General features: G+C 42.3%; 57 protein-coding genes (2 of these 57 running past the window's edge). 13 read left to right on the forward strand and 44 right to left on the reverse strand.

The window, feature by feature from the left end:
* The 4 genes from D2V05_RS09405 to trhO all read right to left on the reverse strand — a co-directional run.
* Nucleotides 1-662, reverse strand: the 5' end (the start) of a protein-coding gene (locus D2V05_RS09405) for a penicillin-binding protein 1A (RefSeq protein ID WP_119647337.1). It extends 1669 nt beyond the left edge of the window; only the first 662 of its 2331 coding nucleotides appear in the window; its start codon is at nt 660-662; its stop codon lies beyond the left edge, outside the window.
* On the reverse strand, nt 662-1153 hold the full coding sequence (locus tag D2V05_RS09410) for a gliding motility lipoprotein GldH (RefSeq protein ID WP_119647338.1): 492 nt from the start codon (nt 1151-1153) through the stop codon (nt 662-664). Before D2V05_RS09410 ends, D2V05_RS09405 begins: the two co-directional genes overlap by 1 nt.
* Entirely contained in the window at nt 1143-2306 is a 1164-nt protein-coding gene (locus tag D2V05_RS09415; RefSeq protein WP_119647463.1) for a PSP1 domain-containing protein, read from the reverse strand. The genes D2V05_RS09410 and D2V05_RS09415 overlap by 11 nt, the downstream gene beginning before the upstream one ends.
* Nucleotides 2307-2537: 231 nt before the next feature.
* Nucleotides 2538-3569, reverse strand: a complete 1032-nt coding sequence (gene trhO, locus D2V05_RS09420; RefSeq protein WP_119647339.1) for an oxygen-dependent tRNA uridine(34) hydroxylase TrhO — start codon at nt 3567-3569, stop codon at nt 2538-2540.
* A gap of 277 nt (nt 3570-3846) precedes the next feature.
* On the opposite strand from trhO, the gene recA reads away from it, so the two are divergent.
* The 5 genes from recA to D2V05_RS09445 all read left to right on the forward strand — a co-directional run bounded on the left by recA (nt 3847) and on the right by D2V05_RS09445 (nt 8758).
* Nucleotides 3847-4854, forward strand: a complete 1008-nt coding sequence (gene recA, locus D2V05_RS09425) for a recombinase RecA (RefSeq protein WP_119647340.1) — start codon at nt 3847-3849, stop codon at nt 4852-4854.
* A gap of 97 nt (nt 4855-4951) precedes the next feature.
* Nucleotides 4952-5392, forward strand: a complete 441-nt coding sequence (locus D2V05_RS09430) for a hypothetical protein (protein WP_119647341.1) — start codon at nt 4952-4954, stop codon at nt 5390-5392.
* Nucleotides 5393-5420: 28 nt separating this feature from the next.
* A complete protein-coding gene (locus tag D2V05_RS09435; protein WP_119639048.1) occupies nt 5421-5951 on the forward strand; it encodes an RNA polymerase sigma factor in 531 nt (176 codons plus the stop codon).
* 11 nt (nt 5952-5962) lie between these two features.
* Entirely contained in the window at nt 5963-7462 is a 1500-nt protein-coding gene (locus tag D2V05_RS09440; RefSeq protein WP_119647342.1) for an outer membrane beta-barrel protein, read from the forward strand.
* Between the two features lie 135 nt (nt 7463-7597).
* Nucleotides 7598-8758: a histidine kinase gene (locus D2V05_RS09445; RefSeq protein ID WP_235855426.1), complete on the forward strand. Its 1161-nt coding sequence runs from the start codon at nt 7598-7600 to the stop codon at nt 8756-8758.
* Between the two features lie 2 nt (nt 8759-8760).
* Here the strand turns inward: D2V05_RS09445 and D2V05_RS09450 are convergent, their stop codons facing one another.
* The gene (locus tag D2V05_RS09450) at nt 8761-9495 is read right to left on the reverse strand and encodes a lysophospholipid acyltransferase family protein (protein ID WP_417935672.1); all 735 of its coding nucleotides are present in this window, start codon (nt 9493-9495) and stop codon (nt 8761-8763) included.
* 146 nt (nt 9496-9641) lie between these two features.
* On the opposite strand from D2V05_RS09450, the gene trpS reads away from it, so the two are divergent.
* Nucleotides 9642-10610 carry a tryptophan--tRNA ligase gene (gene trpS / locus D2V05_RS09455; RefSeq protein ID WP_119647345.1) on the forward strand — a complete coding sequence of 323 codons (969 nt, stop codon included), beginning with the start codon at nt 9642-9644 and terminating at the stop codon, nt 10608-10610.
* On the opposite strand, the gene dprA is transcribed toward trpS, so the two are convergent.
* Nucleotides 10607-11713, reverse strand: a complete 1107-nt coding sequence (gene dprA / locus D2V05_RS09460; protein ID WP_119647346.1) for a DNA-processing protein DprA — start codon at nt 11711-11713, stop codon at nt 10607-10609. The genes trpS and dprA overlap by 4 nt on opposite strands.
* 105 nt (nt 11714-11818) lie before the next feature.
* Between dprA and D2V05_RS09465 the strand changes: the two genes are divergently transcribed.
* Nucleotides 11819-12763 carry an HU domain-containing protein gene (locus tag D2V05_RS09465; RefSeq protein WP_119647347.1) on the forward strand — a complete coding sequence of 315 codons (945 nt, stop codon included), beginning with the start codon at nt 11819-11821 and terminating at the stop codon, nt 12761-12763.
* A 57-nt stretch (nt 12764-12820) separates the two neighbouring features.
* Entirely contained in the window at nt 12821-13333 is a 513-nt protein-coding gene (locus tag D2V05_RS09470) for an acyl-CoA thioesterase (RefSeq protein ID WP_119647348.1), read from the forward strand.
* A 2-nt stretch (nt 13334-13335) separates the two neighbouring features.
* Here D2V05_RS09470 and D2V05_RS09475 read toward each other — a convergent pair whose 3' ends face one another.
* The 18 genes from D2V05_RS09475 to D2V05_RS09565 form a co-directional block, all read right to left on the reverse strand.
* Nucleotides 13336-14172, reverse strand: a complete 837-nt coding sequence (locus D2V05_RS09475; RefSeq protein ID WP_119647349.1) for an aldo/keto reductase — start codon at nt 14170-14172, stop codon at nt 13336-13338.
* 3 nt (nt 14173-14175) lie between these two features.
* On the reverse strand, nt 14176-15402 hold the full coding sequence (locus D2V05_RS09480) for a murein hydrolase activator EnvC family protein (protein WP_119647350.1): 1227 nt from the start codon (nt 15400-15402) through the stop codon (nt 14176-14178).
* 1 nt (nt 15403) lies between these two features.
* Nucleotides 15404-16153, reverse strand: a complete 750-nt coding sequence (lolB1, locus tag D2V05_RS09485) for a lipoprotein insertase outer membrane protein LolB1 (RefSeq protein WP_235855427.1) — start codon at nt 16151-16153, stop codon at nt 15404-15406.
* 32 nt (nt 16154-16185) lie between these two features.
* Nucleotides 16186-17106 carry a tetratricopeptide repeat protein gene (locus tag D2V05_RS09490; RefSeq protein WP_119647351.1) on the reverse strand — a complete coding sequence of 307 codons (921 nt, stop codon included), beginning with the start codon at nt 17104-17106 and terminating at the stop codon, nt 16186-16188.
* A 39-nt stretch (nt 17107-17145) separates the two neighbouring features.
* Entirely contained in the window at nt 17146-18162 is a 1017-nt protein-coding gene (locus D2V05_RS09495; protein ID WP_119647352.1) for a sugar phosphate nucleotidyltransferase, read from the reverse strand.
* Nucleotides 18163-18252: 90 nt separating this feature from the next.
* The gene (gene dut / locus D2V05_RS09500) at nt 18253-18687 is read right to left on the reverse strand and encodes a dUTP diphosphatase (RefSeq protein WP_119647353.1); all 435 of its coding nucleotides are present in this window, start codon (nt 18685-18687) and stop codon (nt 18253-18255) included.
* Nucleotides 18677-20146, reverse strand: a complete 1470-nt coding sequence (locus tag D2V05_RS09505) for a lipopolysaccharide biosynthesis protein (protein ID WP_119647354.1) — start codon at nt 20144-20146, stop codon at nt 18677-18679. Before D2V05_RS09505 ends, dut begins: the two co-directional genes overlap by 11 nt.
* Nucleotides 20147-20322: 176 nt before the next feature.
* A complete protein-coding gene (atpG, locus tag D2V05_RS09510; RefSeq protein WP_119647355.1) occupies nt 20323-21183 on the reverse strand; it encodes an ATP synthase F1 subunit gamma in 861 nt (286 codons plus the stop codon).
* A 75-nt stretch (nt 21184-21258) separates the two neighbouring features.
* The gene (gene atpA / locus D2V05_RS09515; protein WP_119647356.1) at nt 21259-22839 is read right to left on the reverse strand and encodes a F0F1 ATP synthase subunit alpha; all 1581 of its coding nucleotides are present in this window, start codon (nt 22837-22839) and stop codon (nt 21259-21261) included.
* A 2-nt stretch (nt 22840-22841) separates the two neighbouring features.
* Nucleotides 22842-23381: an ATP synthase F1 subunit delta gene (atpH, locus tag D2V05_RS09520; protein ID WP_119647357.1), complete on the reverse strand. Its 540-nt coding sequence runs from the start codon at nt 23379-23381 to the stop codon at nt 22842-22844.
* 6 nt (nt 23382-23387) lie between these two features.
* Nucleotides 23388-23888, reverse strand: coding sequence for a F0F1 ATP synthase subunit B (locus D2V05_RS09525; RefSeq protein ID WP_119647358.1), 501 nt, complete (start codon nt 23886-23888; stop codon nt 23388-23390).
* A 94-nt stretch (nt 23889-23982) separates the two neighbouring features.
* Nucleotides 23983-24174 carry an ATP synthase F0 subunit C gene (gene atpE, locus D2V05_RS09530; protein ID WP_053970734.1) on the reverse strand — a complete coding sequence of 64 codons (192 nt, stop codon included), beginning with the start codon at nt 24172-24174 and terminating at the stop codon, nt 23983-23985.
* A gap of 32 nt (nt 24175-24206) precedes the next feature.
* Nucleotides 24207-25301 carry a F0F1 ATP synthase subunit A gene (gene atpB, locus D2V05_RS09535; RefSeq protein ID WP_235855428.1) on the reverse strand — a complete coding sequence of 365 codons (1095 nt, stop codon included), beginning with the start codon at nt 25299-25301 and terminating at the stop codon, nt 24207-24209.
* Between the two features lie 550 nt (nt 25302-25851).
* A complete protein-coding gene (locus D2V05_RS09545; RefSeq protein WP_119639151.1) occupies nt 25852-26085 on the reverse strand; it encodes an AtpZ/AtpI family protein in 234 nt (77 codons plus the stop codon).
* Nucleotides 26063-26491, reverse strand: coding sequence for a bactofilin family protein (locus tag D2V05_RS09550; RefSeq protein WP_119639152.1), 429 nt, complete (start codon nt 26489-26491; stop codon nt 26063-26065). The genes D2V05_RS09545 and D2V05_RS09550 overlap by 23 nt, the downstream gene beginning before the upstream one ends.
* A gap of 6 nt (nt 26492-26497) precedes the next feature.
* Complete coding sequence (gene porW, locus D2V05_RS09555) at nt 26498-29020, reverse strand: type IX secretion system periplasmic lipoprotein PorW/SprE (RefSeq protein WP_119647361.1); 2523 nt, start codon at nt 29018-29020, stop codon at nt 26498-26500.
* 132 nt (nt 29021-29152) lie between these two features.
* Entirely contained in the window at nt 29153-29848 is a 696-nt protein-coding gene (locus D2V05_RS09560) for an ABC transporter ATP-binding protein (protein WP_119647362.1), read from the reverse strand.
* Nucleotides 29849-29875: 27 nt separating this feature from the next.
* Nucleotides 29876-31345, reverse strand: a complete 1470-nt coding sequence (locus D2V05_RS09565) for a DUF5687 family protein (protein ID WP_119647363.1) — start codon at nt 31343-31345, stop codon at nt 29876-29878.
* Nucleotides 31346-31642: 297 nt separating this feature from the next.
* On the opposite strand from D2V05_RS09565, the gene D2V05_RS09570 reads away from it, so the two are divergent.
* Nucleotides 31643-32689, forward strand: coding sequence for a ferredoxin--NADP reductase (locus D2V05_RS09570; RefSeq protein WP_119647364.1), 1047 nt, complete (start codon nt 31643-31645; stop codon nt 32687-32689).
* Here the strand turns inward: D2V05_RS09570 and D2V05_RS09575 are convergent.
* Nucleotides 32686-33468: a patatin-like phospholipase family protein gene (locus D2V05_RS09575; RefSeq protein ID WP_119647365.1), complete on the reverse strand. Its 783-nt coding sequence runs from the start codon at nt 33466-33468 to the stop codon at nt 32686-32688. The genes D2V05_RS09570 and D2V05_RS09575 overlap by 4 nt on opposite strands.
* A gap of 417 nt (nt 33469-33885) precedes the next feature.
* Between D2V05_RS09575 and D2V05_RS09580 the strand changes: the two genes are divergently transcribed.
* Both D2V05_RS09580 and arsS read left to right on the forward strand, forming a co-directional pair.
* The gene (locus D2V05_RS09580; protein ID WP_119639159.1) at nt 33886-34221 is read left to right on the forward strand and encodes an arsenosugar biosynthesis-associated peroxidase-like protein; all 336 of its coding nucleotides are present in this window, start codon (nt 33886-33888) and stop codon (nt 34219-34221) included.
* Nucleotides 34222-34323: 102 nt separating this feature from the next.
* The gene (gene arsS, locus D2V05_RS09585) at nt 34324-35412 is read left to right on the forward strand and encodes an arsenosugar biosynthesis radical SAM (seleno)protein ArsS (protein ID WP_119647366.1); all 1089 of its coding nucleotides are present in this window, start codon (nt 34324-34326) and stop codon (nt 35410-35412) included.
* 154 nt (nt 35413-35566) lie between these two features.
* On the opposite strand, the gene D2V05_RS09590 is transcribed toward arsS, so the two are convergent.
* Nucleotides 35567-36508: a TolB family protein gene (locus D2V05_RS09590; RefSeq protein WP_119647367.1), complete on the reverse strand. Its 942-nt coding sequence runs from the start codon at nt 36506-36508 to the stop codon at nt 35567-35569.
* Between the two features lie 334 nt (nt 36509-36842).
* Here D2V05_RS09590 and D2V05_RS09595 point away from each other — a divergent pair, with 334 nt between their 5' ends.
* Nucleotides 36843-37460 (forward strand): TetR/AcrR family transcriptional regulator, encoded by a 618-nt coding sequence (locus D2V05_RS09595; RefSeq protein ID WP_119647465.1) that lies wholly within the window; start codon nt 36843-36845, stop codon nt 37458-37460.
* Here the strand turns inward: D2V05_RS09595 and D2V05_RS09600 are convergent.
* Genes D2V05_RS09600 through D2V05_RS09610 form a run of 3 tightly spaced genes read right to left on the reverse strand, consistent with a single transcriptional unit; the run spans nt 37457 to nt 40064 of the window.
* Nucleotides 37457-38506 (reverse strand): glycosyltransferase family 9 protein, encoded by a 1050-nt coding sequence (locus D2V05_RS09600; protein ID WP_235855429.1) that lies wholly within the window; start codon nt 38504-38506, stop codon nt 37457-37459. The genes D2V05_RS09595 and D2V05_RS09600 overlap by 4 nt on opposite strands.
* Nucleotides 38490-39095, reverse strand: coding sequence for a DUF4254 domain-containing protein (locus tag D2V05_RS09605; RefSeq protein WP_119647369.1), 606 nt, complete (start codon nt 39093-39095; stop codon nt 38490-38492). The genes D2V05_RS09600 and D2V05_RS09605 overlap by 17 nt, the downstream gene beginning before the upstream one ends.
* A 36-nt stretch (nt 39096-39131) precedes the next feature.
* Nucleotides 39132-40064: a DUF6427 family protein gene (locus tag D2V05_RS09610; protein WP_119647370.1), complete on the reverse strand. Its 933-nt coding sequence runs from the start codon at nt 40062-40064 to the stop codon at nt 39132-39134.
* Nucleotides 40065-40103: 39 nt separating this feature from the next.
* On the opposite strand from D2V05_RS09610, the gene D2V05_RS09615 reads away from it, so the two are divergent.
* Nucleotides 40104-40325 (forward strand): DUF6341 family protein, encoded by a 222-nt coding sequence (locus D2V05_RS09615; protein WP_119647371.1) that lies wholly within the window; start codon nt 40104-40106, stop codon nt 40323-40325.
* Here the strand turns inward: D2V05_RS09615 and purD are convergent.
* The 15 genes from purD to rfbB form a co-directional block, all read right to left on the reverse strand.
* Complete coding sequence (gene purD, locus D2V05_RS09620; RefSeq protein WP_119647372.1) at nt 40320-41591, reverse strand: phosphoribosylamine--glycine ligase; 1272 nt, start codon at nt 41589-41591, stop codon at nt 40320-40322. The genes D2V05_RS09615 and purD overlap by 6 nt on opposite strands.
* Before the next feature lie 146 nt (nt 41592-41737).
* Nucleotides 41738-42709 (reverse strand): UDP-glucuronic acid decarboxylase family protein, encoded by a 972-nt coding sequence (locus D2V05_RS09625; RefSeq protein WP_119647373.1) that lies wholly within the window; start codon nt 42707-42709, stop codon nt 41738-41740.
* A 6-nt stretch (nt 42710-42715) separates the two neighbouring features.
* A complete protein-coding gene (locus D2V05_RS09630; RefSeq protein ID WP_119647374.1) occupies nt 42716-44068 on the reverse strand; it encodes an undecaprenyl-phosphate glucose phosphotransferase in 1353 nt (450 codons plus the stop codon).
* 8 nt (nt 44069-44076) lie between these two features.
* Nucleotides 44077-45183, reverse strand: coding sequence for a DUF1972 domain-containing protein (locus tag D2V05_RS09635; protein WP_119647375.1), 1107 nt, complete (start codon nt 45181-45183; stop codon nt 44077-44079).
* The gene (locus tag D2V05_RS09640; protein ID WP_119647376.1) at nt 45128-46429 is read right to left on the reverse strand and encodes an O-antigen ligase family protein; all 1302 of its coding nucleotides are present in this window, start codon (nt 46427-46429) and stop codon (nt 45128-45130) included. The genes D2V05_RS09635 and D2V05_RS09640 overlap by 56 nt, the downstream gene beginning before the upstream one ends.
* Nucleotides 46426-47202 carry a glycosyltransferase family 4 protein gene (locus tag D2V05_RS09645; protein WP_183114814.1) on the reverse strand — a complete coding sequence of 259 codons (777 nt, stop codon included), beginning with the start codon at nt 47200-47202 and terminating at the stop codon, nt 46426-46428. Before D2V05_RS09645 ends, D2V05_RS09640 begins: the two co-directional genes overlap by 4 nt.
* 1507 nt (nt 47203-48709) lie before the next feature.
* Complete coding sequence (locus D2V05_RS09665) at nt 48710-49999, reverse strand: hypothetical protein (protein ID WP_147378263.1); 1290 nt, start codon at nt 49997-49999, stop codon at nt 48710-48712.
* 77 nt (nt 50000-50076) lie between these two features.
* Nucleotides 50077-51516: a lipopolysaccharide biosynthesis protein gene (locus D2V05_RS09670; RefSeq protein WP_119647382.1), complete on the reverse strand. Its 1440-nt coding sequence runs from the start codon at nt 51514-51516 to the stop codon at nt 50077-50079.
* A gap of 22 nt (nt 51517-51538) precedes the next feature.
* Nucleotides 51539-52714, reverse strand: coding sequence for a polysaccharide pyruvyl transferase family protein (locus D2V05_RS09675; protein ID WP_183114815.1), 1176 nt, complete (start codon nt 52712-52714; stop codon nt 51539-51541).
* A gap of 47 nt (nt 52715-52761) precedes the next feature.
* Nucleotides 52762-53919, reverse strand: coding sequence for an acylneuraminate cytidylyltransferase (locus D2V05_RS09680; protein WP_119647384.1), 1158 nt, complete (start codon nt 53917-53919; stop codon nt 52762-52764).
* 5 nt (nt 53920-53924) lie between these two features.
* On the reverse strand, nt 53925-54797 hold the full coding sequence (locus tag D2V05_RS09685; RefSeq protein WP_119647385.1) for an N-acetylneuraminate synthase family protein: 873 nt from the start codon (nt 54795-54797) through the stop codon (nt 53925-53927).
* Between the two features lie 10 nt (nt 54798-54807).
* Complete coding sequence (locus tag D2V05_RS09690; RefSeq protein ID WP_147378264.1) at nt 54808-55371, reverse strand: hypothetical protein; 564 nt, start codon at nt 55369-55371, stop codon at nt 54808-54810.
* Nucleotides 55372-55413: 42 nt separating this feature from the next.
* On the reverse strand, nt 55414-55953 hold the full coding sequence (rfbC, locus tag D2V05_RS09695; RefSeq protein ID WP_119647387.1) for a dTDP-4-dehydrorhamnose 3,5-epimerase: 540 nt from the start codon (nt 55951-55953) through the stop codon (nt 55414-55416).
* Complete coding sequence (gene rfbA / locus D2V05_RS09700) at nt 55953-56822, reverse strand: glucose-1-phosphate thymidylyltransferase RfbA (RefSeq protein ID WP_119647388.1); 870 nt, start codon at nt 56820-56822, stop codon at nt 55953-55955. Before rfbA ends, rfbC begins: the two co-directional genes overlap by 1 nt.
* Before the next feature lie 11 nt (nt 56823-56833).
* Nucleotides 56834-57671, reverse strand: partial view of a dTDP-glucose 4,6-dehydratase gene (rfbB, locus tag D2V05_RS09705; RefSeq protein WP_119647389.1) — the 3' portion only. The gene runs 221 nt beyond the window's last position; 838 of the gene's 1059 nt are visible here — the last part of the coding sequence; the start codon falls outside the window, past its right edge; the stop codon is at nt 56834-56836.

The following is a 57671-nucleotide window of genomic DNA, read 5'->3' on the forward strand; positions in this document are numbered from 1 at the left end:
GAGTTTTTGAGCATCCCGACCAGCACGGCCGATTCTTCTGTACGAAGCTCGGAAGGCTCCTTCCCAAAATAAATCCTGGCCGCGGAACGTATCCCATCTGCATTATAGTTGAAATCATAGATGTTGAGGTACATGGCTATGATCTCCTCTTTGGTGTAATTGCGTTCCAAACGAGTGGCGATTACCCATTCTTGTATTTTTTGAAGGATGGCATTCGTAGTACTTTCCTTATCCCTTACCCCAATAAAAAGTTGTCTTGCCAACTGTTGTGATATGGTACTGGCCCCACCCTTTGTCCCCAAATAGGCCAGTGCCCTTATAAATCCACGGGCGTCAATACCGGAGTGGTCGTAGTATCTGGCATCTTCAGTGGCCACCAAGGCATTCACTAGGTTTTTTGGCAAGTTTTCATAGGCAATAGGGGTACGGTTGTCATCCAAATAAAGCTTACCTAAAGTTTCCCCATCGGATGAGATGAATTCAGTTGCCAAATTGGTCTCGGGATTTTCCAAGCGTTCAAAAGTGGGCATCTCTCCGAAGACCCCCCATGAGGCCAGTAGAAAAACAAGTACTACAGAAAGTACTCCCACCCCGAAAAGAATCCAAAACCATTTGATGAACTTACCGAAGCTTTGCTGCTGTTTTTGACCAGTCTTTGCCATTATTTATTGGGTGCTTTTTCTATTTCCAAACCAACATCCGTTACGCCTTCCAAAATGTGAAGACCTTCCACAACGCCATTTTTTCTCATGGCATGTGATACGGTAACCTTATATACGCCTGTTTCTGGAAAAACGATGTTTTCCTTGAACCAAAGTTTATTTTCCTTGACACTTCCCATTCCTTTTCCCAACCATTCGCCAGAAGGTTCTGCCATTTTATATTCCAGGGTATCCTTTGTGGCGTTGCCACTTGGATATTCTAACTCCGCAATCAGGAATAAATTGCTGAAAGAATAAGAATCATCATTTCTGATGTCCAAAAACATGTTGTAGGTAGCCGTGGAATCAAGTTTGGAAAATTCGAATTGCACAGGTTCGTCCATCTGCCATTTGCCATCTTTAATGGGTTTGTATTCGGAATGAACCAAAAGGTCATTGCATGAAAACAGTGTAATGATAACCAGCAGTAAAACCAGTACCTTATTTTGCATTGGAAGATGCTTTTGATTTGGATTTTCTACGATTCTTGTTGTTCCTGCGCTTTTTCTTCTTCGGTCTATCAAAACGTGTTAAGCTGTCTTGGCCAACTACATTCTCGAATGTGGCCTTCTCTTCATCGACATTATCATTGGCATAATCCTCCAAGCTGTCGATTTTCTCGTTGTTCTTGTTGAGTTCCAAAATTTCCAACACCTGCTCTTTGGAAAGTGCATGCCAAGTTGCCGGGTCATCTTTGTAGGAGAACCAGAGGGTTTCCTTGAAAATGTCCGCTTTTTGACAGAAGGCGAGTCCTTTTTTGGTCATAATCTTGCTATCCTGCGGCGGAAAATCCTGCAACGCCTCCAAATACATGTCCAGTTCGTAATTGAGGCAACATTTGAGCTTGCCACATTGTCCGGCCAATTTTTGTGGATTTAGGGCCAATTGCTGATACCTTGCAGATGCCGTGCTCACCGATCTAAAATCCGAAAGCCAAGTGGAACAGCACAATTCACGACCACAGGAACCGATTCCCCCCAAACGCTGGGCCTCTTGTCGGTACCCAATTTGGCGCATCTCGATTCGAATTCCAAAGGCTTTGGCCATGTCCTTGATCAGTTGTCTAAAATCGACCCGATCCTCTGCGGTGTAGTAAAAGGTTGCCTTGGACCCATCTCCCTGGAACTCCACATCACTGAGTTTCATCTCCAGCTTAAGGGCAATGGCAATTTCGCGCGACCGTTTTTTGATTTCTTCTTCCCGATCTCGGCACTTTTGCCAAATATCGATATCACGTTGGCTGGCTTTTCTGTAGATTTTTGGAAGGGTCTTATCGTCCGGGGAAACTTTTTTTCGTTTCATCTGAACCCTAACCAGTTCACCGGTAAGGGTCACGACACCCACATCGTGCCCTGACTTGGCCTGCGTGGCCACCACATCGCCAATACACAATGGGATGTTTTCCGGGTTCCTATAAAATTCCTTTCTACTGTTCTTGAAACGCACCTCAACACAGTCAAAAGGAGTTTGACCGTTGGGCAACGACATATTGGAAAGCCAGTCAAAGACCGTCAGCTTGTTACAACCATCAGTGCCGCAAGTACCATTGTTCTTGCAACCACGCGGTTGTCCATCCTTCCCGGTTGAACAACTGCTACACGCCATATTTTGTATCTTGATTGGGGTCTCCAAAATTAACTGTAAGAAACAAAACATTTCGTAACAGTCTACTATTCAAAAGTTTAGTTTTGATGTCGATTGCTCATTCGACCATGTCTCGGGTCTCAACCCACCATGACATTCAAACACTTTACCCTTTGTTTTTGGCCTACCCCAATAGGGTTCATAAATAATTCTTATGGTAAATATAGTACAATTTATAGCAGCGGTGAAATGCTACCTCTTGTATTTCAAAACGGGGGAACGGCCCTTTTTGAATATTTTATTGCTCGCTCCCTTGCCCTTGCGCAATCGTTTTTGTTCCTCAATGGGCAGGGCATGTATTTCTTGGCATTCCACGGAACAACATTGGTCCATGGCCTCCGCACATTCCTCGCATTGTATGAACAGTAGATGACAGGCTTCGTTGGCACAGTTTACATGGGTGTCGCAGGGTTTCCCACATTGGTGGCAATGGGATATCACATCCTCGGAGATGCGCTCTCCCCTTCGGTGGTCAAAAACAAAGTTCTTGCCCAAGAACTTGTTTTCTAGATTCTGATCTCTTACTTGGCGGGTGTACTCAATGATTCCACCTTCCAACTGATAAACATTTTTGAAGCCTTTATGCTTGTAATAGGCACTTGCCTTTTCACATCTAATGCCCCCCGTACAGTACATGACCAGTTTTTTATCTTCTTTGTGTTCCGCTAGGTCCTTTTCAATAATATCCAAAGAGTCCCTAAAGGTGTCCACATCGGGGGTAATGGCATTTTTAAAATGGCCAATTTCACTTTCGTAGTGATTTCGCATGTCCACCAAAACGGTATCGGGGTCTTCTATCAACCTGTTGAATTCTTCGGCACCCACATGGATTCCCTTGTTAGTCACATCAAAAGTGGCATCGTTAAGGCCATCGGCCACAATTTTCTTGCGCACCTTGACCTTCAATTTTAAAAAGGATTTATTGTCCTGTTCAATGGCAATGTTCAGCCTTACATTTTCCAAAAAACTGATACTATCCAAATGGTTTTTGAAACCCTCAAAATTTTCGGCAGGTACCGAAAGTTGGGCATTGATTCCCTCATGTGCCACATAAATGCGTCCAAGAACCTCCATTTCGTTCCAAGTGATGAAAAGGTGGTTCCTTAAAATATGAGGGTTGCCAATGTGTGCATATTTATAGAAAGAGATGGTGAGCCGATCCTTGCCGGCTTCCTCAATGAGCTTTTCCCTTTCTTTTGCACTTAAGGTATTGTACAGTTGCATGCTATATCAATAATTTAAGTTAAAGAATGGATGATTTCCGGCACAAAGATAAGCATTCGGGATCGGGAGAAAATAAGCGGGCCCCAATTTGGGGTCCGCCTACGTTGTTGAGGTCTTTTTCAAAGCTAAATTTCTTCCCACCCTGTATTTGCGAGCTTGGCACAGCTCTATAAATATTGAGTTAGTACCCGTTAGATACGATGTTATTAAAAAGGTTGCGTGCCTTTTGCCGTATGTAGAAAGAAATGGTATTTTAGCCTTCCTAATCATTTGAACCATGAGCAACGAGAAAGAAGCGAAATTAAAGGCCCTGAAACTAACCCTGGACAAGTTGGACAAGACTTATGGCAAAGGGGCGGTAATGAAAATGGGCGATAGTGTAGTTGAGGATGTCGAGGTCATCTCTTCGGGCTCGTTGGGATTGGATATTGCTTTGGGCGTGGGAGGTTATCCGAGAGGAAGAATCATTGAAATCTATGGTCCGGAGTCTTCTGGTAAGACCACCCTTACCCTACATGCCATTGCCGAAGCGCAAAAAGCTGGTGGCTTTGCCGCCTTTATTGATGCGGAACATGCCTTTGATCGATTTTATGCCCAAAAATTAGGGGTCGATATCGACAACCTGATCATATCACAACCCGATCATGGGGAGCAAGCCTTGGAAATTGCCGATAATTTAATCCGCTCGGGAGCCATTGATATTGTCATCATCGATTCCGTTGCTGCATTGACACCAAAGAGTGAGATCGAGGGGGAGATGGGAGATTCCAAAATGGGCCTTCACGCCAGGTTGATGTCACAGGCGTTGCGAAAATTGACCTCCACCATCAGCAAGACCAAGTGTACCGTTATCTTTATCAACCAATTGCGTGAAAAAATTGGTGTAATGTTCGGAAACCCAGAAACGACCACTGGTGGTAATGCCCTTAAATTCTACGCCTCTGTAAGATTGGATATTAGAAGGTCTACCCAGATCAAGGACACGGACGGGGAGGTACAAGGAAATAAAACCCGAGTAAAGGTGGTCAAGAACAAAGTGGCCCCGCCGTTCAAAACTGCCGAATTCGACATTATGTATGGCGAAGGCATTTCAAAAATCGGGGAAATTCTGGATTTGGGGGTGGCTTACGAAATCGTAAAAAAAAGCGGTTCTTGGTTCAGTTACGGTGACACCAAATTGGGCCAGGGCAGGGATGCCGTAAAAGCCCTTTTATTGGACAACCCCGAACTGTCCGATGAGTTGGAGAGCAAAATCAAAGAGGCCATTACTGCCGTCAAGGCGTAAAGCTGATTCCATTTTTGGGCGAATAGACATTTGGTTCTGAAAATCCTACGCAACCCTTGCCACTACTGCACATCTAGGGAATAAAAAGGATTAGATTATGAAAAAAGTGTTAATGCCCATATTATTGTTTGTGGCATGCTCATGGTTCAGCTCATGTAATCTGGATGATGATTCCCCCAATTTTTACTTCACCGCCCTTAACGTTGTGGAAGCCGATGTTCCTGAATCTTTTGAGTTCGGTAAAACCTATGACATCGATGTTACCTATCTAAGACCCAATGGATGTACTTTCTTTGAGGGTTTTGACGTGACCAAAACCGCTGAGACCGATAGGGACATTGTAGCAATCGGTTCTGTTCTCACCGATGAGGACAGGGCATGTACCGAAGCTATTGAGGAAGTTGTGGCCACATTAAAGTTCAGTGTGATTTATACCAACGAGTATCATTTTAGATTTTATACCGGCGACGATGAAAATGGGAACGCCACCTTTGTGGAATATACCATTCCCGTAACAGAGGCAGAGCCGACAAACTAGAAAACAACAATCCAAAATTGACCAACATTTGGATCTGGAAGAACTGATAGATAACTGCAAAAAGGGCAAACGACAGGCACAGGCCGAGCTATACCGGAGATATTCCGGTATTCTTTTCGGGATGTGCCTCAAGTATTCCAAGAATAAAACAGAGGCGGAGGATAATCTGCACGATAGTTTTATGACCATTTTTGAGAAAATTGACCAGTTCGGCTTCCAAGGTTCCTTTGAGGGTTGGATGAAACGCATTACCGTGAACACGGTCCTTCAGAAATACCGAAAGGAACAGCACCTCAACGTGATTTCTGAAAACATTGAAGATGATGTGGAGGTCGATACGGAGCAGACCGATATCAGCCTGTCCACATTGTTGGGACATATACAGGATTTGCCGCACAAGTACAGGTTGACCTTCAGCCTATACGTTCTGGACGGCTATAGCCATAAAGAGATCAGTGAGATGTTGGGGACATCCACTGGAACCTCAAAATCGAATTTGGCAAGGGCCAAAACGATTCTGAGGGAAAAAATAGAAAAAACCAAAATCAACATTGCTTAAATAGATTTACGATGGGGAAAAAGAATTTAGAGCAATTGTTCAAGGACGCCTTCCAAAATTTTCAGGAAGTACCGGATGAAAAAGTCTGGAAATCCATTGAGTCGTCTTTGGACAAAAAGAAACAAAAGAAGCGGGTCATCCCAATTTGGTGGCGTCTTGGTGGCGTTGCCGCTGCCTTGGCCATCCTATTCTTCTTGATCAATCCGCCCGACAAGGAGCAAGTGGACAATCAGATTATTACGGACACGGAAAACACTGTTGAACCTACTCAACAGGATTCAACAGGAAGTGATGTCAAGGATTTCCAAAATGCTTCAGGTATTCCGGAAACAGAACGTGTGGCGGCGGGTACTTCGGAACAAGTGGATCCGGCCAAAGCATCCTCTGAGATTGAAAAAGTTCCGCATTCCAAAGAACAGGTTGCAGGGACCAACAAGAATCGTAGTTCATATGATGCTTTGACCAATCCCAAAACGCAGGTGCAAAAAGAAAAAGACGCTATTGCCCTGAATGACAATAGGAATGAAGAGTCCAAGTACCCAGACGAACAAGTTCAAAATAATGACGAACTTTCTCGGAACCTGGCCAAGAACAACGAAGCTATCGCCGACAATGGCATCAAAAAAGAAGAACGTGTCTCGGAAACTCTAAATCAGGATAAAGAAGAAGAGATTGTTGCCTTGAACGAGAAGGAAGAGGAACATCCGGAAAAGAAATCCATTTTTGATGCCATCAAGGAACAGGATGAGGAAGAGGAAATCGTAGCCCAGAATACATCTGGCAAATGGTCCGTTGGCCCTTCCGTGGCTCCGGTGTACTTTAGCGCATCTGGAAATGGCTCGCCCATAGATTCCGATTTTGCCTCCAACTCCAAATCGGGTAACCTAAACTTAAGTTATGGTCTTACCGTTGGCTATGAAATCGGCAAGAAACTGAAAATACGTTCCGGTATTCATAAAGTGAACTATGGATATGACACCAATGATGTAGTTTTCTCGTCTACCCTGCGATCGGCCTCGAGTGAAAAATTCGACAATATCAATTACAGCGAAACCTCTGAGAACATTGTGGTCCAGAGCAAAAAAAGTCCGGCCAACGCACTATCGGATGCCTCTTCCAAGGAAATTGCCTTGAGCGAGGCCCCTGCTTTGGATGGTAAAATGGTACAGCAACTGGGATATATTGAAGTTCCGTTGGAGTTGAACTATGCCCTTGTGGACAAAAAGTTCGGGGTGGACCTTATTGGAGGAGTAAGCTCCCTGTTTTTGGTGGACAATTCCGTTTTGTTGGAATCCGATGAGCTCATTACCGAAGTAGGCGAGGCCAATAATGTGAATTCCACTAACTTCAGTGCCAATGTGGGCATGGGGCTCAATTACAATTTTGCGCCAAAGCTCCAGTTGAGCATTGAACCCGTATTTAAATATCAATTGAACACCTTTTCCAAAACTGCCGGGGACTTCCGTCCTTTTACCATTGGCGTGTACAGTGGTATCAGCTTCAAGTTTTAGGAAATAAAATGTTGGTTAGGAAGATTGTCCTTTAGACAATCACTTGAGTGCCCCGCCAGAACGGGGCACTTTTTTTATAAGACATTCATAATTAAATTTTTATTACTTTAATTTTGAATACTAACCTCATCCATTTTGATAAGTGAACCGTTTGAAGATATTCTCATCTATTTTTCCGAATCTCTTTTAGGGAAGGAAAACGAAGATGATATTCTTTGGGATCTGGCCAAAAACTGCATCTCCAGACTCGGGTTTGTAGACTGTGTCATCTATCTGTTAGAACCCGAAAATGATATCCTTGTCCAAAAGGCTGCCTATGGTCCCAAAAACCCAAAGGACAAAACGCTCTTCAACCATCTGGAAATAGCCTTGGGCCACGGCATTACAGGGGCGGTTGCCAAAACTGGCAAGGCAGAGATCATCAACAATACTTCAGACGACCCAAGGTACATAGAGGACGATGATAACCGACTTTCTGAAATCTGTGTGCCCATAGCCCATGAAAACATTGTCTATGGGGTAATCGACTGTGAACATCCGGAAGTTGGCTTCTTCACCCCGCACCACCTCAAAATGCTTTCGGCAGTGGCCTCTATTTGCGCTATTAAAATCAAAAGTGTCAGGGCCAATCGCGAGCTGGCAGAGAAACAGAAAAAACTGTTAAAAATTCGTGAGGAGATGTTGGAATTCAAACTTCGCGCCCTCAACTCCCAACTTAACCCACACTTTGTGTTCAATTCGTTGAACGCCATTCAATATTTTGTGACTTCGGAAAAAAAGATTCCCGCTTTGGAATACTTGTCCACCTTTAGTAGGCTCATGAGGTTCTATCTGAAGCAATTGGACAAGGATACCGTATCCCTCTACAACGAGATTGACATGTTACATTGGTATCTAAAACTCCAAAAATTGCGCTATGATGATTCCTTTGAATATACCATTTCCTTGGAGAAAAACACCGAAGAGTTGAAAGAGGCCGTCATCCCTTCTTTTGTGATCCACACGCTGTTTGAAAACATTATCGAACACTCCATGTTCAATCAACACAAAGGGCAACATTTCAACATAGTGTTTAGGGCCTCGGAAACTGAGGTTGTGCTCCAAGTCGAATATCGTGACCTAGTTTCCGATATCTCCAACCAACCGGAATATCGGGCCGGTATCTTAAAATGGCAGGACCAAATAGAACTCCTTAATACGGTAAAGGGATATGCCATCCAAAATCAGACCCAGACGATTACCAATGGTAAAGAACAGTTCAGAAAAACGTCCTTAATACTGCCAAACCTTGTATGACCTCATGGCCAGCTGGGGTCGGTAAGTTCGTTCCATATTACATCCCGCACCTCTTCCCTTAATGTGGATGTATCTTCGGCACTCAGGATACCCGTCTCAAAAAACTGGTGGACCCTGGCCCTCACCCTGCCTGGGCCTCCGCTAAAAAAAGTAAAGGAAAAACGCTTTTTGTTATCATAAAAGGTTATGGGTACAACAGGGATTTTATGTGCAATGGCCATTTTGAAGGCACCATCCTTAAATGCATCCAAAACCACTTTCTCATCCGGTACCCCGCCTTCCGGAAATATGCAGATGCTCAATCCTTGATCCAGTCGTTTCTGGGCCCTTCGGTACACCCCGGTGCGACTTTTAATATCGTCACGATCCACCATAATGCAGACCCTTTTGTAGAAAAACCCAAAAATGGGAATCTTGACCAATTCCTTTTTGCCCACAAACACAAACGGATTCCGGCTCACCACCAACATCAGCATAATGTCCAACATGCTGGTATGGTTGGCCACCAACATATAACTCTTTCCCCTTACCATACGTTGTTCCCTTACAATTTTGGGAAAACAGCCCATTCCGTACAAAATTGGTCTCGCCCAAAGATTACGCGCTGTCCAGAAAAATTGGGGATAGGTACTTTCCGAGAAGGTCAATAGTAATAAAAATGGGAAAAACAAGAGGATGGGAACGGCAACCAACACATAGAACCATATCCTATAGATGATGTGCCCAATGTTTTTCATTAGCTGTAGCATGCGCTAAAAGTAGCCTTTTTGAACGGCTTTGAAAACAAAGAACCATCATCCTTAGACCAATAGCATGAAAGTAGCTTTTTCAACCACTTTTTTTATACCCAAGGGATGCTTACTTTTACGGGCAAAAATTTAGCATGGCCCGAATTCTGACCGGAATACAAAGTACAGGGGTGCCCCATCTGGGGAATATTTTGGGAGCTATTGTTCCTGCCATTCAAATGGCGCAGGATCCCAAAAATGATTCTTTTCTTTTTATTGCCGATATGCATTCGCTCACCCAGATCAAAAATGGGGAGCTTTTAAGAAAGAACACCTATGCCATTGCCTCTGCTTGGTTGGCTTTTGGACTGGATATTGAAAAAACCGTTTTTTACCGCCAGAGCGATATTCCACAAACCGCTGAATTGGCTTGGTACCTTAGCTGCTTTTTTCCTTATCAACGGTTGACGTTGGCCCATTCCTTTAAGGACAAGGCCGACCGTTTGGAAGATGTAAATGCCGGTATTTTTACCTACCCCATGCTCATGGCCGCGGATATTTTGTTGTACGATGCCGATATCGTGCCTGTTGGAAAAGATCAATTACAGCATTTGGAAATGACCCGCGATGTGGCCTCCAGGTTCCACAACCAAATGGGAGAGACCTTTGTGTTGCCACAGGCCAAGGTACACGAACAGACCATGTATGTGCCTGGCACCGATGGCGAAAAAATGAGCAAGAGCCGTGGCAACCTCATCGATATCTTCCAACCGGATAAAAAATTACGCAAGCAGATCATGGGAATTATTACCGACAGTACCCCCATGGAAGATCCCAAAGATCCAAGCAAGGACAATGTCTTCGCTCTATACAAACTTTTGGCGTCCCAAGAGCTGATTGAGGAAATGAGTGCCAATTATTTGGCCGGAGACTATGGTTATGGGCATGCCAAGCAGGCGTTGTACGAGCTGATCGTTGAGAAGTTTGATGAGCCTCGCGAAAAGTTTGAATATTACATGAACCACCTGAATGAAGTGGACGATGCTTTGGCCCATGGTGCCGAAAAAGCCCGAAAAGTGGCCAACGAGGTTCTGGCCAGAGTGCGGGAGAAGTTGGGGTATTAAATCGCCTCGAACAGTTTACCGGGCAATGGACGGATCACTCCCTTCATTTCCATATTCAATAAAGTGGACGATGTCTTAAAAATGGGCAGTTGGCATTCCAATGCCACGGTGTCCAGCAATTGTTTGCCGTTCAATTGCAAATACGAGTAGATAGACTGTTCTGTTGGATCCAACTCGACGAACAGCTGTTTTTGCACTGGATTTTTCTCGTTTTTAGGCTCCAAATCCCATCCCAAAAGATAGATCAGTTCCGCTGCGGACGTCAACATATGGGCTTTTTGCTTTTTGATGAGATCGTTACAACCCTTGCTCCACTTATCCGAGACTCTTCCTGGTACCGCGAACACTTCGCGGTTATACCCGTTGGCCAAATCCGCGGTGACGAGACTGCCTCCCTTTTCAGCAGATTCCACCACAACGGTCGCTTCACTCATTCCGGCAATGATCCGATTCCGTTTCAAAAAGTTTTCCCGATCGGGTTGACTCGTACTCCAGAACTCCGTCAAAAAACCTCCATGTTCCTCAATAGATTGTTTGTACTTTTTATGGGCCTTCGGATAGATTTGGTTCAATCCGTGGGCTAGGCAGGCAACGGTCTGCAGACCTTTGTCCATTGCAGCCTTCTGTATGGCCATGTCCACCCCATAAGCCAGGCCACTCACAATTACGGGATTCAAGGGTGCAATTTCCTCGATAAAGGTCTCACAGAACGAGGTTCCATAATTGGTCACGTTCCTTGTTCCCACCACACTAATGATTTTCCGGTGTTTCAAATCGATATTTCCCCGTTGGAACAACAATATAGGACCATCCACACAATGCTTCAATTGGTCGGGGTATCCTTCATCCATAAAATAAAGAGGGGCAATGCCTTCCTTGGATAAAAATTGGTATTCCCTTTCAGCTTCATCAAGATATACGGGCTCGAACAAATCCTTTAGGGTCTGTCTGCCAATACCATCAATTTTAAGCAAGTGCTGCAATTTGTCCTCAAAAACTGCTTTTGGACTTCCGCAATGGGCAATTAATTTCTTTGCGGTAATATCGCCAATATTGGGAATGGACTGCAGCCTCAGGGCCGCAATAATTTCAGGTTCAGTCATTTGATTTGGGAGTCAAAGTTGTCCACAAAATACAGATTTTCAAATGTTAATAAAAAGTTATTCGGCTTATTTTGTACTCTTTCATTTTTTACAATATTTGTGGCTATGCGGATTGATTCTTACATAGAAAAATTGTTGTTCGAGTATAATTGTGTCGTAGTACCTGGTTTTGGGGCTTTCTTGGCACATGGTAAATCCGCGGAAATTGACAAGGCCACCAATGCCTTGATCCCTCCTTCCAAGACCATATCCTTTAATGCTCAACTTTCCAAGAATGATGGACTTTTAGTGTCCCATATTGCCAAGGAAAAAAAGTTGGGATATGAGGAAATGTTGCAGGAAGTAGAAGATGTTTCCAAAGATTGGAACACCAGATTGAGCCAAGGGGAGAGCATCGAACTATATGGTATCGGTAAACTTTTCCACAATAGAGATCAAAAAATCCAGTTTCAACCAGAGAACAAGATCAATTTTCTTACCTCATCTTTCGGACTCTCTTCCTTTGCCGCTACGCCCATCCAGCGTGAAGTGCTAAAAGAAGAAGTACAGGAACTGGAAGAAAAAATTCCTTTCATCATCACTCCAGAGGTTAGGGAAACCACTTCGTTCAGACCTTGGTTGAAATATGCCGCGGTTATTTTGTTAGCCGTTTCATTAGGGGTAACCGGTTATCGTACTTACGGAGATCTTCAACAAAAACAGGTTGCCGCGCAACAGGATGCCCAACAAGAAGTTTCCCGCTTGATCCAAGAAGCCACTTTCTTTGAAAGTGCACCATTGGAACTGCCGGCCGTAAACATTGAGGTGACCAAACGGCATCTGGGCAAGCACCATGTGATTGCTGGTGCCTTTCGTGAAGAACAGAACGCCGAGAAAAAAGTGGCCCAGCTCAAGGAAAAAGGATTCAATGCCTTTTATTTGGGTGTGAACCGTTATGGTCTCCACCAAGTGGCCTACGACAGCTTTGACGACCCCAAGGAAGCCCTTGCCTTTCTGAAAAAGGTAAAGGCAACAGATTCAAGGGACGCCTGGTTGCTTTCCGAGAAATAATCCCCGTTTTTTTAAAACCATTCCCCACTTCAATATCTTTGCGCAAAATGTATAGGTATGCGCGCTAAAACTCCAAGTGAATCACGAACCATCATGACCGATTTGGTCCTGCCCAGTGAAACCAATCCTCTCAACAATCTTTTTGGAGGGGAACTACTGGCCCGTATGGATCGAGCGGCCAGTATTTCGGCCAGAAGACACAGCCGGAGGATTACGGTGACCGCTTCGGTAAACCATGTGGCCTTCAACCGTGCCGTCCCCTTGGGTAGCGTAGTCACCGTGGAAGCTGCGGTTTCCCGTGCCTTCAAAACCTCTATGGAAATCTTTATTGATGTGTGGATCGAGGATCGCTTTACGGGAGAGCGTACTAAGGCCAATGAGGCCATTTATACCTTCGTAGCGGTGGATGATACCGGAAAACCCACCGAAGTTCCACCTTTGGAGCCCGAAACCGATTTGGAGAAGGAACGGTTTGCCGCAGCACTCCGAAGAAAGCAATTGAGCTTGGTGCTGGCCGGCAAATTAAAGCCTTCAGATGCCACGGAACTGAAGGCCTTGTTCATGTCCTAATACTAAAAATTGAAGTTGTCAGGGTCCGGACCAAATCGTTTGCCCCTGTCCAGGCTATCCAGCAGTTTTACATCCTCGTCGCTGATCTCAAAATCGAACAGATCTGCATTGGCAATAATGCGTTCCTTTTTGGACGATTTGGGAATGGTGATCACACCCTTTTGGAGGTCCCATCGCAATACGATCTGTGCAATGGTCTTGTTGTATTTGGCGGCCAAATCCTTCATGATGTCCAAATCAAAGATATTACCCTGCATCAATGGGGACCAAGCTTCGTATTGAATACGATTGGCGTTACAAAAATCCAACAGCTTTTGTTGCACCAAATACGGATGGAACTCCATTTGGTTCACCATAGGAACAATTTCTACGGAAGTCAATAGATCTTCCAAATGGTGTTGCAAAAAATTACTGACCCCAATGGATCTTACCCGTTTCTCTTTGTAAAGTCTTTCCATTGCCTTCCAGGTTTCCTTCGATAAATCGCCTTTGGGCCAATGGATCAGATAAAGATCCAAATAATCGGTTCCCAGTCGTTCCAAACTAGCCTCGAAGGCTTTTAGGGTGGAATCGTATCCTTGGTCCGTGTTCCAGACCTTACTGACGAGAAAAACGTCCTTTCGGTCCACAGAACTTTCCTTGATACCGGTTCCCACTCCTTCCTCATTATTATATATAGCAGCGGTATCAATATGGCGATAGCCATGGTCCAAGGCATCTTTAACGGCGTGGATCACTTCGCTTCCATCTTTGGATAGATATACGCCCAACCCAAAATACGGCATCTGGACCCCGTTGTGCAGTTCAAAAGTCCCCCGCAAATCTGTAATTTTTTTCATAAGCTATAGTTGATAGATCCAATCCTCAGGATTCAAGCGATTGGAATCTTTATAAAGATAAAACTTCAATTTGGTAGTGCCATCAAACCGATTGGTATCTATTTCACCCAAGATATCCTTTGCAGTAACCTTGTCCCCTTTTTTTACATACAACGTGGATAGGTTATAATAGGTGCTGATGTAGTTTCCGTGCTTTACCTGAACCCCTTTGTTTCCTCCGGGAACAGAAAGGATGGCAATGACCTCTCCCTCAAAAATGGCCCTGGCCTTGCTGCCTTTGTCGGTGGTGATGGTAACCCCGTTGTTCTGATGTTTGATGCCCGGATACAGTTTGTCAGCATATACCCCATAACCTTGGCTTTTGATACCCTTTTCCACAGGCCAAATGAGCCTTCCTTTGTTGGCCGAAAAGTTATCGGCGACCAATTTGGACTCTGGCGTTAAAGCAAAAGTGGCGCTGCTTGTGGACTTGCCCGAACTTTTATTTGAACTAGCGATTGCACTCTTGATCAATCGTTCTATCTCACGGTCAATTTTACGGGCCTCCTTTTGCTTTTCGGAGATAGCGGCAGTGTATTTGGCCTCATTCTGCTTGATGCTCGTTAAAAGGCTTCTTTGGGATTCAATTTCTTTGGAAAGTTCATTCTTCGCCTTGGTGTTTTCTGCCAACAGTTGCTCTTTTTCTTTACGCTGGCGTACCAAATCTTGATTTAATTGGGTCAATTCCTCTGTCTTTTTGATGATATTCTCCCCCTGTTTCTTCCGGTGCTTGGCATATTGTTGCATGTACTGGAAACGCTTGAATGCCTGAAAGAAATTTTCGGCGGAAAGAAGGAACATCAATCTATTGCTCTGCGATTTGTTCTGATAGGTCTTTTGGATCAGGTTGGCATAATCTTCTTTAAGCAGCTTGAGATCCTCTCTTAATTTACTGATGTTCCTGATGTTGACATTGATCTGCCGATTGAGCAGATTGGATTGCTGGTTGGTGACCCGAATAAGCTCTTGTCGAACGTTGATCTTATTGTCCAAAGCCTCCATTTGATCCAAAACGGTCCCCTTTTCCTTCCTTTCGGCAAAGAGCAAACGGTTGATTTCCTTGATTTCCTCCTGAAGACGTTCCCGTTTGGCCTCCAAGGATTTCTGTTCGCTGGTCTGGGCAAAGGAATTTTGCGATATAAAAATCGTAAGTATAAGAAAATAAAAACAATATGAAATTTTACCTTTCATATTACTTTAATGTAATTTTGTCAAATCCTTTAGGCACTTTGTAAGGGAAATTCATGGGTTTGTTCAGTTCCAGGTTACGAAAACTAAGGTCGATCTTGGTCAACTCCCCAGCTTCCTCGGCCGTAATCAGGATTTCATCGGGCAACACGTTCCCTGAAATATCCTGATAGGTATATTTTGCGCTCAACTGTCTTGCTTTTTCAGGCTGTGAAATTTCTTGGGTCGCAATCTTGAAGTTTTTCGGTTCCAATTGGAACAAGATTTTAAAAAGCTCCTGGGCATTTTTGGGCTTTAGTTGGTAGTTGCCGTCATAAATCTCGGAGTTGTACTTTTCCTTTCTCAAATCCATTACGGCATTGCCCAACAACAGGTTCTGTACTTTTTCAAAATCGAGGTCCGTGCCCAACAAATGGCTTAAATAACTAAAATCACCATCGAAGTATTCGTTTTCCAACTTGTTGTAGAAAGAAACCTTATCCGGTGTAATGTGGGCCTTGACCACTCCGAGAGGGGCACTCATCCAGATTACCTTGTCCTTTTCCATCCTCAAACTAACATTCACTCCCTGTGACTCGTCTCCGTTGGTATAATCAATCTTCACCCTCCCACTCAACGTTTTAAAACGGGGTTGGTTGGTATAATGGTTGTTGATGATATTTTTTGCGGACAGCCTGGCATCCGCTTCGCCTCCAGTAACGGATTTGGTGCTTTTACAAGCTCCTAGGGTAAGCACGAGAAGTAGCATTCCCATGGTTCTAACATATTTGACTCTTCGCTTCATCATCATAATCCGGAATTTATCTTGTTCAAATATTCGTTCGCTTTTTGGGTGTTACCAATTTTGGCATACGCTTTTGAAAGTTCCCTGTACATATTGTTCTGCAAAGGTCCGTCTTCCAAAAGATAATCGAGACCACTCTCCAAAACCTCAATGGCCTTATTGGCATTGGAAGTATTGTTAAGGGCAGTGCCATAGGCAAAATAAAAATAGGGCTGTAACGGATACGTGTCCAACGCCTCCTTGGATACGGTCAAGGCATTCTTATAATCCGAAGCGGCCAACAGTTTCTCCAACTGCGTCCGCAACTTGGCAACAGGGTCATCTGTATTCCTTTCTTCTTGTTGCACAACCGGAACAGCGGTTTTTCCCTTTTCCCCTTGGATGGAATCATTGATTTTTCGCCCCAATTCCAATGCCAAAGGTGAATTGTTCAATTCCTTCAAGATTTTTTGGGCATCGGCATATTGCTTTCTTTTGAAATAGCACAACGCCAGGTTTTCCTTCAACTTTTGGTTTTCATATGGAATCTGTGCCTTGATGGTTTCCAAAGGACTTCCTTGTTGTTCCAACACGGAAACCAAATTGTCCAAATACCAATAATCCGAAGGTTCGGCAAGAAGCGCTTCAATGGCATATTCCTGGGCCTGAACGAATTTCTTGTCCAGCAAATACGCTTTGGACAATTCGTAGTCCACCACATCGTCATTGGAATCCAACTGTTTACATTTTAAGAACAGATCAATGGCGCGGTCGTAGTTTTGGATGCCTTTTTGCTTGAGTGCCTCAAAAAAGTTTTCTTGAAACTCATCGGTATATTCTTCCAGATACACCTCGGCACTTTCCTGTTCTTCTTGGGCATAGGAGGTGTTCCATGTCATTGCTGACACTGCAACTCCCATCCAAAGAAAAAAAATCCTTTTCATATGATTCAGGTCCCCATCTGTTCAAAAATCGTATCGAAGTTATTCCAAAACGGAATAATCCCCAATGCTAATAGACTCAAAATTACCATTAAAAACCACATAATTGCCGATCATGGCGTTATCGAGGTTGGCATTGTAAATTTTACTTTCGTTTTGGATGATGCTGTTCTTTACGGTCGAGTTTTCCAAAACGGTATTGTTCCCAATGGACACATAAGGCCCAACCGTGGTATTTTTAAGTACCACGTTTTCACCAATATAACATGGCTCGATGATGTTGGCATTTTCGAGCGTCACGGAATCCGAGATCATATTTTCGCCTTCCCTTTCCAAAAAGCCCAACATCCTCTGATTGGTTTCCACGGTCACATTTTTGTTGCCGCAATCCATCCATTCGTCCACCTTACCTGGAACAAATTTCATGCCCTTTTCCATCATCCTTTTGATACCATCATTGATCTGGTATTCCCCTCCATTGGTAATATCATTATCGAGGACATGTTGTAGTTCATTTCTAAGCACGCTCACGTCCTTGAAGTAATAGATTCCGATTACGGCCAAGTCGGAAATAAACTCCTTAGGCTTTTCAACCAATTCCACAATTTCGGAGTCCCCGTTCAATTTTACTACGCCATATGCTTCGGGTCTATCGACCTGCTTCACCCAAATAACACTATCGGCAGTTTTATCCAAATCGAAATCGGCCCTGATCAAGGTGTCGGCGTAGGCAATCACGGCAGGCCCACTCAAGGATTCTTTGGCACTCATAATGGCGTGACCAGTACCCAAGGGTTGGTCCTGACGGTAAATGGAACCTTTGGCCCCCAGTTCAGCTGCCAGTTGCATCAAACTTTCCACCACATCGTCGCCGAAAAAGGCTGGCTCTCCCAAAATAAAGGCAACCTCCGTAATGGGCTCTCCCAACACTTTGGCAATATCGCTCACCAAACGATGAACGATAGGTTTCCCAGCCACAGGAATCAATGGTTTGGGAATGGTTAAGGTATGTGGTCTTAAACGGGATCCTCTTCCCGCCATGGGTACGATTATTTTCATATGTTACACACCTGCGAAGGCAGGTGTCCTTTAATGGTTATACTTTTTTATAAAGAGGCCTCGACTGCGCTCGACCTGACAATTCCATTCTTATTTCGTGCCGGTACTCCCAAAGCCTCCTTCACCTCTTGCCGTATCAGAGAGGGCATCCACTTCTACCCAAACGGCACGTTCATGTTTGGCGATGACGAGTTGGGCAATACGTTCTCCGTTTTCAACTACAAAGTCCTCAGAAGAGATATTGGCCAAGATTACACCCACTTCTCCACGATAATCGGCATCGATGGTGCCGGGAGCATTCAAAACCGTGATGCCTTTTTTGGCTGCCAATCCGCTGCGAGGTCTTACTTGGGCTTCATATCCTATGGGTAATTCCATAAAAATACCGGTTGGTACTATGGCTCTTTCCAGAGGTTTCAAAACAATTGGTTCTTCCAGATTGGCCCTAAGGTCCATACCTGCTGATGCCAACGTTTCATAATGGGGCAATGTGTGCCCAGATCTATTGATGATTTTAATTTCCACGCTTTAAAAAAATGCTTTTTAATTTATCCCCCTCCATCTTATACACTAACCCCAAAAATAGCAAAAGTAGTATGCTGCCTGCTATTAAATTTCTATTAAAAACATAGAAGGACAGGATAGAAAACACAATGGAAACCGTAAGATAGAACAGAATTTTGCGCATGTTGTACGGTATGGGGTAGTACTTTCTTCCAAAGTAATAGGACAAAAGCATCATGCTGCCATAGGCGGCCAAAGTCGCCCAGGCCGAAGCCATATATCCAAATTTGGAAATGAATCCGATGTTGATGATCAAGGTGATCAGTGCGCCGATAGATGAAATATAGGCGCCAAACTTGGTTTGGTCCGTTACCTTGTACCAAACGGATAGGTTGTGATAGATGCCTAGGCAGAAACTGCCCAAAAGAATCAAGGGAACTACATCCAATGCCTCCCAATACACGGGATTGTTCAACAGCAATTTGCCCAAAACATCCACGAAGGCGATGACCCCCAGCAGAATAATGCTACCCAAAATCACAAAATAATTGGTGATCTGGGCATAGGTTTTCTGAGGTTTCTCGGTTTTGGCATGACTGAAGAAAAAAGGCTCCACTCCCATTCGGAATGCGGTACCAAAAAGGGTCATGAACAGGGCCAATTTATAACAGGCCCCATATTTGCCCACTTCTGCTTCGGCAATATCCGAAGGCAACAATTGGGTCAACAGAATCTTGTCCAGCACTTCGTTTATGGTAAAGGCAATACCCGCGACCATTACTGGCCCGGCATATTTCATCATCTGTTTCCAAAGGATGGAATCGAATTTGTACGATGCCTTGAAATACATCGGAAGCAACATCAACAGCGTAATGCCACTGGCAATCACGTTGGAGATCAATACATAATGGATTTCCCAATTGGGTTTGTAGATGGAGGCAAAGAATCCTGCTCCCGATTGTTCAGCCATTTCAGGAAGCATCAAAAGGAAAAATACATTGAATCCCAAGTTGATGGCCACATTCAATGTTTTTAAAATGGCATACCGCATGGGTTTTTCGTTGGCCCTTAGCAAAGCAAAGGGAACGATGACCAAGGCATCCAAAACCAAAATGTAGGTGGTAAACTTGAGGTAATCCGGGTTGATATCGGTTACGGACGACAACCATTGTTTTACGGCAAGGGCAAAAATCAAAAAGCCCAAGGAAGAGGCCAAAAGGGATATCAACGATGTGGAAACGACCTTGTCCCTATCCTCACTCTTGTGATAAAAACGGAAAAAAGCGGTTTCCATTCCATAAGCCAAGAATACATTGAAAATAGCAATCCAAGCATAAATGTTGGTATACTGTCCGTAACCCGATGCATTTTCGAACACAGCAGTGTATAGCGGCAACAAGAAGAAAGAAATGACCCTTGGCATTACTGTGGCCAGGCCATAGATAAAAGTCTGCTTAAAGAGCCTCTTTAACGGATTCAATCGGTGCGTGTTCTTTTAATCCTTGTTTAGGTGGCTACAAGTTACGTAAAAGCCTTTATCCACCATGGCAGAAAAATAAAAAGGCCACCCGAAGGAAGCCTTATTTGTTTTATACGTTCTTGGGATTAACCGTTCAAAGCTTAGGCATATGAATATTTGGCCTCATTACTATCGGCCTAATTGTTCAACGCTTCCGCTCCACCAACAATTTCCAAAATCTCATTGGTAATGGCGGCCTGGCGGGCCTTGTTATAGGTCAATTTCAATTGGTCCCTTAGATCTTTGGCGTTGTCGGTAGCTTTGTGCATAGCCGTCATACGGGCACCGTGCTCACTGGCGAAAGAATCCCTGATAGCCTTGTACAATTGGGTCTTCAAGGATTTGGGAATCAATTCCTTAACAATCTCTACTTTGGATGGTTCAAAAATATAGTCGGCAGCCTTGGAGGCATCTCCTTCCATGCTCACGATAGGCAAAAACTGCTCCGTCATCACAATTTGGGTAGCGGCATTCTTGAACTTGTTGTACACCAGTTCAATCTTGTCATAATTCCCCACGGTGAATTGCTCCATCAAAAACTCTGCGATTTCGGCAACATGGTCAAAGGTCAAATCATCAAACACTTTGCTGTGGTTGGCCACAATGGTGTTCTTTTTTCGAAGGATGTCGTTTCCTTTTTTACCTATGGACAGAAAATCTACCTGCTTACCGACATAGGTTTCGGCAACCAACGTATTGCATTGTTTGATGATGTTGGAATTGAATGCTCCACAAAGCCCTCTGTTTGAGGTGATGGCCACCACCAAAACTTTGTTCACGGCCCTATTTTCGGCAAAAATACTACCTCCATCGCCGTCCAAGCTGGCGCTCAGACCTTGAAGAAGTTCCGTTAGCTTATCCGCATAAGGGCGCATGGCCGTGATGGCATCCTGGGCCTTTTTCAACTTTGCGGCAGACACCATTTTCATGGCACTGGTAATCTGCATCGTTGAGCCGATGGATGAAATCCTATTCCGTATTTCCTTTAGATTCGCCATATTCTATTTTGTCATTCCGCACTTGATGCGGAATCTTATTTTTATGGATTCCTGCTTTCACAGGAATGACAATTGTTATGCCTTATACTTACTTGAAAGATCTTTGCAAACAGCGGTCAGGGTATCGGTTACCTCATCGGTCAATTTACCGGCCTTAAGGGCATCCAATACATCCCTGTGCTTTGCGTTCAAGAACTCCAAGAAATCTTTTTCAAATTCTTTTACCTTGTTCACAGGAACATCCCTCAACAAGTTCTTGGAACCTGCAAAGATAATGGCCACCTGATCTTCCACGGTGTAGGGATCGTTCTGACCTTGTTTCAAGATCTCCACGTTCCTACGTCCTTTTTCGATTACGTTCAAGGTAGCGGCATCCAAATCGGAACCGAACTTGGCAAAAGCTTCCAATTCACGGAACTGGGCCTGGTCCAGTTTCAAGGTACCGGCCACTTTTTTCATGGACTTGATCTGAGCGGAACCACCCACACGGGATACGGAGATACCCACGTTGATCGCAGGACGAACCCCTTGGTTGAACAAATCCTGCTCCAAAAAGATCTGACCATCGGTAATGGAGATCACGTTGGTTGGGATATAGGCAGAAACGTCACCTGCTTGGGTTTCGATGATTGGAAGAGCGGTCAACGATCCACCACCTTTTACTTTGGATTTCAAAGATTCGGGAAGGTCGTTCATGTTCTTGGCAATATCGTCATCGGCAATTACCTTGGCAGCACGCTCCAACAATCTGGAGTGAAGGTAGAAAACGTCACCAGGATATGCTTCACGACCTGGAGGTCTTCTCAACAACAAGGATACCTCACGGTAAGCCACCGCCTGTTTTGACAAATCATCATAGATGATCAAGGCAGGACGACCGGTATCCCTAAAATACTCTCCGATGGCAGCACCAGCGAAAGGAGCATATACCTGCATTGGTGCAGGATCGGAAGCGTTAGCGGCAACAATGGTTGTATAGGCCAAAGCACCTTTGTCTTCCAAAGTCTTGGCAATAGCAGCTACAGTGGATGCTTTCTGACCTACGGCAACGTAGATACAGTAAACAGGCTGACCTGCATCAAAAAATTCTTTTTGGTTCAAGATGGTATCGATACAAACCGTAGTCTTACCTGTTTGCTTATCACCGATCACCAACTCCCTTTGTCCACGACCGATCGGAATCATGGCGTCTACCGCCTTGATACCGGTCTGTAGTGGCTCGTTTACCGGTTGTCTGAAAATTACACCAGGAGCTTTTCTTTCCAATGGCATTTCAACAGTTTCACCAGAAATAGGTCCTTTACCATCAATAGGGGTACCTAGGGTGTCGATCACACGACCAACAATTCCTTCGCCAACGTTGATGGATGCGATACGCTCTGTTCTTTTCACAGTGGCACCTTCCACAATTTCTTTGGATGGACCCAACAATACCACACCAACGTTGTCTTCCTCAAGGTTCAAAACGATACCCTGCATACCGCCTTCAAACTCTACCAATTCCCCATATTGGGCATTGGAAAGTCCATAGACACGGGCAATACCGTCACCTACCTGTAATACGGTACCTACTTCGTCCAAAGAAGCGGTCGCCTCGAAACCTGATAACTGTTTTTTCAAAATTGCTGATACCTCAGCGGCTTTTACTCCTGCCATTTTTATAGACTATTTGTAAATTCTCTTTTTAATCCGTTCAACTTGTTCGCGATGCTCGCATCGTACTGGGTGTCGCCCACTCTTAGCACAAATCCGCCGAGAATGCTTTCGTCGACCTTGTTTTCAATGGTGACTTTGTTACCCGTGGCCTTGGTCACTTGGTCCAAGATTTTCTTCTCCAACTCGGGCGTCAAAGGAACAGCGGTGGTCACGTAGGCCACTTCCTCACCTTTCATTTTTTCGTATTGGATGATGTATTTATAGGCCACTTCCTGCAACATGGCGATCCGTTTATTGTCGAGCATGGTCTGCACGAGGCCTTTGGTAATCTCGTCGGCATCTTTGAAGACTTCCAACAAGACGTTTTTCTTGATTTCCGATTTAACGATTGGGCTTTCCAAAAGACCTTGAAGCTCCTTGTTCTCGGAAATGGTGGCAGCAATGGTACGCATGTCCTTTTCCACGGCCTCTGCCGCTTTCTTCTCCACTGCGTAGTCCAACGTTGCCTTTGCGTAGCGTATGGCTGCCCTGTTCTCGTTCATGCGCTTTTAGTTCAATTTGATATCGCCCAACATATCATCAACCAACTTAAGTTGTTTGTCTTTGTTGGACAGTTCTTCTTTGATTACTTTTTCGGCAATCTCCACAGAAAGGTTGGCAACTTGTGCCTTGATGTCGGCAACAGCAGCTTTCTTCTCGGCTTCGATGGTGGCCTGGGCCTGCTTGATCATTTTATCGCCTTCTACCTGCGCTTGTTCTTTAGCCTCGGAAATGATCCCTTCCTTGATCTCGCGTGCTTCCTTCAAAAGGGTGTCCCTTTCTGCTCTCGCTTCTTTCAACAGCTTTTCGCTATCGGCAGTAACGTTCTGCATTTCCTTTTTGGCTGCCTCTGCTGCCTCAAGAGCACCTTTGATACCCTCTTCCCTTTTTTCAACGGCGTTCAAAATGGGTTTCCATGCGAACTTGCGCAACAAAAGTAGCAGTCCGATGAAGAGTATCAACTGCCATACAAACAACCCTAAGGAAAACTGTTCCAGTAACTTTTCCATGTATCTCTACTGTTTTTTTAAATCTTTTAAACTATATCATTTTAAATGAAGGGCCATAGCCAACCGCTATGGCCTTCACTTTTTCTTTCGGTGATTAAGCAGCAAAAAGAGCGGCGAAACCGATACCTTCAATAAGAGCGGCAGCAATCAACATGGCAGTTTGGATCTTACCAGAAGCTTCAGGTTGACGAGCAATGGCTTCCATTGCCTGACCACCGATTCTACCGATACCCAATCCTGCTCCGATTACGATCAAACCAGCACCTACGATGTTTGGAATTGTCATGATATATGAATTTAAATATTAAACGTTCTTACTTAATGATGATCTTCCTCGGTTGCCATTCCAAAATAAAGGGCAGACAACATGGTGAAGATATACGCTTGCAATGCGGCCACCAACAATTCCAATAAGGATAGGGTAAACGCGAGAACAAACGACAACGGACTTCCGATCCAGTTCTTGAAAATAAACATGAGCCCGATGATGCTCATCAATACCACGTGGCCGGCCGTAATGTTGGCATACAAACGAATCATCAATGAAAATGGTTTGATGAAGGTTCCCAACAATTCAATAGGGGCCAAAATGATTTTCATGGGAACAGGAACACCCGGCATCCAGAAGATGTGTTTCCAGTAATTCTTGTTTCCGGAAAAAGTGGTAATCAAATACGTGATCAATGCAAGGGCGAAGGTAACCGCAATGTTATTGGTCACATTCACTCCCAGTGGGGTAAGGCCCAACAGGTTGATGATCCACACAAAAAAGAACACGGTCAACAAATAGCTCATGTACTTTTTATACTTGTGCTCCCCAATGTTGGGAATGGCAATCTCGTCACGGACGAAGATCACCAGAGGCTCCAACGCCCTTCCGAAACCTTTGGGCATGTTGCTTTTCTTATAGTTGGCCGCCACAGAACGGAACATCAAAAACATCAAAAGGCCTACCAAAGCGATAAACACTACATTTTTGGTAATGGAAAGGTCCAAGGGTTTTTCGTTGGAAGGATGGGCATCCTCAACCACAAGGTTTTCACCGAAAGCATCCTCAGAATGAACTTCCTCATCATGATGGGAACCAAAATTGATGGTGCCTTCAGCATCGGTTTTGTAGATTTTATTATGATATAAGGTGTAGTAATTACCATCAACTTCGGCAACGCCTTCACCGTGCTCCAATTGGGCAGAAGAAAACACTTTTAAACCATTGTCCCACAGGATCACTGGCAACGGAAACCCAATATTCTTGTGTTCACCTTCATCCGTGGTATAGGAAAATAGAGTGAAATCATGGGAATCCAGAAGGTGGTGGTCGATATATTCCTTGATTTCGGTCTTCAAATCATGGGCGCCGGATTCAACTTCCTCTCCCTCATGGTTTTGGGCCGATACAAATCCCGTAATCATTATGAATACGGCAACTAAATTTCTACTTACAAAAGAATATCGCATATCACTGCAACTATGGGTCCTCAAAAATTGGTGCAAAAATACATTCCTTGTTCAAAAGAAAAAAGCTTTTTACACTATTATTTATGCCTTTGATTTTTTTGCCAAAATCTTGGGCTTTTTCACACAGTATTAAGCAGTTTCACCAAAAAGTAAGTTTCCAGAAAAAGGGAAAATAGGTACGGGACAAAAAAAGCTAGGAACTCCGCACGTTCCAAAACGCCATCCAAGTTGTACCCCGGATAGAGAAAAATGAAGAAAAGCACAAATTTTATCAAACTCCCACCCAAAAAAAAGAAGCCAAGGAGGTCCCGGTATTTGTCTCTGAAAAAATAGATGGCAAAAAACACTAGAGAAGCCATGATCATATTTAACACATAACTTTTTACCAGTTGGTTGCCATACGGGTCTAGGCCTTGGTTTTGCAAAACCCAAGAATGGGCAAAAGAAAGGAGTGTCAGACCTACCAAAAGAAGGGTTAGAAAAAAGAAGGGGAACGACCTGATGTTCAATTGTTGATCCTTTTCAATTGCTGAATGACCAAATATATGGAAATGGCCACACCCAAAATGGTACAGATGGGCATAAAGACCTTTTCGGTCCCAAAATGGCCGTCCAGCCATTTTCCCCCTTGTACAGCCAAATAAATAACAATGCCCATTTGAATGGCCGAACCGGACAAACGGGCTGCTGTATTTAAATTGTTCTTTATGTTCTTCTTAGGAGACTTTTGCTGGCTCATTGCTCTTAGTGGTCTCCAGTTTGGGAGAAGAAGCAGGAGCAGCGGCAGCTTTGCCCATGGTACAGGCAGCATTGAAGGTAGCCCCAGGTTCTACGGCCAACTTGGCCACACTTACGGTTCCTTCGATCACTGCGGAAGCCTTTAGGGAAAGAAGGTCCTTCACCATAAGCTCGCCGTTGAACTTACCTTCAATGTCGGCATTCACGCATTCCACTTTTCCATGGATGTAGCCGTCTTTACCAATGACCACCTTACCGGAAGTCTTTACGTTGCCTTCCAATTTTCCGTCGATTCTAAAATCGGCTTCGGAAGTGATATCACCTTTAATTTTCGTGTTCTTCTCAATTCTGTTGGGTTGTCCGCCAAATTCATTCATAGGTCGTGGTTTTTTGTTGTCAGAAAACATTGTGTTCTAAGGTTTTGGGGTTAAAATTTGTGCTTTGTATGATTCTAAGTTCTTGTGGACCTGGATGATTTTGTAGTTGTCCGATAAAACTACGAAATTCTCATCTTTAATGCGGTAGTCCTTATTGTTTTTTATAAGCTCGGCAAAGCCCAGGGCAAAGTCTTGCGACCTGAAACCATGCACCACCACAAACTCATCCTCTAGGTTATAGATGTCCTTGGAGACAATATTTTTATAGTGCAGTTCCTTGATGGCTTCTTCCAAACGGGTCATGAGCGCCAAGGCCTTTTCATCATCCCGGATCTTGAAAGGGAACACCACTTTCCAATTACCGGCTCCGGTAGAACCCGTCTCTGGGGAAAATTCCTTGTTCTCCAATTTCGGCAATTGTTCCTCCACAATCTGCTCCGCTTTCTTTCCTTCCGGATTGTTGGGATAGGTCAAGGCCACATAGTTCAACGCTTCCTTGAACGGCTCAAACCCTTGAAGTCGGCCAATGGCATTTGCCTTCAACATTTCGAACTTGGGTACGATGGGGTCACCCGTAAACTTATTGATGTATTCTTGCGATTGGGTGATCACCCTGAAAAACTCCTGCTGCTCGTACAATTTGTAAAGGGCATCATACCGCGCATCGGGACTATCGGTATTCCCTTCCAACACCGCCTGTGGGTTCAGCAAGATTTCTGCATAACGGGTATCAGGATGGTTCAGGATGATGTCCTGCTTCATGTTCTGGGCCAATGGGCTACCGGATTCCTCATAGATCTTGTACAGATTATATTTGGATGGAAGGATAAGTCTTTCTTCGGGGTCAGAAGCTAAAACGCGCTCCAATTTGGCCGCGGCCAACATATTGTCCTTGAACTTTTCCATATAGATCAAACCCAATTGATAATTGGCAAAGTTCCGCTCGGTCTTTAAGCTATCAATCACGGCAACATCCGTGGGGATTCTTCCCAAATAAAAGTCCAGGGAATATTTTTGGTCTTCGGTCAGGTTTGTAGGCTGACCGTTCTCCGCAATTTCTTCACCCGTGGCCTCGGAAACCAAGGTTTTGGATTTGTTGCTCCAACGCCAGTCGTCTTCCAAAGTGCGGTTGCCCCATTGGGTCTTGAACTCATTTTTACCATACCCCAAACTGGTGATGTTGTAAAAATAAAACTTGCCCTTGTTCTCCTTGCCGCCCTTGCTGTTGGCAAAAGTGGCAAACCCGGCCGCAGCACGTTTCTGCTCCTTTTCTGCAGCCGCTTCGTCCTTGCGTTTCAGCTCGGCGATAAAATCTTCAAAATAGGCCTTTCGCTCCGCTTCCGGCATTTGATATAGGGTAATGATGCTGTCCGCATTTTGAACGATATCTTCGTACTTGATCACATCCTCCAAGTTGTCCAACTTTTTCTTGATGTTGCGGTGCTGCCTCGTGTTTTCTGCCAAGTTGGTCAGGGTACTGTCGTAATAGGCCCCTGCTGTTTTGTATTCGTCCTGGTCAAAATAGTAATCGGCCAGACTTTGGTAGTTGAGGGCGTTCAGTTTCTTTTCTCCTTGGGTAGCCCTAAGGGATTTGTTGTAATAGGCCAAGGCTAGACTGTCTGACCCATTGGCCAGATGGAATTGGGCCACTTCGCGATAAATCTTATCCAAAAAAGGTCGGTTTTCCCGATTCTCTTCCAAATCGGTGAGGTACTCCAACATGTCCTCTTTATTGGAATCCGTTAGTTCTGTATTCTGGATTTTTTTTAAATGTGCATTGATCATGTACACCCTGGGAGACTTTCGGTTGAGTGCAATGACCTTGTCAAAAGCATAGTTGGCACTGTCCTTATGACCCAATTGGTTGTACAACTGCCCGATAATGAACAGGTAACGGCCTTTTTCTGGATTCTTTTTGGTGTATGCCTGTGCCACTTTCAATTTTTGGATGGCCGTATCGGGAGCGTTCAGGTTGATGTAGCATTGTGCCAAAACGGCATTGGCATCGGCATATTCCTGATCCTTCAAACTTTCATATTTGAACAACCTTTTTAGGTTTTTTATGGCCACTTCGGGATTGTCCAACCGCATATTGGTCTTTTCCCTCCAAATGGTGGCCTCGTTCAATTTATCGCTTTGCGTGTACTTTCTCAGGATATAGTTGAACGCTTCCAAGGCAGGAATGTAACGTTGGTCAAAATATCTGGCCTTGCCCAACAATAGGAAAGCTTCATCTGTTTGGGGATTTCGCTCTTCGTCCTTAATGTCCATGCTATGCTTTTGGATGGCCTTAGTGGCTTTTTCCTCTGCAATGATAAAGTTGGGGTTGTTGTCCTCAGAGTCGAGTTTGATCTCATCGGTAACCTCCAAGCGTTCCACGGGAAGGATTTCCCAATAGTCATCGCTGTAACCACTGTTGAGTTCTTCTCGGCCTTTTTCAAAAGCAAGATTTCCATTGTACAAGGTGTTGTACTTGGTGTTCAGTGCGTGCCAATTTCTGTTGATGAATTTGTCCTTTTGGGTAGAGCAAGCGTTAAAAGCCAGTCCCCCAACAACCATGGCGATAAAAAGTGCGTGACGAAACTTCAAAATTATCGATAATCGTGTGTAACCTTAACTCAAAAAAATTCAGATTATTATAAGGCTTATCGATAAAATACAAGAATTGTTTTATTGTCCTTTTAAGAGGTCTTATCCTCCAAAGAATGCTTCCAGTTCCTTCAAGGTTTCGGTAGAGGTATGGATGTCCTTCACAATCTCTCCTTTATTGAGCACCACAATACGCTCGCACACTTCGGTTACATGGATCAAATCGTGGCTGGAGACCAACACGGTAACCTCCTCTTTGGCGGCAAGATCCTTGATGATGCCCTTTAACCGGATCTGTGTTGTGGGATCCAAATTGGCAAAGGGTTCGTCCAAAATCACCACTTCCGGATTGCCGATAAAGCTGGCCACAATGCCCACTTTCTTCTGGTTTCCTTTGGAAAGGTCCCTCAAATATTTTTTCTGACCCAAAATCTCCCCATGGAAAAAATCGCTATATCCTTCCAAAAGGGCGTCCACATCGGCTTTGTTCCTGCCGCGGAGTTCCCCGATAAAGTAGAAATATTCCTCGGGGGTAAGGTATCCGATCAAAAAGGATTCATCAATAAAAGCGGAAGTAAAAGGTTTCCATGCTTCGCTTTCATCCACCTGCACCCCATTGTTGATGATATGCCCAGAAGTGGGCTGGATCAAATCCAACAACAGGCTAAAAAGAGTGGTCTTACCGGCTCCATTGTTGCCTACCAGTCCAAAGCTTTGTCCTTTGGGAATTTCCAAGTGATCGATATTCAAAACGGTCTGCGCTCCGTATTTTTTTGAAAGGGTATGTGCTGTTATCATGTATTGTCAGTATTTAAGGTCGATTTGTTATTTCTGTTTGTAGGCCAAAAGGGTCTTGTATTTTTCTTTTTTGTAAATGTTCTCTATCATTTTGAACACCCGCTCCTTGAACACAAAGCCCAACAGTCCAAAAGCCGCCACAAAGAGGTATCCTGCCACGGGGCCTATCAGCAATTGACCGATGGCAAAAATTACGATGGGCAAAAGAATCTTGGGCAAAGTCAACAATAGGGTCTTAGCATTAAAGGCCTGTTTGTCACCAAAGGCTTTTTTATTCGAAGTGAGTTCAATAGGAGTCTTCACATAAGCCCCTCCCCAAAGCACCAAATAACTATTGATGCCTACATTATAAATGGCCCCGACCAAAACCGCGGCATAGGCCTCCCAGCCGAAATACACGTAGAAACTGGCCAAAATAGTAGAAATAATGGTCGCAATAATAACCAAATACCATTTGGAGGTCAAATATTCCCGGTACTTGATGTTTTGGCTCATCATGAGCGGATAATAGCTACTGTCCCAACTGGGCACGTACTGCCCAAAGCTGAACAAGAAGCCCCCGGTAACAAAAATACCGGCAAAAATCTTCCAATACGGATTGTCATATACCTCAATGGAACGGGTAAAAAAGAGCAATCCATAAAAAATAAAGAAGAAGCCCATGATCACGGCGGTGCGCGAACGCTTGTTTCGCTTGATCAGTTTGATGTCGTTCTTTAAAAAGGTTCCCAAATTGCCAAAACGGTTGAGCCAATCCAGGTTTTCGGTACGGGCCTCGGTTTGCTTTTTGGCCAATCCCCCATCCAAGAACATATGCTTTTTGAAATAGGCAAACGCGGAAAAATACAGAGCTACAACCAACATCCACGGTACAATGGCCGTCCAAGGCAGATTATACAAGTAATCAAAAATAGGATGGGTGTAAAGGGTAATGTCGAACCAGGCATAGTATTGCGAAGCACCGGCCAAAATGAACAACGCGGCCAGCACATAAAATACCGAATCCTTGTTGTTCACCATGATATTGATGAAGTTGTTGCAATAAATGAGGGCCATGATTCCCAAATGCCAGCCTATTACCTGCAATGGCGGGTAGCCTTCCACCAACAATATCACGCTAAAGGGAATAAAGAAAAAGGCATGGGCAATGTTAAAGAAGGAAATCACGGTTTTCCCCAAGGAGAAGTTCACTACTTGACTTTTCTTGATGGGCAGATACAACATCGGTTTAATGTTGGTCACCGGCATTTTCTGCAGCATATATCGAAACACTAGGTCAAAGGCCAGATAATAGATCATAAAACGATTCACTACACGCAAGGGGTCGCCCAAACCGGATTTCTCAATCAAGTAAAAGGCCCCAACACCCATACTTAAAAATACCAAGGTAAAATATAGGGCTCCCAAGGCCATCAAAATCTTGAACCAGATCTCGGTCTTAAAGGATGCCGATCTAAAAAAGGATTTCCACTGGAGTCCAATGAAGTGTTTGAACATGGTCGGTTTTTTTATTGTGTTTCAGTTGAAATTTGTCAATTCGAGTGATTTTTTGAAGGTGTCTTCGAAAAATAGTATCGAGAATCAAAATTTCATTGGAGTGGACTTTGTTCTCGATACTTTTTCCTTTGGAAAAAACTCGAACTGACATCCTTCCATTCCTTACATCCGAAAAATATATATTGCGGTTTTTTAATTGGTATCTAAATTATCGGATTTGTTACAAAAGTTCTCCTTTTTTCAAAAATACCTGTCCAAAAGATGACTAATGCTTAATTTTGCAGCAAATTTTATTTCATGAGCGATTTTCATGCCCTAAAAATAGCCTCGGTAGATACCTTGACCCCCAATTCCGTGGCCCTTACCTTCGAAATTCCAGATAACCTAAAAAATGTTTACGCCTTCAAGGCCGGACAGTACATCACCATAAAATATAATACGGGCGACAAAGAATTGCGCCGCGCCTATTCCATTTCATCACCCCCATCTTCTGGCAAGTTGACGGTGGGCATCAAGAAAATGCCAAACGGTACATTTTCGGTTCACGCCAATGAAAAGCTGAAAGCCGGGGATGTTTTGGAAGTAATGCACCCCGAAGGGCGTTTCATTTTTGATGCGGAAGGTCCACAGCACATAGCAGCCTTTGCTGCCGGAAGTGGCATTACTCCGATCATGAGCATTGCCCAAACGGTTTTGGAACGTCATCCCGCCAGTACCTTTGTTCTGGTCTTTGGCAACCAAACACCACAAGAAACCATGTATTTCAAAGAAATACAGACACTTAAAGAAAAATATCCCGAACGGTTTTTTGTTCAATATGTATACAGTAGGTCACATGAAGACGATTCTTTATTTGGACGCATTGAAAAATCGACCGTCAACTTTGTGGTCAAAAACAAATTCAAGGAAACCTCTTTTGACGGTTTTTACCTGTGCGGACCCGAAGAGATGATCCATATGGTTTCCGATACCTTGAAAGGCAATGGTATTGCCGAGGACAAAATCCATTTTGAACTGTTCACTACCACCGAAACCGAGGATACCTTGGCCGAAGACTTGGAAGGCATGACAAAAGTGGAGGTCATCCTGGACGACGAGACCTATAATTTGGTGATGGATCGCAAACATTTGGTGCTGGATGCCGTACTGAAGCAGAAAATCGATGCCCCGTACTCTTGCCAGGGTGGTGTTTGTAGTAGTTGCATTGCCCGTATCAAGGAAGGTTCGGCCCAAATGGTAAAAAACCAGATCTTGACCGATGGGGAAATTGCCGAAGGCCTGATCTTAACTTGCCAATCCCATCCAACCAGCCCCATCTTAATCATCGATTACGACGACGTTTAGGAACTTGCTGGTTTGGTCATTATTTTTTCGAGGGCTCGGCTGCCATGGTCGTAGCCAATAAGAAACGCATTTTCGATGCCCTTTTTGTCCAACACCCCAATCTTATCCAATTCTTTGGGTTCGATGAAGAGGTCACATTCGTGCAACTTCTCATCATTGGAGGCATGGATCATTAAACTGGTGACCCGCCCCGTCAATTGAATGGAATTTCGAAGGTCTTTCTTTTGCATGGGGACTGTGATGGACACATTGCTCCCAATGATGAACCCCGTGCGTTCTTCCAGATATTCCTTTGGAAAGTTGTTCATAATGCCCCCATCGGCATAAAGAATGCCATCAATATCAACCGGACTGAAAACAGGAGGCAATGCCGCGGAAGCCAAAAGCGGTTTTATGAGTTGGCCCGAATGAAACATGGTTTCCTTCCCGCTCAATAAATCCGTAGCCGCTATAAACAATGGTTTTTTCAAGCTTTCAAAGGCATTATGGGGAAAATATTCCTTGAAAATAGCCGCGTACCGTTCAGTGTCGATAAATCCGGGCTTGTTGATGGTAAAAAAACTATACTGAAATATTGGTGTTTCCTTGAAAAAGGTAAGCATTTCATCCACCGTATTGTTATTGGCATACAAAGCCCCGACCAATGCCCCGATACTGGTACCGGCCACCATTTGGGCTTCCACTCCGTGTTCCTTCATGGCCTTAATCAGTCCTATGTGGGCCATCCCCCGAACGCCTCCGCCGGAAAGCACCAATCCTATCGTCTTATCAGTTAACATCTTACCTAAAAATAGCTCAAAATCAGGTAAAGGTACATTATTGCCCTATTTCAAGACAGTACACAACATTGGATTTACGTTAATTTCATCCATAGGAAATTTTTCAGTCCAAAAATACCTCTAACCAAGCCCAATATTGCCAAGTTTTGATTCTCTCGGGCTATTGCGCTTACCGACCGATCAGTCGGTTTTAGGTCCGATCATGCCCAAAAACAAACTTATAACGATCCTTTTCTTTTGCATATCGAGGTTTTCGTAACCTCCTCATAATCAAAACCGACCCAGTGGTCTATTGGTAAAATTTTGGTTTCCGACACAAAAAATGTAATCTTCATGATCTCCTTTCGACCAAAATCCCTAGTGATAATTGTCGTAGTTTAGAAACACGAAACGGTTTTTACCACAAAAGAAGCAATTATGGCCAATTCATATTACGACCCAGCGGATTTACGAAAATTTGGAAACATAACCGAATGGAGCGAGGAGCTTGGGAAGAAGTTTTTTGATTATTACGGAAAGGTTTTTGAGGAAGGTGCCCTGAGTGCCCGTGAAAAATCCCTAATTGCCCTAGCCGTGGCCCACGTAGTGAAATGTCCCTATTGCATTGATGCCTATACGAAGGACGGATTGCAGCGGGGCATCACCAAAGAAGAAATGATGGAAGCCGTACACGCGGGCGCCGCCATTGAAAGTGGGGCCACTTTGGTGCATGGGGTCATGATGATGAACAAGTACAACAAACTTTCCATGTGATTTGGACTCACTTCGTTTTTGGACATTGGACCGCTTCGCGGTTTGGATTTCAGAGGAAGCAATACATGGGAGTAATAAATCAATTGTGATTGTAAGATTAAAATGGAGCAAAGCATACTGACGGAGATAAAGAACGCCGCTAAAAAATCCTTGAAGGCAAGGCACAACGAACTGGCCGATACCCACAGACAGATGGATATCCTGAACGGGGACCTTTTTGCCGATGGGGAACTTCCTTTTTTTAAGGACAAAATCGCCCAAACGGGACAGTTTCCCCTAAAACCCAGAAAACTGGAGATCCTGCAGATCAACGTGGGGTACATGTGCAACCAGGTGTGCGAACATTGTCATGTAGATGCAGGTCCGGACCGCAAGGAAATCATGACCCGGGAGACCATGGAGCAGTGTTTGGAGGTCATCCGGAACACCGGGGCACATACCTTGGACCTAACCGGGGGAGCGCCCGAAATGAACCCTGATTTCAGATGGTTTGTGGAAGAAGCCTCCAAAGCGGGCATCCAGGATTTTATTGTGCGCTCCAACCTCACCATTATTTTGGCGAACAAGAAATACCACGACCTACCGGATTTCTTTAAAAAGCACAATGTGCATGTGGTATCCTCCATGCCGCACTACACCCGTAACAAAACGGACAAGCAACGTGGCGATGGCGTTTTTGATAAATCCATACAAGCGTTGCAGGCCTTGAATAAAGTGGGCTATGGCATGCCCGACAGTGATTTAAGATTGGACTTGGTATACAACCCCTCCGGGGCCTTTTTGCCCGGGGACCAGATGGCTTTGGAGCATGATTTTAAAAAGGCACTGAAAGAGGATTTTGATATTGATTTTCACAACCTTTTTGCCATTACCAACCTGCCCATTTCCCGCTTTTTGGATTATCTGTTGGCCTCGGACAATTATGAGGACTATATGTATTCCCTGGTGGAAGCCTTTAACCCCTCTGCGGTGGCCAATGTGATGTGTACCAACACCATTTCGGTGAGTTGGGACGGGTGGCTGTACGATTGCGACTTTAACCAAATGCTCGACCTAAAGGTCGCCAGCAAGGTGAAGCACATTAAGGACTATAATGAAGAAGTGTTGAACGACCGAAATATTGTGATCTCCCAACACTGTTATGGCTGTACGGCCGGTGCGGGTAGTAGTTGCCAGGGGACGGTGGCTTAGGTTTTGGGAAGAAATTGGGGAATTGCACTTATCGGATAGGGCTATGTGCCTGTGCAGGAATAGGTAGACACGAACCTATCTCCATTATGAACTTTGCCAGCAAAAACCGAGAGCTTGAAAACCGCATGGCGTATGAACCCGTTTTGGCAAATGTTTATTTTATTTTCTCTCTATATTTTTCGAATATTTTTGTGCTTACCCAATAAATTTCTGATGGTTTGCTTGTATTTATTGATTCACGTCTAGTAAATAGAAAGTATTTTCCATCTGGAGTCAAAGCAGGAGCCATTTCAATTCCTGTTGTATTTATTTGATCTCCCATATTGATTGGATTTGTCCATTTGCCTGACTCATTAAAGGATATATATAAATCGCAGTGAATTACATCTTCATCCTTATCCTTTATACCAAATCCTCCCGGTCGATTCGAATGAAAAATAAGAAAACTCTCATCTGGTGCGATCAAGGGGTCGCTTTCATGATATTCAGTATTAATGATTTCCGGAAGTTTTTCAAGTTCTTGCGTTTGGCCATTTACAATTTTGGCTTTATAAATATCTCCATTCCACGCACTCGTGCCTTTTTCTCGTTCCGAGCAAAAATAGATTGTATTATTATTTGAGCAAGTGATATTCCATTCACTTGCATTACTATTTATTAGTGAATCCATTTGTTCTGGCTTACTCCAGCTTTTGCCAGATTTTTTCATATAATAGATATCCGAATGCCACTTGTTTTCGTTAGGAGGTAATACTGCTGTAAAAAATAAAATCTGCCCATCTTTTGAAAAACATGGTTCTCCTTCAAAATCACTTCCAATAAGACTAAGTGTATTTTTCAATTTAAGGTTATCACTGCTTACTTTTATAAGTTGTGTTGGAAACCATGTATCAGTAGTAATTGTATAGTATAAATCAGAACCGTCCTTTGAAAATTCACAATACCCAACATGTTCATTATTTGGGCTTAAAACACTCTTAGCAAATATTTTAGGTGTTATTCCCGGGACGTTTGAATCAAACTTTAAATATTGCTGTTCTTGTGAACAGGATAAAAATATAAAAGTTGTAATAAAAAAAAGTCCCAATCTCTTCATTCTATCAATTTTATATGTTCGTACAGGTACATATCGCACCAAATGTTTGCCAACGTTTATAGCTATGGTTCCGTTTCAATGAACTATATCGACTGATAAGTGAAGTTAGGGCTTTTTTACTTTAAATGTTTCCACATTTTGAATGCCTTTCAACGTGTCCAACAGTTCATTTAACCGACCTGCAAGTCGGTTCAGATTTTTGGGTTTTGGGTATTTGGCCGATTTTTTGACATTTTGCCGATTTTTATCATCGTTACGTCCTTAATTCTTTTGGAATGTTTATTTCCTTTAAATCTTTATGAATGGATTTATCGCTCCGCAAAACCCAAATCTAATGGAAACCACTCTTAAAAGCAGGGAAACCATGCACCGTTTGTGTGGCAAGGGCCTCGAAATCTTCAACGAAAAGGGCTATTACAACACCAGCTTGGACGATATTCTAAACCAACTATCACTTTCCAAAGGCGCCTTTTACCATCATTTTAAATCGAAGGAAGATTACTTTATCAGCATTGTACAGAACCTTATCGTACAAAAGGTATATGCCTTGTTGATCGAACCCCTGAACACCGAGGAAAATCCGTTGCCCATTATTGTGGAGAGCCTGGAGAACGCTTTGGAGCCCGGCAAGAAGAATGAGATGGCCTACGGTTTTATGCTGAACGACTTTTTAACGGAGTTCAACAAGCGCAACGAGGAAATCAGTGGGTATTTAAAGGACATTTTGAATGTTTGGGAGGTAAACTTGGTTTCCGTGCTTAAAAAGGGCAAATTGGATGGGTATATTGCCCGCCATGTGGATTGTGAGGGCGTGGCCACTTACATTATTGCTTCTTATTTGGGGATGCGTTCATTGATGACGGACAGTAGCAACCGCCAGTTGAAATACCAATACGCGCAACAGTTGAAGCACTACTTTAAGTCCTTGGAACCACAGCCCGTGATGGCCTAAGCCTCCAAAATTTTCAAAAGTCGGTCCACCACCTGCTGGGGATCGATGGTCTCCATAACATTTTCGTACCCTTTGGGTACTTTGTTCCCATATACCGAAGTAGGAATCAAAGGATACTGTTCCCGATCGGCCAGCAATGCATTCTCCATAGGTTGATGAAAGGGGTAAAACCCGGCATACGGATGCGTAACGCCCCAAAGCGTGACCACAGGAATGCCATAATTGGCCGCCAAATGGGCATTGCCACTGTCCATGCATAGCATTACATCCAAATTGGAAATCAATTGCAATTCTTCGGATAAAGTCAGTTTTCCGGCCATGCATTGGGTGTTGGCATACTCGGCTGATAACCTTTCGAGCCGTTCTACTTCCTGCTCTCCACCTCCGAACAACAATATTTTATACTTATCGGTATTGGAAAGGATCTTGATAACCTTTTCCATCAAAAACAACGGGTACATCTTCCCTGAGTGGGCCGCAAAAGGGGCAATCCCTACCCATTTTTTGGTATCCTGATGGACCAAATCGAGAATTTTTTCAGAAAGTGGTATACGTGCCAAAGGTTTGGCAAGGGACAATTCTATCGGGAATCCCAATTGTGCAAAAACATCGGCATAGCGTTCCACGGTTGTTTTCAATGGCCTGAACTCTTTGCTTTTGGATCGGGTCAATGCTTTCTTTTCGCTTCTACCTTTATCGAGTTGGACAAAGGGAACCCCGCTGGTGGCAAAATACTTTTTCAAAATTCTGCTGCGAAGCACATTGTGCAAATCGGCAACGGCAGTAAAATGATATGGTTTTAATTCCTGATAAAGTCGCCACAGTCCCATCAGGCCTTTGTGTCGCTTTTTCACGTCTGCCTCCAACACGTTTACCCGCTCCATGTCTTCAAAAATGGGCAGGAAGGGTCGTTTGGTCAATACCGTTACGTGAAGATCTGGGTATTTTTCTAACAACGTACTGATTACGGGAACCGTCATCGCCACATCGCCCATGGCCGACAAGCGGATGACCAACAAATGGGGGTTGCTACCCTTTTTGTCCACGGAGTATTGGGTTTAGTTCCTCATCGTTGTACATTTTCATCTGTTTGTAGACTTTCATGTACTTATTGCCCGCCTCTATATCGGCCAATAATTGGTCTATGGCAGTGGATAGGTCCTTTTTCTGTTCCAACAACACGGCCAATTTATCGCTGCATTTTTGAATGTGCTCCGCGGAAGCATCGGTACGGTTCACCTCTTCCTGCATGTGATAAATCTTCAAGGCCAAAATAGAGAGTCGGTCAATGGCCCACGCCGGACTTTCGGTATTGATGGTGGCATTCTCCTTTACTTGTACCGATTGGTATTTCTGAAGGAAATAGCTGTCAATATATTCCACCAAATCCGTTCGGTCTTGGTTGCTGGCGTCGATTTTACGTTTCAGGTCCAAGGCATCCACCGGGTCGATGGCCGGATCACGGATGATATCCTCGTAATGCCATTGCACGGTATCTATCCAGTTCTTTCGGTACAAAAGATGTTCGATCTTATCCTTTGGATATGGGTTTGAGAATGCTTGGTACACATCGTCCTTAATGTGATAGGTATCGATACTTTCCTGGAATATGCCAAAAGCAAAGTTGCTGAACATGGTTTTGAAATTTCGTCAAAGATATTGCTTTATGCCTTAACGATTAAGCTCCAGGGCAAAAAGCAGGAACGAGAGCAGCAGGCAAAGAATCAAAACAATTTCCTGAAGTTTTTTTCTTTTGATGGCCTCAAAGTAATTGGCAAGGAAAACCGAAGCGGGAAAAAAGGTAATCAATACTGGAGATTCGTCCTCGGGGGTGAACAGGGTAATCAAAATACCAAACACCAAGGCCAAAAAAAGGATTCTCAAATGCAATAGCTTTCCCCCACCCACGCTTCGCATCCGCAGAAAGACCAGAATGGCAATAACCACGGCCAAAATAAAATATACGAGTGCCTTTACGTTCAATACCTGCAGAAAGGAGTAGGCCTCCAAAAAACTCAATGTGAATTGATAGTGTCGTTCAAAAAAATCAAGCGAACCCAACACTTTAAGGGTGGTAAAGGTCAAAATGAATATAGTGGCCACACCCAATAAGGGAACCAACCAGTTTTTGAAGGTCTTGCGATCGTACATATTGATTACCACAAAAATGAGCACCAAGAACACCAAGGCCCAATCATAGAACAAGCTGGCCAGTGCAATTAAAAGGGAGGCATCAAAAATCTTGTGTTTTACATTTTTGACCGACTTTATGGAAAGCAGTCGCCATAAGGCAAGCAAAAGAAACAAATTGGTAAAAATGGCATTTTTATGTTCAAACTCCTCGGAAAAGGCAATCGCCAAGAGCACAAAAAAAAGTATGGCGTAGGAGTTAAAATCCGTCAACTTCTCCGTTCTAACAATCTGGTTGATGATAAAAATGACCAAGAGAAGCACTCCAAAGGCGAGCAGTTCCCACGGAAATTCTTCGAAGAAACTTTTCTCCCCGGCAACAAAAAATATCCTGCCGAAATAAAAAAGGAGCAATAAAATAGCAAGGACGAAATGGACAATGGGTTTTGTTTTTCCGAAAAAGCTTGAAATCATCCTTTCTTTTGCTACTTTTGTAAAGTAAATATAGCCAAGATGAGCAAGTTTTTTTACGGTATAGAAGACTTATTTGTAAACTACCTTTTTGCCCCCTACGATTTTTTTCGCTTTTTGCATAGCTGGTGGGCATCCAACACCATGAACTGGATCTTTTTTGTGATCGGACTGATTGCCGCAGCCTATTGGATGAAGCAATTGAAGATCTTTAATGACAATGGTGAAGAGGACAAGAGCATCAGCTCACACTCTTACCTATAGATCGAACCCTAGATCTTTTCTGTAATACATGCCATCAAAATGGAGTTTTTCCATGCTTTGATAGGACTTTTGTAGTGCCTCTTTAAAATCTTTTCCGAAGGAAGTGATCGCTATGACGCGCCCGCCATTGGTCACCACCTTACCATCTTGCAGCTTGGTGCCGGCATGGAATACGATTGAATCCTCAATGGTATCCGCACCTATAATTTCCTTCTCTTTTTCATAGGCTTCGGGATATCCCCCTGACACGGCCATAACTGTTGTAGCTGCTCTTTCGTCAATTTGAAGATCGATTTGATCCAAAGTGCCATTGGCCATCGCCACAAGTACCTCAACCAAATCACTTTTTAGCCTAGGGATGACCACCTCGGTCTCTGGATCTCCCATGCGTACATTGTACTCAATTACCTTAGGTTCGCCATCTACTTTGATCAAGCCTATGAAGACAAACCCGACGTAGGGCAGGTTATCCTTTTTAAGGCCCTCTACCGTCGGTTTAACGATTCTGGACTCCACCATATCCATAAAGTCGGAATCTGCAAAAGGAACGGGGGAAATGGCCCCCATACCGCCTGTATTGAGTCCGGTATCCCCTTCGCCGATACGTTTGTAGTCTTTTGCGGTGGGAAGGATCTTGTAGTTGGAGCCATCGGTGAGCACAAAACAGCTCAATTCGATTCCGTCCAGGAACTCCTCAATCACTACTGTGGCACTGGCAGAACCAAACTTGGAATCCAACAACATGGATTTCAGTTCCGTCTTGGCTTCTTCCAAATCCTGAAGGATCAACACCCCCTTACCGGCGGCCAATCCATCGGCCTTGAGTACATAGGGCGGTTTTAGGGATTCCAAAAAGGCATATCCCTTCTCCAAAGATTCACCGGTAAAACTTTCATAGGCAGCAGTAGGGATGTTGTGCCTCATCATGAACTCTTTGGCAAATTCCTTGCTGCCCTCCAAGGCGGCAGCGGCTTTTTGTGGGCCAATAACCGGAATGGGTTTCAATTCAGCATCGTTCAAGAAAAAATCATGTACCCCGTTCACCAAAGGGTCTTCAGGGCCTACCACCACCAAATCAATGCTCTCCCTTAACACAACCTCTTTTATCGCATCAAAATCATTTACACCGACCGGTATATTCGTGGCAATGGCAGCAGTGCCAGCATTGCCAGGGGCTACGAACAATTTTGAGGTTTTTGGACTTTGTGAGATTTTAAGGGCGATGGCATGTTCACGTCCGCCAGAACCCAGTACCAAGATGTTCATGATTCAAAGTTTTGGCAAAAGTAACTCAATTCGTAGTTAATCTAGGATTAAAATAGCTTTTTAGAGTTAATCCATCTGGACATGTATGGCGCGAATGGCACGAACTTTCATCAATCCAATATTGGAGTTCTTAGAAAGTAATGTACTTAGGATTGAAAGTCTCTGTGTGCTTGGTATAACTCGTCGTGGGAAAGGGATTTAAAGTATTCGTATACTTTTTTAAGCCCTTCGGAGCGATGTACTTTGGGTTCCCAACCCAAAATCTCCTTGGCGCGGGTAATGTCGGGCTGCCGTTGTAAAGGGTCGTCCTTTGGTAAGGGTTTGAAGATTATTTTTTGATTGGTTCCTGTCAGTTTTATGATTTCTTCGGCGAACTCAAGAATGGTGGTTTCATCAGGATTTCCAATGTTGATGGGTTCAACATAATCGCTCATCAGCAAACGGTAGATGCCCTCCACTTGATCATCGATATAGGTAAAGGAGCGGGTTTGGGAACCATCGCCAAAAACCGTGAGGTCCTCACCTCGAAGCGCTTGTCCAATAAAAGCGGGAACCACTCTACCATCGTTCAATCGCATGCGGGACCCGTAGGTATTAAAGATGCGCACAATACGGGTATCCAACCCATGGTGTCTATGATAGGCCATGGTAATGGACTCCATAAAGCGTTTGGCTTCATCATACACTCCTCTTGGGCCAATAGGGCTTACATTTCCGTAATAGTCCTCGTTTTGGGGATGTACCAGTGGGTCTCCGTACACTTCCGAGGTTGAAGCTACCAAAATCCTCGCTTTGTGATCCCTTGCCAATCCCAATAGGTTGAGTGTTCCCAGTGAACCCACTTTAAGAGTTTCAATCGGAATCTTTAAATAGTCGATAGGGCTTGCAGGGGAAGCGAAATGAAGGATATGATCCATTCGACCTGGGACATGCACAAACTTGGTTACATCATGATGAAAAAACTCAAAACGTTCCAAGTGGAACAAATGTTCAATGTTTTTTAAATCGCCCGTGATAAGATTATCCATACCAATCACATGATGGCCTTCGGCAATAAATCGATCACATAGATGTGATCCCAAAAAGCCGGCTGCGCCGGTGATGAGTGTTTTTTTCATTTCTTCCTAGTAAGCTTTTGCCTCCCCTCTAAAGGCATTCAATATGGTTTGCAATATAATCTTTAAATCTAGGAACATGGACCAGTTTTCAATATAGAATATATCAAACTTTATACGGTTCTGGATGTCCGCATCATTTTCAATTTCTCCACGATACCCCCTTATTTGGGCCAATCCTGTGATTCCAGGCTTTACAAAATGCCGTACCATGTATTTGTCCACACTGGCCGCATATTCATTGGTATGTTTTACCATGTGAGGTCGGGGCCCTACAACAGACATGGTTCCAAACAATACATTATAAAACTGGGGAAGCTCATCAATACTAGTTCTTCTTAAAAATCTTCCTATTCTAGTAATACGCATGTCGTTTTTTGTGGCTTGTATATGGTCGGCGCTTTTGTTGGGGGCCATAGAGCGGAACTTGTAACAATAGAATTCCCTATTGTCAATCCCGTTACGGGTTTGTCTAAAAAAAACGGGGCCCTTGGACTCCAAAGTTATCAATATTGCCAACAAAGGAGTTAGCCATGACAACAATCCTAAAATTACAACTAGTGAAAAGACAATATCGAAGCTTCTTTTTAAAAAAGCATTGATGGGGCTATCCAAAGGTATATCCCGAAGTGAAAGTATTGGGATGTAGTCATAATATTCGAACTTCAGTTTTTTGGAAAATATGTTTTTATTGTCCGGTATGAATTTTAGTGTTTTTAAGTTGTTATCGGCAAAACTGATAAACTTGGCCAACTCTTCATTTTTAAGTTCTGAAACCGAACAATAGATTTCATCAATATTATTTTCGAGAATATAATCGAAACAATCCTGTATTTCAAATCCTATCGCCTTAGGCGAAAATTGTTTTAAAAAACTATATCCGAACTCTGTTCTTTCATTGAAGACTTTTCTTAGTTGGTCCGTTTTTTTGTTTTTCCCAATAATCACAACATTTCTCAAATTTCCTTTAACCCTCTCGCGATATTCCATTAACAGGAAATAACTTAAAAGCTTCATCATGGAAATAACAAGCAGCACAATTACAAAATATTCACCAAGAGCCAGCCTACTGATTACAGGCTGCTTGAAAAAACCTATAAAAGCATAAAGGGTTAAAAACAAAAAAACAAACTGGACAAAAATCAACCTGACAATGTAGGTTACCTTGGAAAACCTGTATATGGTATAAAATTCATTCTTTGCAGATATGACAATCCATGCAAGGGAAATGTATAAATGAATAAGCAGGGGGGTCTGAAAATTAATGGGTAGAATGTAAAGGAACATATTCAGCACAGCCAAATCCATTAGATATGATATTGGTGTGATAAGGTTTGAATATCTGTGCTGCTTAAATATCATGGTTGGGTTTAAGATATTCCCTTATTAAACTCTTTGAAACAATTTAATAAATAGTTTTCATAATGTTCATTAATTCTGTCCCACGAATACAAGGAAGCGATCTTGTCCTGGTTTTTACTCCCCAGCTCAATATAATCATCCTTCTTTAATTGAAGTAATTTTGCGACATCTTCACTGTTCTTAAAATAAAAAGCTTCGTCATTCAATATACTCTTATTGAAAACATTATCGTTGGCCACAATAAAGGCATTGGAGGCCATGGCCTCAAGTAAGGAGGGGTTTGTGCCGCCTACAGAATGCCCGTGGAAATATATATTAGAAAAATACCTGAGATTGTCCAAATGATTTTGATTGTAAATGCCTCCAAAAAATCTTATGTTTTTGTTCTCTGAAAACTTGTCTTTAAGATATTCACCATACTTGGTCTCATGCTTGCCTATCACCAAAAATGGTTTGGTACCGTCGGAATTGGCTACACCCTCCAAAATAACATCAATGTTGTTTTCGGGTTCCAATCTTGCTATAAGCATATCATAACCGAAGGAATCCAGGCCATATTCTTTAACAATTTTCAAATCAGGTTTTGTGAACAAATCTGCACCATAGGGTATAAACTCCGATGACGACCCGTATTTTTCCTCTATATAGCTCCTAATTCCCACGGAATCCGAGATCAAATAGTCACTGGTGTTAATTGCCAACTTTTCAGCAATCTTTAAAAACCATCTAACAGGTTTGGAATACTTGGACCTTTTCCATTCCAACCCATCCATATTTGTAACTATTACCGCCTTTTTGGGCAATAACTTTCCCCAAATTGAACTACTGGTGTACCCTAGTTGAAGAATAACATCTAATCCACGTTTTCTCGCATCTTTGATACAGTTCAGATCATAGATAAACTGGCCAAAAGTCCCAACTTTGTTCTCGGGGTCGGACTGATGGACAATGTTCACCCCTTTGAATGCCTTTTCTTGATAGGGATGATTATGGGAGTTATATACGAAAACATCATGTCCCTTATTTGCCATGTGTACTGAAAAATGTTCTGCGAATTGTTCAAATCCCCCATGGTAATTTGGAATTCCACGAGTTCCCAATATTGCTATTTTCATGTTTGTGATTTCCTTTGTTAAATAGGAATATTAAGAAAAGAAAGCACACCGCTCCTCTATGCCTTTCTAAAATCATTTCGGAGAAAAAGCTTAAAAAAAACAACAGATATAGACTTCCAAATAAAATATTCCTATTTTCTAAATAATTGAAATATAGTCCCTTAAATATCGATACAAAAAGTATTATCATGCCCAAAACACCACAACTGAGCAATGCATAAACATATTGATTGTGAAAACTTAATCCTATAATCCCGTCATTTTTATTTTCTCCAGTATACAATCCAAACTTTTCATATTGCTCATTAAGCTTCTTTTGGTGTGCCTTCAGCCCAAATCCGGTTAATATTCTCCAGGGCTCTTCCTTGAATATTTGATACAGGGCCTTATACTGGACAATTCGAATTGAAATGCCATCAACATCCAAATTGGACAGGTCGTTTTCAAACATGGCCTTCTCAACCTGTGAATTTTTGATTTCTTCAAACCTGTCAGATTTAACAATGGCCCAAATCCCTATAGAACATAATACCAAAGTCATGCCCAATATCCAAAGTCTACTTTTTCTTCCAACAAATGATTTAATCAACAAATCGACCAAGAGAACGGTTAGTATACCCAGAATTATCATTTTAGATTGCAATAACCACAAAAAAACAATAAAAAACAGGAGTAGAATGGCCTTGAACAATTTTGACACCCATTTACCGTAGAATACCGTCAAAAATGCTATGCCGTTAAATAATGATAAATAAATGGCATTCAATCCTTGTTGCTCAGAAAGGCGATGGTAAAAAAAAACGTCTAGATCTCTATAGTAATAAAAATGATTACAACTTTTAATGAGGCAAATTGTATCGGTTAAAAGTATACCTGCCACAAAGAAAACAATTGTGCCCTGTATATTTTTAATTGATGCTCTTTCGAGAGCCCAAAAGGCCAACGGCACAAAAATGAACAAAATTTTATTTGGAACACCCTTTATTGATGTTTCTAGGTCGATTGACCAAACAACGGAAATCAGGTTTATTGCCCCATATGCAATTATTAGTTTTGCCAATGGAGTCAAATGCTTATTATCTGATGGTTTTTTATTTTTAATCAGACAGGCAACAATTGATAATCCAAACAAAATCAAGGCTATTGCATTAAATCCATAATTCCATGAAACCGTCATCAAAACCAACCCTAAACTTACCCTACATATGGATTCTGTATTAAACGCCCCTAATTTCAAAGTGCTCATAAAATTTCTTTGTAGTTTCTTGCGATTTTCACCCAATCATACTCTTCAATCACATGCCTCATACCATTTTGAGACTTAACAAGGGCATCGGAATAATTCTCTTTAACCTCTAAAATTTTATTGGCAAGCGATTCTGAGTTTCCGCTGACAAAGATATTGCCATTTTTATCTTTTTGTATGAGTTCGACAAATGGCTCAAGGTCGGAGGTAAGCAATGGCACTCCAAAAGTCATTGCCATCAATGCAACTCCGCTTTGATATATTCGATGATAAGGTAAAACCAATAAATCAGCAGCAGAAAACAACAGGTCCCGATCTTGATTTTCTATAAACCCGATTTTTGCAACTATTCGATCGGCAAGTCCTTTATCATCAATTAGTTTTTGGTATTCGTTAAAATCATTTTTCCAAGGTTTGCCGGCAATTATCAAGCATACGTTTTTATCTATAACGTTCGACAAAGCTTCCAACAGCAATTCCAATCCCTTCACCTTTTTTATCTGGCCAAAAAACAAGAGATAAAACTTATCGCCAGACAATCCCAAGATATTTCTGGCAACCTCCTTTGATGTCAAGCTTACGGAACTATCCTCAAAATTACCGTGTTTAACGATATGGGTTTTAAATTCAATTTCCCCGGGGAAACCTTTCAATAGGGTTGCTTTGGAAAACTGGTTGTGTACCAAAACTTTATCTGCAACCTTTCCAATGACAATTCTTTTAACATAACCGTTGTCAGAATCTGCAAACCCGGATACATCGTGAACAATCAAGAACAGCCTGAGTCCTAATAATTTCGAAAAGGTCAAAACCAATAAATCCTTCCATTCAAAAGAAAATGAATGAAAAATGAACTTTTTGAAACCCCTTTTGCGCAAAAGATAAAAGGCCTTAAAATGCCCGTAAAAAAAATTCCAGAATTTAGAAAATCGTGTTGGGGTTTCCTTCTTGAACAAAACCGTGGCAGGCACCCCATCAGCAGTAAAATTTGAAACCACCAAAACATCTACACCAACCTTAATGAGCCCAGCTGCCAAGTTACTGTCATAGAGGTCCATTCCCGCCTTACAACCAACAAAATCAACAATGGCAATCCTATCTTGAGGTTTCTGCATTTTTTCTGTCTATGGTAAAAATTAATACAATCAAGAACCAAAATAATTGAAAATATGGAAAGATGTTGTGGAACATTAACAGAACCACAAATTCAATGTACATTAACTTCATAATGCCGGTTTTCAATTTTCGATACAGAAGAAAAATAACAAAGGACAACAGGGCCAGACCAACAATACCCGTATCATTCAAAATTTGTAATGGGAAAACGTTGTGGGCATCCGTATAGGTCCGCCAAGGATAAATATCGCTAAGTCTACTTAAGGACCCCAAACCATTCCCGAACCATAACCTTCCTGATTTAACATATTCTTCCAGAATCAGGCGGGCGTCATATATCCTGGGATTTGCGTCAAAATTTATAATATCATAATACAAGTTTCTTGGGAGGGAAATGACACCCAAATATAAAAGTACGACCAAAACCAGGCCCATCAAGGAGAGAAAAATCCAAAAAAAAACTTGCGTTCCGTTTTATTTTTGAGCACGACCAAAAAGTAGTTCACCAATAAAAATAAAAGTGTAACCCTGGATTGATTAATAAAAACAGCCAACAAAAGAAGAAATAGAAAAAAGTAAAACGAAGTGACATTTAACCTGCCGATTCGATAAAAATAATAAACAAGCAGACTGAACAGTATTATCCAATATGCAAGCCACCCTGGGTCTCCAAAAAATGCAGCCGGCCTCCCGAGAAGGAAAAACCCATCTATCCCGTACATATGCGGTTTGTATATGCCCAATGCGCTCAAAAAAAACTGTAAGACCATTACGCCGGCTAAAAAGACTGTACTGTAATATGCCATTTTAAACAGTGAGGTCAATGAAATCGATCGGTCTTTGAAAATTCCATAAAAAAGGAGCGCCAAGAATACATTGAAAAAAATTCCGGCCAACAGTTTCAATGAATTTGGCCCAACATATAGCACTATTGGAATTGCCAAATATGCCATGAACAAATACGTTGGTCTTTGTCTCAAAAACACAACCAATGATGAGCCAAGCAGTTTTTTGGGAAATAATGCCGCCATTATTGCCAGCCAAGGCAAAAGAATATGTATTGGTCTCAAATTAAAACCCAAATTGGCGATTGTGACACCATTGAACAACAAACAGAGAACCACCAAAAAAGCAGTAAACCCAATTGCATTGATTTTTAAGACTTTATTCATCAATTGCGTTTATGAATGAAACAAACGACCTGGATACCGTTTCAAAATTGGCCTCATCTGCCCAATCTTCGGAATTTAATGGTGCATCCACTATTCCTTTAAAACTTATCTTATAAATATATGCCGAATAATCTTCAATTGACATTTTACCTTCATTTGCCCTCTTTGCCATTTGAATCAGATCATCGAAGTTTTCAATTGCCCTGAAAGTTTCAATGGAAATTTTTGTGCAGTTTTTCAACTTGTTGAAAAAAATATCGGCAAAGGTAAAGGCCATTTTGCCCTTAAGGGCCGCTTCATAGGCTATTGTACCGGAAACAGTGAAAATCGCCTGTGCATTTTCGATTATCTTGTGGGAATCGACCCTTTCATGTAACAAAATTGAATTCCTAAGCGTCTTAAAGCTTTTGAAGAACTTTGGAGACCTGTTACCAATGGCATTTGAATGTTCCTTGATAACGATAAACCAATCATCGGGCAGAATTCTCCAAATGTTGATGATGTTTTTAAGTTGATTATCATAATATGCGCCGACCACATCTACGGATGCCTCAGGTTGCATGTGTAGGGTGTAGAGAACATATTTCTTATCCTGTATAACTTCAAAACTATCTGTTTTCACAAATCGATACATGAACTTGTTCAATTCTTGTACAACGGCAATGAGGGATCTCTTTGTTTTGTTGTGTACCACACTTGGCAAATCAGATTTGATGTTTGAATTTGTGAAAAAATTTGAAAGTCGTTTCAACCTACCACTGAATGAAAGTTCATTCTTGACCTCCTTGTCCACTTGGGCAACCCTTCTTGGGCGAACCGCCTCAACTATTTTCCATTCACTCTCCCACTCCTTGTTTAAAATCAAGTGTTCTCCACATACCTTGGACTGAAACTCATCTTCGAGAAACAAAAACCTTTTGTTTGGAATCCTTACCGATTGAGGATGTAAATATTTACATTTCAACTCCTTGAACATCTTCAGCATTCTATAAAGCAGGATTTCGTGTGCATGTGTTATTTCGCCAAAAACAAATTTTAATCCTTTTTCCTTAACAAAATTATATGCCAGAGGTTGTATGCTCTTCAAATAATCAAAGGCCCAATCCTGTTGGTGTCTCAAAAACCTGTCGCCCATCACTAATTCATTCAATTTAAAATCGGCCAATGGCTCCGCTTCTTTTTTGATGACCCCCATCGACAGCAACAAACAATTGCCTTTCGAATAAATATTGCTAAGATGGTCAAACTGCTCTTGGTCGAAACAAATCCAGTAAATCTCCATACCTTCATTTTTCAACTTGTTTGCCACCCCCTCAAAAAAGTAGGTCTTAAAAAAATTTGCTACAAAACAAATGTTCATCATCTATTTCTTAATAAATATCCTATCTCCTTTTTTTCCTCCTTGGAGAAGTACCCAAAAAAAACTATTGCGATCACATTAAGGACAATTAAAAGGCTCTTGGGGGGAAAATTGCCGGACTCCATCAGGTCCATGTAAAATATGAAAAAAGCATTGAAAGAGGCCATGAGCAGCGCAAACAGTACTTTTCGTCGCTCAAAATAAATCTTATAGTATTTCATGCCAAACAACAAGGTCGACAAAAATATCAAAACAAAACCAGCTGCTTTGGCCATACTTAGGCCGTCCAATTGTGCTATTTGCAACCCCACAAACTCAGAAATAAAAGTGAGAACCAATCCAGTGCCCAGAAGTATGGGAACATATTTTGTCTTTTTTGTAAAGAGTAACAACTGTTGAATCATATAATAACCTGATTGAAAAATGCCACCAACAATTAAAAAGGGTAGAAAACTTAACACGAGGAAATACTCTTGGGCATCCATAAATATAAGTACATCCTTCACAAAAATAAGAATGCATGTTCCGAGAACAATCAGAAGGACCAAAAAATGTGGCACGATCCTTCCGTAGAATTTTGCTGTTGATTTCTTTTTTGCAATGGAAAAGAAATACGGTGTCCATGCCAACGAAAATGAAATACCCACTGTAATGAGGATATAGGACAATTGAAAGCCGACATTGAACACTCCAACGCCTTCATTGCCCAAGTACCTGTTTATTAAAAAATAATCCATTTTATACAGTGCCCACCAAAGAAGCGCTTGGAGCATAAGTGGAAACCCATATTTTAAAAAGCTCTTGATATGGTGGAGCGAAACCCCTTTTGGATTCAGGTATTTTTTGAAAAGAAAAAAGCCGATAACGAACAAAGGAATCCTTGCATAAAATTCTCCCTGTATCTTTCCCAATGCCCCTTTTTCACTCAAGACAACCAAATAAAATATACATAGAAAGGTGAGGGCAAATTGGAACAAATTGAAATAAAGGAACTTCAGCGGTTTCGATTCGACCCTAAACAGTGCAAGGTTCAAAACCGGGAAAGCAAACAAAAAACTGTAAAGGACCACATACAATACATACTTGTCAATATTGACCCCTGGTAAAATAAATCCGAAAAAAGCATCCTGAAAGATTAAAAGAATTGCCACTAAAACAATATTTGCAATAAGATTGAAACAAAGTACGGACGAAAAAAAAGACTTAAAGCCTTCAGGGTCATCTCCAAAATCGTAATAAAATCTCATTATTGTGGGACCGGCCCCCATTTGCATTATTGCATTAAAAAATGTTGCCGCTGCCATCATAGAGGCAACGATTCCATAATCCTCCACGTTCAAATATCGCAGGTACAATGGCAACATTATAATTGAAAGCAATTGGGTCAGAAACTGACCGATCGCATACAGAGAGAAATTTTTGAACAATGTTCGGCTCATTCTTTAAGATGTTTCGCCAAAATTAAAACTGCACTCCTTTATAAACTTCTACAATCTTACTCTTGATTATTTGGTTGTTTTCTTTGATTTTGGTTTTGTGGGGCTGGATATTGCCAAGAACCCCATAAACTTGATCGACTACCTTTAAGGGGTCAAAATCCGAAACATCATGGTTATATTCATTGATGTCATAATTCTTTGCCAGGGCATCCATTTTCTGCTGAACACTAATTGAAATGATGGGTTTTTCAAACAATAATGACATTATTTGGCCATGGTATCTCATGGTAACCATCATATCCATTGATCGTGTTTTTTTGACAAATTCCATTAGACTGGCGTTTTGGGAAAAGGACACGCCCATTTCTTCATATAAAAGTGTATCACTAAAATGAAAGGTCAAAAAATGCAGATCATGAGTATCTTTCAATACATCAATTATTGTTCTGATTTTCTCTTTAAATTTTGAATGTTGCTCTCTTTTTTCATTGCCAATCTGTTCTGAGTTTTTATAAAAATGGGGCCACAAAAAGTAAGGCCACAACAAAAATCCGATTTTTGGTTTTGTATGCCCTTCCTTTTTTGATGCTTGATATTTGTTGAAATCTAGGCTAAGTACTGGGTCATAGGCAACCAATATTTGTGTTATAACATGGTTGTTCACCAATCCATTTTTTGATTTTTGGTCCCTTGTAACAATAACTTGGCAACTGCTTAATGTTTTTCTATAAAGAAACCTGATTATTGGATGATCTATTTGTTCTTTATTGACGCCCATTCCCAAAACATAACTCGGCTTTCCAAATATTTTGGCAAGCATAAGAGGGCACAGATAAATCATAATCATTCGATAGGCCTGCTTACTTGTGTAATAATATTCAAACAAACCGCCTCCGCCCAAAAAAATGGCATCAGCAGTCTTAATTTGTTTGATGTATTTCCAAAAGTCATAAAACTGTTCCCCTTTCAAAAAGACCTTTGTGCCATAACATTTCAACCTGTCAAAATCACGAATGGACAGTGCTATGTCAAAATTCTGGTCTTTAAAAATTCTTTTCAAAGAATAAAAAATCAGATCATCCCCTAGATTTCCATTGCCGTATGCCCCAAACCAAGCTACTTTCTGTATCTTTCCCTTTGGGCGGATTTTACCTCTCAACATGTCCATCGCCAAGAAAACCATGGACAAAAAAGCCAATGAAAAAAGGTTAAGCAATATGTTTTTGATTCGTGTTGGATTTATGCTCATCGGATCAATACCTTATCAATAAATTCCCGTACCACTCCAGAACCACCTTTTTTGTCCAAAACATAAATATTGGGAATGCTTTTTATTGTCTCACTAGCGTCTTGCGGACATGCAGCAATACCAACTTCGGACAACAGTTCATAGCAATTAATATCATCGCCTATATATGCTACCTGATCAAGCGTAAACCCCAGTTCTTCGCAAATGGCCGAGGCGGCATTGAGTTTTCCGCCATGTTTAGCCCCCTGTGTTAAAAAATCCACTTTCATTTTTGCAGCTCTGCGCTCCACAATTTTTGTGTTCTCCGAGGTAATAATGGCTGTTTTCAAGCCGGCTTTCCTAGCAAGTTCAAATCCCATTCCATCACGGGTGTTGAACTTTTTCAATTCGTCTCCGTTCTCAGAATAATACATCCCTGCATCTGTCAAAACCCCGTCAACATCGGAAATCAAAAGTTTGATTTCCTTTATATTTTGGCTTTTAAGGATATGTTTCCTCATCAATCCTTCCATCTGCAACCAGTCATGCTCTTCATCAAGCTCACCGAACGTATACTCCGGCATTTCACATATCCCAACCTTCCCGCTCAATCGGTTCTTATCTCTCACAATATTTTTGACCTTGTTTATATAAAATGCCCCGTTTTCCATCAATGTGCCATCAAATTCCTGTCTCCTAGGTCTTTTTTCGTACTCATAATTAATGGGGCTGCCATCCGAATTCCAAAAGAATCTTTTGAATCGGACACATGACAGAACCGAGTCATAACTTTTTCCCTCTCCATATATCTCCAAACCATTTTTCAAATCATTGGCAATAAGCAAAGGGGAGGTGGCCTGAATCAAAACAATATCATCTTCCTCCGAAATGGTCGCATCAGAGAAAAAATATTCCAATAGAACCGATTCGGTTGACGATTCATCCCTGGCGTTTTCATCCGATCTTTTGTAAATGGACAATTTTGGTATGTTCAGCCCCTTAACCTTTTCGGAAATTTTATCACTGTCAGTAGCAACTATCACCTTATCAATACCTAAACTATCTGAGGCGGCCTTTGCGGTCCAATAAACCAATGGCATACCGCAAAAGGGCTTTATGTTTTTAAGTGGAATCGATTTGCTGCCACCCCTGACGGGAATAAATGCTATGACCATTAAATTTAGACCTTTTTATATTTCAATTTGTCCCTTTGTACCTGTTCAATTCCCAGAATGTCCTCTTGCTTATAGGTCAGCGCCTTATGGGTGGCATTAAGGTCCCTGCATAGTTTTCTAAGTCCTGCGGGCTCCAGGGAAGCTGCATGGTCGGTTCCTTTCCAAGTTCTGTCCTTGGTAAAATGTCTTTCAACCCAGAATGCTCCCAAGGTGTAGGCCGCATTGTCTATGGCAATACCCAAATGATGCCCGGAAAATCCAATCATTTTAACTCGATCTCCATATGTTTCATGCAATCTTTTAATCTCAAGCAAACAAACATCTTCAAATGGAACTGGATAGCCTGAAGTACAGGAGTAGATAACCAAACGGTCTTTCGCCTGATCGGTCTCCTCAAAAAACTCCACTACCTTAGCCTCTTCCTCCTTTGTGGTCATTCCAAATGAGAGATGCACTTCACCATTGTACTCGTCCCTCAATACCTTCAACATCTCAAAATTGTTGTTACACGCCGAGGGCACTTTCAACAAAGAAGGATCAATCGTAATCATTTCACGAGCCGAGGTGGTATCCCAAACCGAAGTCGAATATTCCAAGCCAATTTTTTCGCAATGCGTTTTTAATCCGCGGTGTTGTTCAACATCAAACTCCAAATACTCCCTATGTGCACCATAAGTGTCTCCATACGAATTTCTGGGATTAGGGTGTGGCGCATTGTACTGTTCTTCGGTTAACAACTCCTTGTTGTTTCGCTTTTGAAACTTTGCTACATCTGCACCGCATAATTTTGCAAGGTCCAATAATTCAATTGCTATATCAAATTCACCTTTGTGATTACAGCCAATTTCTGCTATTACCTTTGGTTTCTCGTAATTCATTATTCAGATTTTAATTTAAATTTAATTTTTTAATCATCAATTTCTCAAAGTAATCGGTACTCACCATTATTGGATCATATATTCCATTTTGTTCGGACAACGAAAGCTTTGGATATATGGAATCTTTATCAACATACTTATTAAACACAAAATACTTATAAATCAAGTCTCTATTTATTTCAATCTCAAAATTTGCATTCCTCAATACGAGTTTATATAAATCTATTTCATTAATATTTTTATTCGACCCCAAGTCGATTCGTAATTTGGTTGGGACCACTCCTTTTTGCAATTGGAAACTTACCACCTGCACATAATCCTTTCCATTGATTTTTTTTTTAATAAGGGCATCCGGACTCCATTTATTGATGTCTTTGGACAAATACATGAGACTCACTTCCTCTTCTTCGGGAATTATCACGTGCATTGCAATAAAAAGACCCTTGGAGTCATCATATTGATTTTTCATGGCCTTATCAGCACTAAATTCCGTGCAAGAAACACAAAGTAAAATTAAGGGAATAATCAATGGTATTTTAACCTCCCTAAAAACTTGCAAATTTCTATTCGTCATTAAATCCATATTTTTTAAGGGACAACGTTAAAAAGACTAAAATCAGATGTGTTTTAACCGTTTAAGTTCTAAATCCTTTTTTGAAACTATTGGGTCAAAATCACCCAATCGCCAATCAATACCAAGGAATGGGTCGTCATATTTAACCCCACCTTCGGATGCTTTATTGTAATAGTTGTCACATTTATAAAAAAAATGGGCGGTATCGCTCAACACCACAAACCCATGTGCAAAACCTCTTGGGACAAACAATTGTTTCTTGTTCTCGCTTGACAACTCAATTGACACATATTGCCCATATGTTGGAGAATCCTCACGCAAATCGACCGCCACATCCAATACGTTACCATCCAAAACACAGACAAGCTTTGCCTGGGCATGTTCTCCTTTTTGAAAATGAAGTCCTCTTAAAACTCCTTTTTTTGAATGGGATTGATTGTCCTGCACAAAAGTTACTTCTTGACCTATCGCCTCACAAAAGTTCTTATGATTAAAACTTTCAAAAAAATAGCCTCTTTCATCCTTAAAAACGTTTGGTTCAATGATAAAGCAGCCCTTAAGTTTGGTTTCAGTTACTTTCATCAATCTTCCTTATTCAAAATGCCCAATAGGTTTTTACCGTACCCACTCTTCATCAGTGGTTGTGCCAATGCCTTGAACTGTTCTTTGTCAATATACCCCATTTCAAAGGCAGCCGCCTCAATAGCCCCTATTTTTAGGCCCTGCCTCTCTTCGATGACCTCAACAAATTGTGAGGCCTGCATTAACGATTGAAAGGTTCCGGTGTCCAACCAAGCGGTACCCCTGTCTAAAATACTAACATTGAGCGTTCCCCTTTTTAAATATTCTTTGTTGACATCGGTAATTTCCAGTTCTCCCCTTGGGCTAGGTTTTATATTCTTGGCTATGGCAACTACCTCGTTATCATAAAAATAAATTCCGGGCACGGCAAAATTGGACTTGGGCACTGCAGGTTTTTCCTCAATACTGATGGCCTTTCCTTCATCATCAAACTCTACAACCCCATAGCGTTCCGGATCATGTACGCGATAGGCATAAATGACACCACCCTGTGGGTCGTTGTTAGATTGTAACAATTTGGCCAGGCCCGTACCGTAGAAAATGTTATCTCCAAGAATCAACGCCACTTTTTCACTTCCAATAAATTTTTCTCCGATGATAAATGCTTCCGCCAACCCATTCGGGGCTTCTTGAATGGCATATGAAAAGGAACATCCATACTTTTTCCCGTCTCCCATGAGTTCCTGGAACAATGGCAGGTCTTTTGGAGTGGAGATGATCAAAATTTCCCTTATCCCCGAATACATCAAAGTGGATAGGGGATAATAAATCATCGGTTTGTCATAAATGGGCATTAACTGCTTGCTCACAGAAAGGGTCAAGGGATGCAATCTGGTTCCTGAGCCTCCTGCCAAAATGATTCCTTTCATTTAAAAAATATTTATTGATATTGCGTTTTGTAGTATGTTTTATAATCTCCAGAGGTTACATGCTCCAACCATTCCCGGTTATCAAAATACCAGTCTATTGTGAGCTCAAGTCCTTCCTCGAATGTCACAGATGGTTTCCAACCAAGCTCTTTGTTGATCTTTGTGGCATCGATTGCATAGCGCAGGTCGTGCCCTGGCCGATCCTTGATAAAGGTTATCAATTGTTCCGAAGTGCCTCCCTCCCTTTTAAGTTTCTTATCCATTAAGCGGCACAACACTTTTACAAGGTCAATGTTTTTCCACTCGTTGAAACCCCCAATATTATAGGTCTCGCCATTTTTGCCTTTATGATATATCAAATCTATCGCCCTTGCATGGTCTTTTACATAAAGCCAATCACGCGTATAATTACCATCGCCATATACTGGTAGTGGGTTTTTATTTATGATATTGTTTATGAAAAGGGGTATCAACTTTTCGGGAAAATGGTTTGGTCCATAATTATTGGAACAATTGGAAATCACATACGACAGTCCGTAAGTTTCACCATATGCCCTTACGAAATGATCTGAACTTGCCTTGGACGCGGAATAAGGTGAATTGGGGCTATAAGGGGTTGTTTCGGTGAAAAAGCCAGACTCTCCCAATGTCCCGTATACTTCATCTGTGCTTATATGATAAAAGCGGAAATTTGGGTTTTCCTTCGCCAATTTTACAGAAGCATTCAATAAATTGACAGTACCCAATACGTTTGTTCGCACGAACGACAATGGATCAGAAATGGATCTATCCACATGCGATTCAGCGGCCAAATGAATTACCCCGTCAAATTTTTTATTGTGGAAAAGT

The organism is Flagellimonas pelagia (assembly GCF_003584135.1).
In the GTDB taxonomy this organism is placed as follows: domain Bacteria; phylum Bacteroidota; class Bacteroidia; order Flavobacteriales; family Flavobacteriaceae; genus Flagellimonas; species Flagellimonas pelagia.

What these genes read in the sequence shown, in the direction of transcription:
- purD (WP_119647372.1), bottom strand. Translation starts at nt 41,591, where the DNA reads ATGAACATCTTGGTACTGGGTTCTGGCGGACGTGAACATGCCATCGCC.
- rfbA (WP_119647388.1), bottom strand. Translation starts at nt 56,822, where the DNA reads ATGAAAGGAATCATTTTGGCAGGAGGCTCAGGAACCAGATTGCATCCC.
- D2V05_RS09495 (WP_119647352.1), bottom strand. Translation starts at nt 18,162, where the DNA reads ATGAAAATAATCGTACCCATGGCGGGAAGAGGATCCCGTTTAAGACCA.
- lolB1 (WP_235855427.1), bottom strand. Translation starts at nt 16,153, where the DNA reads ATGGGAATGCTACTTCTCGTGCTTACCCTAGGAGCTTGTAAAAGCACC.
- D2V05_RS09480 (WP_119647350.1), bottom strand. Translation starts at nt 15,402, where the DNA reads ATGAAAGGTAAAATTTCATATTGTTTTTATTTTCTTATACTTACGATT.
- trhO (WP_119647339.1), bottom strand. Translation starts at nt 3,569, where the DNA reads ATGCAACTGTACAATACCTTAAGTGCAAAAGAAAGGGAAAAGCTCATT.
- arsS (WP_119647366.1), top strand. Translation starts at nt 34,324, where the DNA reads ATGGAGCAAAGCATACTGACGGAGATAAAGAACGCCGCTAAAAAATCC.
- D2V05_RS09430 (WP_119647341.1), top strand. Translation starts at nt 4,952, where the DNA reads ATGAAAAAAGTGTTAATGCCCATATTATTGTTTGTGGCATGCTCATGG.
- atpE (WP_053970734.1), bottom strand. Translation starts at nt 24,174, where the DNA reads ATGACAATTCCAAACATCGTAGGTGCTGGTTTGATCGTAATCGGAGCA.
- D2V05_RS09670 (WP_119647382.1), bottom strand. Translation starts at nt 51,516, where the DNA reads ATGAGCCGAACATTGTTCAAAAATTTCTCTCTGTATGCGATCGGTCAG.
- D2V05_RS09590 (WP_119647367.1), bottom strand. Translation starts at nt 36,508, where the DNA reads ATGAAGAGATTGGGACTTTTTTTTATTACAACTTTTATATTTTTATCC.
- atpG (WP_119647355.1), bottom strand. Translation starts at nt 21,183, where the DNA reads ATGGCGAATCTAAAGGAAATACGGAATAGGATTTCATCCATCGGCTCA.
- D2V05_RS09665 (WP_147378263.1), bottom strand. Translation starts at nt 49,999, where the DNA reads ATGGAGATTTACTGGATTTGTTTCGACCAAGAGCAGTTTGACCATCTT.
- trpS (WP_119647345.1), top strand. Translation starts at nt 9,642, where the DNA reads ATGGCCCGAATTCTGACCGGAATACAAAGTACAGGGGTGCCCCATCTG.
- D2V05_RS09410 (WP_119647338.1), bottom strand. Translation starts at nt 1,153, where the DNA reads ATGCAAAATAAGGTACTGGTTTTACTGCTGGTTATCATTACACTGTTT.
- D2V05_RS09690 (WP_147378264.1), bottom strand. Translation starts at nt 55,371, where the DNA reads ATGACGAATAGAAATTTGCAAGTTTTTAGGGAGGTTAAAATACCATTG.
- D2V05_RS09685 (WP_119647385.1), bottom strand. Translation starts at nt 54,797, where the DNA reads ATGAATTACGAGAAACCAAAGGTAATAGCAGAAATTGGCTGTAATCAC.
- D2V05_RS09475 (WP_119647349.1), bottom strand. Translation starts at nt 14,172, where the DNA reads ATGAAAAAAATTACAGATTTGCGGGGGACTTTTGAACTGCACAACGGG.
- D2V05_RS09595 (WP_119647465.1), top strand. Translation starts at nt 36,843, where the DNA reads ATGGAAACCACTCTTAAAAGCAGGGAAACCATGCACCGTTTGTGTGGC.
- D2V05_RS09570 (WP_119647364.1), top strand. Translation starts at nt 31,643, where the DNA reads ATGAGCGATTTTCATGCCCTAAAAATAGCCTCGGTAGATACCTTGACC.
- D2V05_RS09470 (WP_119647348.1), top strand. Translation starts at nt 12,821, where the DNA reads ATGCGCGCTAAAACTCCAAGTGAATCACGAACCATCATGACCGATTTG.
- rfbC (WP_119647387.1), bottom strand. Translation starts at nt 55,953, where the DNA reads ATGAAAGTAACTGAAACCAAACTTAAGGGCTGCTTTATCATTGAACCA.
- porW (WP_119647361.1), bottom strand. Translation starts at nt 29,020, where the DNA reads ATGGTTGTTGGGGGACTGGCTTTTAACGCTTGCTCTACCCAAAAGGAC.
- D2V05_RS09575 (WP_119647365.1), bottom strand. Translation starts at nt 33,468, where the DNA reads ATGTTAACTGATAAGACGATAGGATTGGTGCTTTCCGGCGGAGGCGTT.
- D2V05_RS09680 (WP_119647384.1), bottom strand. Translation starts at nt 53,919, where the DNA reads ATGGTCATAGCATTTATTCCCGTCAGGGGTGGCAGCAAATCGATTCCA.
- D2V05_RS09550 (WP_119639152.1), bottom strand. Translation starts at nt 26,491, where the DNA reads ATGTTTTCTGACAACAAAAAACCACGACCTATGAATGAATTTGGCGGA.
- D2V05_RS09560 (WP_119647362.1), bottom strand. Translation starts at nt 29,848, where the DNA reads ATGATAACAGCACATACCCTTTCAAAAAAATACGGAGCGCAGACCGTT.
- D2V05_RS09525 (WP_119647358.1), bottom strand. Translation starts at nt 23,888, where the DNA reads ATGGAAAAGTTACTGGAACAGTTTTCCTTAGGGTTGTTTGTATGGCAG.
- D2V05_RS09490 (WP_119647351.1), bottom strand. Translation starts at nt 17,106, where the DNA reads ATGAAAAGGATTTTTTTTCTTTGGATGGGAGTTGCAGTGTCAGCAATG.
- D2V05_RS09610 (WP_119647370.1), bottom strand. Translation starts at nt 40,064, where the DNA reads ATGATTTCAAGCTTTTTCGGAAAAACAAAACCCATTGTCCATTTCGTC.
- D2V05_RS09625 (WP_119647373.1), bottom strand. Translation starts at nt 42,709, where the DNA reads ATGAAAAAAACACTCATCACCGGCGCAGCCGGCTTTTTGGGATCACAT.
- D2V05_RS09615 (WP_119647371.1), top strand. Translation starts at nt 40,104, where the DNA reads ATGAGCAAGTTTTTTTACGGTATAGAAGACTTATTTGTAAACTACCTT.
- atpA (WP_119647356.1), bottom strand. Translation starts at nt 22,839, where the DNA reads ATGGCAGGAGTAAAAGCCGCTGAGGTATCAGCAATTTTGAAAAAACAG.
- D2V05_RS09640 (WP_119647376.1), bottom strand. Translation starts at nt 46,429, where the DNA reads ATGAGCACTTTGAAATTAGGGGCGTTTAATACAGAATCCATATGTAGG.
- recA (WP_119647340.1), top strand. Translation starts at nt 3,847, where the DNA reads ATGAGCAACGAGAAAGAAGCGAAATTAAAGGCCCTGAAACTAACCCTG.
- D2V05_RS09440 (WP_119647342.1), top strand. Translation starts at nt 5,963, where the DNA reads ATGGGGAAAAAGAATTTAGAGCAATTGTTCAAGGACGCCTTCCAAAAT.
- D2V05_RS09635 (WP_119647375.1), bottom strand. Translation starts at nt 45,183, where the DNA reads ATGAAAATAGCAATATTGGGAACTCGTGGAATTCCAAATTACCATGGG.
- D2V05_RS09605 (WP_119647369.1), bottom strand. Translation starts at nt 39,095, where the DNA reads ATGTTCAGCAACTTTGCTTTTGGCATATTCCAGGAAAGTATCGATACC.
- D2V05_RS09465 (WP_119647347.1), top strand. Translation starts at nt 11,819, where the DNA reads ATGCGGATTGATTCTTACATAGAAAAATTGTTGTTCGAGTATAATTGT.
- atpH (WP_119647357.1), bottom strand. Translation starts at nt 23,381, where the DNA reads ATGAACGAGAACAGGGCAGCCATACGCTACGCAAAGGCAACGTTGGAC.
- D2V05_RS09415 (WP_119647463.1), bottom strand. Translation starts at nt 2,306, where the DNA reads ATGGCGTGTAGCAGTTGTTCAACCGGGAAGGATGGACAACCGCGTGGT.
- D2V05_RS09630 (WP_119647374.1), bottom strand. Translation starts at nt 44,068, where the DNA reads ATGATATTTAAGCAGCACAGATATTCAAACCTTATCACACCAATATCA.
- D2V05_RS09545 (WP_119639151.1), bottom strand. Translation starts at nt 26,085, where the DNA reads ATGAGCCAGCAAAAGTCTCCTAAGAAGAACATAAAGAACAATTTAAAT.
- D2V05_RS09580 (WP_119639159.1), top strand. Translation starts at nt 33,886, where the DNA reads ATGGCCAATTCATATTACGACCCAGCGGATTTACGAAAATTTGGAAAC.
- D2V05_RS09565 (WP_119647363.1), bottom strand. Translation starts at nt 31,345, where the DNA reads ATGTTCAAACACTTCATTGGACTCCAGTGGAAATCCTTTTTTAGATCG.
- dprA (WP_119647346.1), bottom strand. Translation starts at nt 11,713, where the DNA reads ATGACTGAACCTGAAATTATTGCGGCCCTGAGGCTGCAGTCCATTCCC.
- D2V05_RS09450 (WP_417935672.1), bottom strand. Translation starts at nt 9,495, where the DNA reads ATGAAAAACATTGGGCACATCATCTATAGGATATGGTTCTATGTGTTG.
- atpB (WP_235855428.1), bottom strand. Translation starts at nt 25,301, where the DNA reads ATGATTACGGGATTTGTATCGGCCCAAAACCATGAGGGAGAGGAAGTT.